General features: G+C 69.8%; 49 protein-coding genes and 1 tRNA gene (1 of these 50 running past the window's edge). 22 read left to right on the forward strand and 28 right to left on the reverse strand.

Annotated elements, in window-relative coordinates; translation table 11 throughout:
• A partial coding sequence (rpoC, locus tag ACX938_RS00005; protein WP_459429487.1) for a DNA-directed RNA polymerase subunit beta' occupies positions 1-3,267 on the forward strand: 3,267 nt, incomplete at its 5' end.
• 389 nt (positions 3,268-3,656) lie between these two features.
• On the opposite strand, the gene ACX938_RS00010 is transcribed toward rpoC, so the two are convergent.
• On the reverse strand, positions 3,657-4,466 hold the full coding sequence (locus tag ACX938_RS00010) for a protein-disulfide reductase DsbD domain-containing protein (RefSeq protein ID WP_459429488.1): 810 nt from the start codon (positions 4,464-4,466) through the stop codon (positions 3,657-3,659).
• A gap of 115 nt (positions 4,467-4,581) precedes the next feature.
• On the opposite strand from ACX938_RS00010, the gene ACX938_RS00015 reads away from it, so the two are divergent.
• A complete protein-coding gene (locus ACX938_RS00015; protein ID WP_459429489.1) occupies positions 4,582-5,157 on the forward strand; it encodes a YqgE/AlgH family protein in 576 nt (191 codons plus the stop codon).
• A gap of 204 nt (positions 5,158-5,361) precedes the next feature.
• On the opposite strand, the gene ACX938_RS00020 is transcribed toward ACX938_RS00015, so the two are convergent.
• Positions 5,362-6,297: an L-threonylcarbamoyladenylate synthase gene (locus ACX938_RS00020; RefSeq protein ID WP_459429490.1), complete on the reverse strand. Its 936-nt coding sequence runs from the start codon at positions 6,295-6,297 to the stop codon at positions 5,362-5,364.
• Positions 6,298-6,444: 147 nt separating this feature from the next.
• Here ACX938_RS00020 and ACX938_RS00025 point away from each other — a divergent pair, with 147 nt between their 5' ends.
• The 4 genes from ACX938_RS00025 to ACX938_RS00040 all read left to right on the forward strand — a co-directional run bounded on the left by ACX938_RS00025 (position 6,445) and on the right by ACX938_RS00040 (position 10,094).
• Positions 6,445-8,160 (forward strand): acyl-CoA dehydrogenase, encoded by a 1,716-nt coding sequence (locus tag ACX938_RS00025; protein ID WP_459429491.1) that lies wholly within the window; start codon positions 6,445-6,447, stop codon positions 8,158-8,160.
• On the forward strand, positions 8,157-9,200 hold the full coding sequence (locus tag ACX938_RS00030; RefSeq protein ID WP_459429492.1) for an MBL fold metallo-hydrolase: 1,044 nt from the start codon (positions 8,157-8,159) through the stop codon (positions 9,198-9,200). The genes ACX938_RS00025 and ACX938_RS00030 overlap by 4 nt, the downstream gene beginning before the upstream one ends.
• 96 nt (positions 9,201-9,296) lie before the next feature.
• Positions 9,297-9,431: an aa3-type cytochrome c oxidase subunit IV gene (locus ACX938_RS00035; RefSeq protein WP_232752592.1), complete on the forward strand. Its 135-nt coding sequence runs from the start codon at positions 9,297-9,299 to the stop codon at positions 9,429-9,431.
• 36 nt (positions 9,432-9,467) lie between these two features.
• Positions 9,468-10,094 carry a hypothetical protein gene (locus tag ACX938_RS00040; protein ID WP_232752591.1) on the forward strand — a complete coding sequence of 209 codons (627 nt, stop codon included), beginning with the start codon at positions 9,468-9,470 and terminating at the stop codon, positions 10,092-10,094.
• 199 nt (positions 10,095-10,293) lie between these two features.
• On the opposite strand, the gene ACX938_RS00045 is transcribed toward ACX938_RS00040, so the two are convergent.
• Both ACX938_RS00045 and ACX938_RS00050 read right to left on the reverse strand, forming a co-directional pair.
• Positions 10,294-10,620 (reverse strand): AzlD domain-containing protein, encoded by a 327-nt coding sequence (locus ACX938_RS00045; protein WP_232752590.1) that lies wholly within the window; start codon positions 10,618-10,620, stop codon positions 10,294-10,296.
• Positions 10,617-11,342 carry an AzlC family ABC transporter permease gene (locus tag ACX938_RS00050; protein WP_370634859.1) on the reverse strand — a complete coding sequence of 242 codons (726 nt, stop codon included), beginning with the start codon at positions 11,340-11,342 and terminating at the stop codon, positions 10,617-10,619. The genes ACX938_RS00045 and ACX938_RS00050 overlap by 4 nt, the downstream gene beginning before the upstream one ends.
• A gap of 59 nt (positions 11,343-11,401) precedes the next feature.
• Between ACX938_RS00050 and ACX938_RS00055 the strand changes: the two genes are divergently transcribed.
• Genes ACX938_RS00055 through ACX938_RS00070 form a run of 4 tightly spaced genes read left to right on the forward strand, consistent with a single transcriptional unit; the run spans position 11,402 to position 15,481 of the window.
• Positions 11,402-12,289 (forward strand): formate dehydrogenase accessory sulfurtransferase FdhD, encoded by an 888-nt coding sequence (locus ACX938_RS00055; protein ID WP_459429493.1) that lies wholly within the window; start codon positions 11,402-11,404, stop codon positions 12,287-12,289.
• Positions 12,286-12,894: a molybdenum cofactor guanylyltransferase MobA gene (mobA, locus tag ACX938_RS00060; protein ID WP_459429494.1), complete on the forward strand. Its 609-nt coding sequence runs from the start codon at positions 12,286-12,288 to the stop codon at positions 12,892-12,894. The genes ACX938_RS00055 and mobA overlap by 4 nt, the downstream gene beginning before the upstream one ends.
• Positions 12,891-13,382 carry a molybdopterin-guanine dinucleotide biosynthesis protein B gene (mobB, locus tag ACX938_RS00065; RefSeq protein ID WP_232752586.1) on the forward strand — a complete coding sequence of 164 codons (492 nt, stop codon included), beginning with the start codon at positions 12,891-12,893 and terminating at the stop codon, positions 13,380-13,382. The genes mobA and mobB overlap by 4 nt, the downstream gene beginning before the upstream one ends.
• Positions 13,379-15,481, forward strand: coding sequence for a molybdopterin-binding protein (locus ACX938_RS00070; RefSeq protein ID WP_459429495.1), 2,103 nt, complete (start codon positions 13,379-13,381; stop codon positions 15,479-15,481). Before mobB ends, ACX938_RS00070 begins: the two co-directional genes overlap by 4 nt.
• A 308-nt stretch (positions 15,482-15,789) precedes the next feature.
• On the opposite strand, the gene ACX938_RS00075 is transcribed toward ACX938_RS00070, so the two are convergent.
• Positions 15,790-16,824 carry a hypothetical protein gene (locus ACX938_RS00075; RefSeq protein WP_459429496.1) on the reverse strand — a complete coding sequence of 345 codons (1,035 nt, stop codon included), beginning with the start codon at positions 16,822-16,824 and terminating at the stop codon, positions 15,790-15,792.
• A 22-nt stretch (positions 16,825-16,846) separates the two neighbouring features.
• Positions 16,847-17,317 (reverse strand): transcription elongation factor GreA, encoded by a 471-nt coding sequence (gene greA, locus ACX938_RS00080; RefSeq protein WP_232752584.1) that lies wholly within the window; start codon positions 17,315-17,317, stop codon positions 16,847-16,849.
• 275 nt (positions 17,318-17,592) lie between these two features.
• On the opposite strand from greA, the gene ACX938_RS00085 reads away from it, so the two are divergent.
• The 3 genes from ACX938_RS00085 (at position 17,593) to ACX938_RS00095 (ending at position 21,913) form a co-directional block, all read left to right on the forward strand.
• Positions 17,593-19,245: an electron transfer flavoprotein-ubiquinone oxidoreductase gene (locus ACX938_RS00085; protein WP_459429497.1), complete on the forward strand. Its 1,653-nt coding sequence runs from the start codon at positions 17,593-17,595 to the stop codon at positions 19,243-19,245.
• A gap of 126 nt (positions 19,246-19,371) precedes the next feature.
• Entirely contained in the window at positions 19,372-21,096 is a 1,725-nt protein-coding gene (locus ACX938_RS00090; protein WP_459429498.1) for a tetratricopeptide repeat protein, read from the forward strand.
• Entirely contained in the window at positions 21,089-21,913 is an 825-nt protein-coding gene (locus tag ACX938_RS00095) for a 4-(cytidine 5'-diphospho)-2-C-methyl-D-erythritol kinase (protein WP_459429499.1), read from the forward strand. The genes ACX938_RS00090 and ACX938_RS00095 overlap by 8 nt, the downstream gene beginning before the upstream one ends.
• A 648-nt stretch (positions 21,914-22,561) precedes the next feature.
• Here the strand turns inward: ACX938_RS00095 and xylA are convergent.
• The 5 genes from xylA to xylF all read right to left on the reverse strand — a co-directional run bounded on the left by xylA (position 22,562) and on the right by xylF (position 28,520).
• On the reverse strand, positions 22,562-23,854 hold the full coding sequence (xylA, locus tag ACX938_RS00100; protein ID WP_459429500.1) for a xylose isomerase: 1,293 nt from the start codon (positions 23,852-23,854) through the stop codon (positions 22,562-22,564).
• Positions 23,851-25,278: a xylulokinase gene (xylB, locus tag ACX938_RS00105; RefSeq protein WP_459429501.1), complete on the reverse strand. Its 1,428-nt coding sequence runs from the start codon at positions 25,276-25,278 to the stop codon at positions 23,851-23,853. Before xylB ends, xylA begins: the two co-directional genes overlap by 4 nt.
• 23 nt (positions 25,279-25,301) lie before the next feature.
• Complete coding sequence (locus tag ACX938_RS00110; RefSeq protein ID WP_232752578.1) at positions 25,302-26,057, reverse strand: ATP-binding cassette domain-containing protein; 756 nt, start codon at positions 26,055-26,057, stop codon at positions 25,302-25,304.
• Positions 26,054-27,355, reverse strand: coding sequence for a sugar ABC transporter permease (locus ACX938_RS00115; protein ID WP_232752577.1), 1,302 nt, complete (start codon positions 27,353-27,355; stop codon positions 26,054-26,056). The genes ACX938_RS00110 and ACX938_RS00115 overlap by 4 nt, the downstream gene beginning before the upstream one ends.
• Positions 27,356-27,485: 130 nt before the next feature.
• Positions 27,486-28,520 carry a D-xylose ABC transporter substrate-binding protein gene (gene xylF / locus ACX938_RS00120; protein ID WP_232752576.1) on the reverse strand — a complete coding sequence of 345 codons (1,035 nt, stop codon included), beginning with the start codon at positions 28,518-28,520 and terminating at the stop codon, positions 27,486-27,488.
• 312 nt (positions 28,521-28,832) lie between these two features.
• On the opposite strand from xylF, the gene ACX938_RS00125 reads away from it, so the two are divergent.
• On the forward strand, positions 28,833-30,002 hold the full coding sequence (locus ACX938_RS00125) for an ROK family protein (RefSeq protein ID WP_459429502.1): 1,170 nt from the start codon (positions 28,833-28,835) through the stop codon (positions 30,000-30,002).
• Positions 29,999-31,501 carry a CRTAC1 family protein gene (locus ACX938_RS00130; RefSeq protein ID WP_459429503.1) on the forward strand — a complete coding sequence of 501 codons (1,503 nt, stop codon included), beginning with the start codon at positions 29,999-30,001 and terminating at the stop codon, positions 31,499-31,501. The genes ACX938_RS00125 and ACX938_RS00130 overlap by 4 nt, the downstream gene beginning before the upstream one ends.
• Here the strand turns inward: ACX938_RS00130 and ACX938_RS00135 are convergent.
• Both ACX938_RS00135 and ACX938_RS00140 read right to left on the reverse strand, forming a co-directional pair.
• Positions 31,491-32,810: a cytochrome-c peroxidase gene (locus ACX938_RS00135; RefSeq protein WP_459429504.1), complete on the reverse strand. Its 1,320-nt coding sequence runs from the start codon at positions 32,808-32,810 to the stop codon at positions 31,491-31,493. The two genes, ACX938_RS00130 and ACX938_RS00135, sit on opposite strands and share 11 nt — an antisense overlap.
• 62 nt (positions 32,811-32,872) lie before the next feature.
• Entirely contained in the window at positions 32,873-33,874 is a 1,002-nt protein-coding gene (locus ACX938_RS00140) for a polyprenyl synthetase family protein (RefSeq protein ID WP_459429505.1), read from the reverse strand.
• Between the two features lie 51 nt (positions 33,875-33,925).
• On the opposite strand from ACX938_RS00140, the gene ACX938_RS00145 reads away from it, so the two are divergent.
• The 3 genes from ACX938_RS00145 (at position 33,926) to ACX938_RS00155 (ending at position 35,203) form a co-directional block, all read left to right on the forward strand.
• On the forward strand, positions 33,926-34,141 hold the full coding sequence (locus ACX938_RS00145; protein ID WP_232752571.1) for a putative signal transducing protein: 216 nt from the start codon (positions 33,926-33,928) through the stop codon (positions 34,139-34,141).
• Positions 34,131-34,916, forward strand: coding sequence for a tRNA1(Val) (adenine(37)-N6)-methyltransferase (locus ACX938_RS00150; RefSeq protein ID WP_459429506.1), 786 nt, complete (start codon positions 34,131-34,133; stop codon positions 34,914-34,916). The genes ACX938_RS00145 and ACX938_RS00150 overlap by 11 nt, the downstream gene beginning before the upstream one ends.
• A 110-nt stretch (positions 34,917-35,026) precedes the next feature.
• Positions 35,027-35,203 carry a YdcH family protein gene (locus ACX938_RS00155; RefSeq protein WP_232752569.1) on the forward strand — a complete coding sequence of 59 codons (177 nt, stop codon included), beginning with the start codon at positions 35,027-35,029 and terminating at the stop codon, positions 35,201-35,203.
• Between the two features lie 37 nt (positions 35,204-35,240).
• Here the strand turns inward: ACX938_RS00155 and gcvA are convergent, their stop codons facing one another.
• The 7 genes from gcvA to ACX938_RS00190 all read right to left on the reverse strand — a co-directional run bounded on the left by gcvA (position 35,241) and on the right by ACX938_RS00190 (position 42,390).
• Positions 35,241-36,182 (reverse strand): transcriptional regulator GcvA, encoded by a 942-nt coding sequence (gcvA, locus tag ACX938_RS00160; RefSeq protein ID WP_459429507.1) that lies wholly within the window; start codon positions 36,180-36,182, stop codon positions 35,241-35,243.
• A gap of 335 nt (positions 36,183-36,517) precedes the next feature.
• Complete coding sequence (locus ACX938_RS00165) at positions 36,518-37,123, reverse strand: alpha/beta hydrolase (protein WP_459429508.1); 606 nt, start codon at positions 37,121-37,123, stop codon at positions 36,518-36,520.
• Positions 37,116-38,048 carry a VOC family protein gene (locus tag ACX938_RS00170; protein ID WP_459429509.1) on the reverse strand — a complete coding sequence of 311 codons (933 nt, stop codon included), beginning with the start codon at positions 38,046-38,048 and terminating at the stop codon, positions 37,116-37,118. The genes ACX938_RS00165 and ACX938_RS00170 overlap by 8 nt, the downstream gene beginning before the upstream one ends.
• A 174-nt stretch (positions 38,049-38,222) precedes the next feature.
• Positions 38,223-38,945 carry an acetoacetyl-CoA reductase gene (phbB, locus tag ACX938_RS00175; RefSeq protein ID WP_232752565.1) on the reverse strand — a complete coding sequence of 241 codons (723 nt, stop codon included), beginning with the start codon at positions 38,943-38,945 and terminating at the stop codon, positions 38,223-38,225.
• Between the two features lie 82 nt (positions 38,946-39,027).
• Complete coding sequence (locus ACX938_RS00180) at positions 39,028-39,870, reverse strand: patatin-like phospholipase family protein (protein WP_459429510.1); 843 nt, start codon at positions 39,868-39,870, stop codon at positions 39,028-39,030.
• 62 nt (positions 39,871-39,932) lie between these two features.
• The gene (locus ACX938_RS00185) at positions 39,933-41,108 is read right to left on the reverse strand and encodes an acetyl-CoA C-acetyltransferase (protein ID WP_232752563.1); all 1,176 of its coding nucleotides are present in this window, start codon (positions 41,106-41,108) and stop codon (positions 39,933-39,935) included.
• A gap of 406 nt (positions 41,109-41,514) precedes the next feature.
• A complete protein-coding gene (locus tag ACX938_RS00190) occupies positions 41,515-42,390 on the reverse strand; it encodes an EAL domain-containing protein (RefSeq protein ID WP_459429511.1) in 876 nt (291 codons plus the stop codon).
• A gap of 374 nt (positions 42,391-42,764) precedes the next feature.
• Between ACX938_RS00190 and rpsD the strand changes: the two genes are divergently transcribed.
• Positions 42,765-43,385 (forward strand): 30S ribosomal protein S4, encoded by a 621-nt coding sequence (rpsD, locus tag ACX938_RS00195; protein WP_232752561.1) that lies wholly within the window; start codon positions 42,765-42,767, stop codon positions 43,383-43,385.
• A gap of 193 nt (positions 43,386-43,578) precedes the next feature.
• On the opposite strand, the gene ACX938_RS00200 is transcribed toward rpsD, so the two are convergent.
• Together ACX938_RS00200 and ACX938_RS00205 are read right to left on the reverse strand one after the other, a co-directional pair.
• The gene (locus ACX938_RS00200) at positions 43,579-43,788 is read right to left on the reverse strand and encodes a DUF1127 domain-containing protein (protein WP_232752560.1); all 210 of its coding nucleotides are present in this window, start codon (positions 43,786-43,788) and stop codon (positions 43,579-43,581) included.
• 314 nt (positions 43,789-44,102) lie between these two features.
• Positions 44,103-45,128 (reverse strand): LacI family DNA-binding transcriptional regulator, encoded by a 1,026-nt coding sequence (locus tag ACX938_RS00205; protein WP_232752559.1) that lies wholly within the window; start codon positions 45,126-45,128, stop codon positions 44,103-44,105.
• 117 nt (positions 45,129-45,245) lie between these two features.
• Here ACX938_RS00205 and ACX938_RS00210 point away from each other — a divergent pair.
• Positions 45,246-45,322, forward strand: a tRNA-Arg gene (locus ACX938_RS00210).
• A 728-nt stretch (positions 45,323-46,050) separates the two neighbouring features.
• Here the strand turns inward: ACX938_RS00210 and ACX938_RS00215 are convergent.
• The 3 genes from ACX938_RS00215 to ACX938_RS00225 all read right to left on the reverse strand — a co-directional run bounded on the left by ACX938_RS00215 (position 46,051) and on the right by ACX938_RS00225 (position 51,263).
• A complete protein-coding gene (locus tag ACX938_RS00215) occupies positions 46,051-49,740 on the reverse strand; it encodes a Hint domain-containing protein (protein ID WP_459429512.1) in 3,690 nt (1,229 codons plus the stop codon).
• A gap of 562 nt (positions 49,741-50,302) precedes the next feature.
• The gene (locus ACX938_RS00220) at positions 50,303-51,007 is read right to left on the reverse strand and encodes a hypothetical protein (RefSeq protein WP_232752558.1); all 705 of its coding nucleotides are present in this window, start codon (positions 51,005-51,007) and stop codon (positions 50,303-50,305) included.
• Positions 50,979-51,263, reverse strand: a complete 285-nt coding sequence (locus ACX938_RS00225; RefSeq protein WP_459429513.1) for a hypothetical protein — start codon at positions 51,261-51,263, stop codon at positions 50,979-50,981. The genes ACX938_RS00220 and ACX938_RS00225 overlap by 29 nt, the downstream gene beginning before the upstream one ends.
• Positions 51,264-51,475: 212 nt before the next feature.
• Here ACX938_RS00225 and ACX938_RS00230 point away from each other — a divergent pair, with 212 nt between their 5' ends.
• Positions 51,476-52,036, forward strand: coding sequence for a hypothetical protein (locus tag ACX938_RS00230; RefSeq protein WP_459429514.1), 561 nt, complete (start codon positions 51,476-51,478; stop codon positions 52,034-52,036).
• Positions 52,037-52,354: 318 nt separating this feature from the next.
• Here the strand turns inward: ACX938_RS00230 and trpS are convergent, their stop codons facing one another.
• Positions 52,355-53,386: a tryptophan--tRNA ligase gene (trpS, locus tag ACX938_RS00235; RefSeq protein WP_459429515.1), complete on the reverse strand. Its 1,032-nt coding sequence runs from the start codon at positions 53,384-53,386 to the stop codon at positions 52,355-52,357.
• 98 nt (positions 53,387-53,484) lie between these two features.
• On the opposite strand from trpS, the gene ACX938_RS00240 reads away from it, so the two are divergent.
• A complete protein-coding gene (locus ACX938_RS00240; protein ID WP_459429516.1) occupies positions 53,485-54,168 on the forward strand; it encodes a rhomboid family intramembrane serine protease in 684 nt (227 codons plus the stop codon).
• Positions 54,169-54,220: 52 nt separating this feature from the next.
• Here the strand turns inward: ACX938_RS00240 and ACX938_RS00245 are convergent, their stop codons facing one another.
• Positions 54,221-55,708 (reverse strand): phospholipase D-like domain-containing protein, encoded by a 1,488-nt coding sequence (locus ACX938_RS00245; RefSeq protein WP_459429517.1) that lies wholly within the window; start codon positions 55,706-55,708, stop codon positions 54,221-54,223.
• 3 nt (positions 55,709-55,711) lie between these two features.
• Positions 55,712-56,168, reverse strand: the end of a protein-coding gene (gene murJ, locus ACX938_RS00250; protein ID WP_459429518.1) for a murein biosynthesis integral membrane protein MurJ. The gene runs 1,094 nt beyond the window's last position; the window shows 457 of its 1,551 coding nt (coding positions 1,095-1,551); its start codon lies beyond the right edge, outside the window; the stop codon is at positions 55,712-55,714.

A 56,168-nucleotide genomic window follows, 5' to 3' on the forward strand; every position in this document is an offset into this window, starting at 1 on the left:
CCGCTGAAGTCGCTCTCGGACATGCTCAAGGGCAAGCAGGGCCGGTTCCGTCAGAACCTGCTCGGCAAGCGCGTGGATTTCTCGGGCCGTTCGGTCATCGTGACCGGCCCGGAGCTGAAGCTGCACCAGTGCGGCCTGCCGAAGAAGATGGCGCTCGAGCTCTTCAAGCCCTTCATCTACTCGCGGCTCGAGGCCAAGGGCCTGTCGTCGACGGTGAAACAGGCCAAGAAGCTCGTCGAGAAAGAGCGCCCCGAGGTCTGGGACATCCTCGACGAGGTGATCCGCGAGCACCCGGTGCTGCTGAACCGCGCGCCGACGCTGCACCGCCTGGGCATCCAGGCCTTCGAGCCGGTCCTCATCGAGGGCAAGGCGATCCAGCTGCACCCGCTCGTCTGCTCGGCCTTCAACGCCGACTTCGACGGTGACCAGATGGCCGTGCACGTGCCGCTCTCGCTCGAGGCGCAGCTCGAGGCGCGGGTCCTGATGATGTCCACGAACAACGTGCTGTCGCCGGCCAACGGCGCGCCGATCATCGTGCCGTCGCAGGACATGATCCTGGGTCTCTACTACACCACCATCATGCGCGAAGGCATGAAGGGCGAGGACATGGTCTTCGGCTCGGTGGAAGAGGTCGAACACGCGCTGAACGCGGGCGAAGTGCATCTGCACGCCAAGATCCACTGCCGCGTGAAGCAGATCGACGACGAAGGCCAGGAGGTCATCCGCCGCTACGAGACCACGCCGGGCCGCGTGCGCCTGGGCGCGCTTCTGCCGCTCAACACCAAGGCCCCCTTCGAGCTGGTCAACACGCTTCTTCGGAAGAAGGACGTGCAGCGCGTCATCGACACCGTCTACCGCTACTGCGGCCAGAAGGAATCGGTGATCTTCTGCGACCAGATCATGTCCATGGGCTTCAAGGAGGCGTTCCGCGCGGGCATCTCCTTCGGCAAGGACGACATGGTCATCCCGCAGGACAAGTGGTCGATCGTCGAAGAGACCCGCGAGCAGGTCAAGGACTTCGAACAGCAGTACATGGACGGCCTGATCACCCAGGGTGAGAAGTACAACAAGGTCGTGGACGCCTGGTCGAAGTGCAACGACAAGGTGACCGAGGCGATGATGTCGACCATCTCGGCGGCCAAGACCGACGAGAACGGCGCCGAGGCAGAGCCGAACTCGGTCTACATGATGGCCCACTCCGGCGCCCGTGGCTCGGTGACCCAGATGAAGCAGCTGGGCGGCATGCGCGGCCTGATGGCCAAGCCGAACGGCGACATCATCGAGACGCCGATCATCTCGAACTTCAAGGAAGGTCTGACCGTTCTTGAATACTTCAACTCGACGCACGGCGCCCGGAAGGGTCTGTCGGACACCGCGTTGAAGACGGCGAACTCGGGTTACCTGACCCGCCGCCTGGTGGACGTGGCGCAGGATTGCATCGTGCGTCTGCACGACTGCGGCACCGACCGGTCGATCACCGCCGAGGCGGCGATCTCCGACGGTGAGGTGGTGGCCTCGCTCGGCGAGCGCCTCCTGGGCCGCGTCGCGGCCGAGGACATCCTGAAGCCGGGCACCGACGAGGTCCTGGTCAAGGAAGGCCAGCTCATCGACGAGCGCACCTCGGATGCCATCGAGGAGGCCGCGGTCCAGAATGCGCGCATCCGCTCGCCGCTGACCTGCGACGCTGAAGAGGGTGTCTGCGCCATGTGCTACGGGCGTGACCTCGCGCGCGGCACCATGGTCAACACCGGCGAGGCCGTGGGCATCATCGCGGCGCAGTCGATCGGCGAGCCGGGCACCCAGCTGACCATGCGGACCTTCCACATCGGCGGCGTCGCCCAGGGCGGCCAGCAGAGCTTCCTGGAGGCTTCGCAGTCGGGCAAGATCGAATACGAGAACCCGAACACGCTGGTGAGTGCTGCCGGTGACCTGCTGGTCATGGGCCGCAACATGAAGATCCGCATCGTCGGTGAGGATGGCGCCGAGCGTGCCAGCCACAAGGTCGGCTACGGCACCAAGCTCTTCGTCCAGGAAGGCCAGGACATCGAGCGCGGTGACAAGCTCTTCGAGTGGGACCCCTACACCCTGCCGATCATCGCCGAGAAGGACGGTGTGGCCCGTCACGTCGACCTGGTGAACGGCGTCGCCGTCCGCGAGGAGACCGACGAAGCCACCGGCATGAGCCAGAAGATCGTGACCGACTGGCGCGCCGCGCCCAAGGGCAACGAGCTCAAGCCCGAGATCATCCTTCAGGACGAGAACGGCGAGCCGGTGCGCAACGACCAGGGCAACCCGGTCACCTACCCGATGTCGGTGGATGCGATCCTCTCCTGCGAGGACGGCGAGTCGGTCAAGGCCGGCGACGTCGTGGCGCGGATCCCGCGCGAGGGCGCGAAGACCAAGGACATCACCGGCGGTCTGCCACGTGTGGCCGAGCTCTTCGAGGCACGCCGTCCGAAGGACCACGCCATCATCGCGGAAATCGACGGCTACGTGCGCTTCGGCAAGGACTACAAGAACAAGCGCCGTATCACCATCGAGCCGGCGGACGAGAACCTCGATCCCAAGGAATACATGATCCCCAAGGGCAAGCATATTCCGGTGGTCGAAGGCGATTACGTCCAGAAGGGCGACTACATCATGGACGGCAACCCCGCGCCGCATGACATCCTGTCGATCATGGGTGTCGAGGCGCTGGCGAACTACATGATCAACGAGGTCCAGGACGTCTACCGGCTGCAGGGCGTGAAGATCAACGACAAGCACGTCGAGGTCATCGTCCGGCAGATGCTGCAGAAGTGGGAGATCCTCGACAGCGGCGACACCACGCTCCTCAAGGGCGAGCATGTCGACAAGATCGAGTTCGACGAGGCCAACGCCAAGGCCGAGAAGAAGGGCGGGCGCCTGGCCAAGGGCGAGCCGATCCTGCTCGGCATCACCAAGGCTTCGCTGCAGACGCGGTCCTTCATCTCGGCGGCCTCCTTCCAGGAGACCACCCGCGTGCTCACCGAGGCCTCGGTGCAGGGCAAGGTGGATAACCTCCTGGGTCTGAAGGAGAACGTCATCGTGGGCCGGCTGATCCCGGCAGGCACCGGCGGCGCGATCAACCGCGTCGAGAAGGTCGCCTCGGACCGCGACAACGTGGTGATCGAGGCGCGCCGGGCGGAGGCCGAAGAGGCCGCCCGCCTCGCCGCCCCGGAAGAGGACCTCGCCGGTGGCGAGAGCCTCGACACGGTGATCGAGGACACCTCGGAAAGCCGCGAGTAAGCGCCGCGCGAGAGAAACAGGAAAAGGCCCCCGGCGGATCGCCGGGGGCCTTTTTCGTTGGTGGGGTTGGGTGTGTAGGGACTGGGTAGGTCGCTGCGGGCTATGCGCGGTCAGGAGCGACGGGGCAGGGGGGCGGTTGCTGCGGCTACGTCGCTACAGAGGGTCAGCAGCAGCAGCGCTGGGACGCGAGGTCGGCGCGCGCACGGGTCCGGGGCGCGGAAACCGGCCCGCGGCTCAGAAACCGGTATGTGGGGCAGGGGGAGCCCAGAGAATTGGGCCGGAAGGGGGCCACCCGAGGGCCTATTGGTCCCGCATCGCACCGAAGCGTGGGGGCGAAGAGGCCCCGGAAATGGCCCCCAAGGGCCGACCCCGAAACGGCGCCGCGCGCCTCACCCGCAGCCCGCGATCTCCACCGCGTGGCTCTGGCCGAGCACGGTGAAGGTCAGCGCCGAACGGTCGAGCGCGAAGGGCTTCTGCTCCATGTGGCGGATCTCGGTCGCGGCGATCAGCGTGCCGCCCTCGCGCCGGGTCGCGGGCTCGGCGACCCAGAGGTAGGGATTGCCGGTCTCCACCACGGTCTCTTCCTCGCGGCCCGCCGGCGGCATCTCGATTCGCGCCTCGAGCCGCAGCCCGTCGCCCTCGCGCGGGGCGATGGAGCAGCTCACGCCCCCGACGCCCACCTCCTCGGCGGAAAAGGGCCGGTCTGCCAGCGCCGCCACGATCGCCGGGTCGCGCGCGCCCTGGCCCGCGGGCAAGAGACCCGAGAAGCGCAGCTCGTGCGGCATGCAGATGTCCTTGCAGACACCCAGCTGCATGTCGCCCGCCAGCCGCACGTCGCCGGGTCCCGCGGGCCGCACGGCCAGCGGCAGGACCAGCTCGGTCTCGTAGCCGATGCTGCGCATCCCGGCCTGGTCGAAGACCTCGGGGCGGGGCCAGATCACCGAGACGCCGCCGAGGTTGTCGGACCCGCGCCAGCCGAACTCCGGCGGGATGCCGGCGTCGCCCGGGGCGCGCCAATAGGTCTTCCAGCCGGGCGCCAGCTTCAGGTGCAACGCGGCGATATGGGTGCCGTCGGCGCGCCGCCATCCCGGGCGCAGCTCGGCCGCGACCACGGCGTCGAGCTCTTCGGCCGGGGCGGGCGCGGGGGTGACGGTGAGGGCGAGCGCCGCGGCGGCGGCGAAAAGACTGGCACGGATCATCGCACCGATCTGCCGCGTTGGGGGTGAAATGAAAAGTCACGTCTCGGAGACAAGCCGCGACCTTGCGCCCCCGCGCGCCCGTCGCCATGCTGAGAAGGTCATGCAAGGACAGGACATGCTATCCACCGACCCGGAAACCGATCTGACCGGCCGCATGCTGATCGCCATGCCCGGGATGGAGGACCATCGCTTCGACCGCGCGGTGGTCTTCATCTGCGCGCATTCGGAGGACGGCGCCATGGGTCTGATCGTGAACAAGCCCGCGCCGGGAATCGAGCTGGCGACCCTGCTCGAACAGCTCGAGATCGACATGGTCGAGGGCCTGGGCATGGAGCCGGTCTTCTTCGGTGGCCCGGTCGAGACCGGGCGCGGCTTCGTGCTGCACAGCAGCGACTTCCAGTCGGATGTGACCTCGCTCGACGTGACCGACGGGCTGGCGATGACCGCGACGCTCGACATCCTCGAGGAGATCGGCGCGGGGCGCGGCCCGGCGCGGCGGCGGATGTGCCTGGGCTACGCGGGCTGGGGGCCGGGGCAGCTCGAGGCCGAGCTGCAGGCCAACGGCTGGCTGGTCTGCGATTCCTCGGACGCGCTGGTCTTCGGGCCCGATGCCGCCGCCACCTGGGAGGCGGCGCTGGCGACGCTGGGGGTGTCCTCGCTGATGCTCTCGGCCGAGGGCGGGCAGGCCTGAGGGGCTGGGCCTGCGCGTGAGCGTCGGATTGGGTGCGCCGGGCCTAAGGTGTTGATTAAAAATCGCTATTTATGAGTCGCGCGGCCTGAATTTTGGCGGTTTGAGTGCTGGTTTCGGCCCGCGTCGCCGCAACTCAGCAGAGGTCGCACTAGCCAAACCGCCGGGCCTCGCGGGCCCCGCCTAACTCGCTCGCCAAACCCCCGCCTACCGCGGCGCGGCGGCGCGGCTCAGCCGGTCGTTGATCGCGATTCCCAGCCCGCGGTGCGGCACCGGGGCGACGGCGATGACCGACCGCCCCATGCGGTCGAGCGCGTGCAGATGCGCGAAGAGATTGGCCGCCGCTTCGGTCAGATCCTCGCGCTCCGAGAGGTTCAGATCGCAGGGCATCTCGCCGAAGCCCAGCCGCGCCTCGCCCTCCTGCCATTCCGCCGCGTTGAGCCGCATCTCGGCGCGCGGCGCGTAATGCGAGGGCGTCTGCCCGGGGGCCGAGATCGCCTCGGTGTCGCGCCGGGTGAAGACCCGCGCGCCCAGGGTCTCGGCCAGGGCTTCGGCGGTGATCCCGCCGGGCCGCAGGAGCGTCGGCTTGCCGGTCAGCCCCAGGATCGTCGATTCGAGCCCCACCTCGGCGGGCCCGCCGGCCACCACCGCGTCGATCCGCCCGTCGAGCGTGTCGAGCACATGTTCGGGCCGAGTCGGGCTGATCCGCCCGGAGCGATTGGCCGAGGGCGCCGCCACCCCGCCGCCGAAGGCCGAGAGGAGCTGCCGGGCGACCGGATGCGCGGGCATTCGGATGCCGACCGAGCCCAGCCCCGCCGTGACCAGCTTCGACAGCGGCGCGCCTTCACGCAAAGGCAGCACCAGCGTCAGCGGCCCGGGCCAATAGGCCGCGGCCAAGGCCTCGGCGGCCTCGGACCAGACCGCCAGCGCCTTGGCCTGTTCGAGGCTCGCGACATGGGTGATCAGCGGGTTGAAATCCGGCCGGTCCTTCGCTGCGAAGATCCCCGCGACCGCGGCATCCGAGGAGGCATCGGCGCCGAGCCCGTAGACGGTTTCGGTCGGAAAGGCGACGAGTCCGCCGCGGCGCCAGATCTCCGTGGCGCGCGTGATGTCGGCCTCTGCCAAGGTCAGACGTTCGGTCATCCTGGGCCCCCGACCCCGTGACGCGGCGTTTCTGTTGCCGGGTCGCACCCTTGCAATACAGGTTTTGCCAAGTAGAACCATGCTCTGGCTTGGGTCGCCTCCCTAGTGGAAGCCGCCGCCCTTGCCAAGACGCCGAGGAGATGTGTCATGCCTTATGCGGCGCCCGTTGCGGATTTCCGGTTCCTGTTCGACCACGTGGTCGACCTGGCCCGCGTGACCGAGAAGGATCGATATGCCGATGCCACCCCCGACGTGGTCGAGGCGATCCTGACCGAGGCCGGCAAGCTCAGCGAAGAGGTCATCGCCCCCACCCGCCGCAACGGCGACACCGACGGTGCGCGGCTGGAGAACGGCGTGGTGCGCACCTCCAAGGGCTTCAAGGAGGCCTACCAGGCGCTGGCCGAAGGCGGCTGGGTCGCCATCGCCGCGGGCCAGGAGCACGGCGGCATGGGCCTGCCGCAGGCCATGGCCACCGCGGTCAACGACATGCTGTCGGCGGCGAATCTCTCATTGCAGCTCTGCCCGCTCCTGAGCCAGGGCCAGATCGACGCGCTCGAGGCCTGGGGCTCGGAGGAGCTCAACGCGCTCTACCTGCCGAAGCTCATCTCGGGCGAATGGACCGGCACGATGAACCTGACCGAACCGCAGGCGGGCTCGGACGTGGGCGCGGCGCGGGCCAAGGCCGAGCCCAACGGCGACGGCTCCTACGCGGTCAGCGGCCAGAAGATCTACATCTCCTGGGGCGATCACGACGTGGCCGAGAACGTCTGCCACCTGGTGCTGGCGCGGCTGCCCGACGCGGCCCCCGGGACCAAGGGGCTGAGCCTCTTCATGGTGCCGAAATACATTCCCGACGCCGAGGGCAACCTCGGCCCCGCGAACAGCCTGCGGGTCGTCTCGCTCGAGGAGAAGCTGGGCCTGCACGGCTCGCCGACCGCGGTGATGGAATACGACGGCGCCCAGGGCTGGCTCGTGGGCGAGCCCAACGGCGGCATCAAGGCGATGTTCACCATGATGAACAACGCCCGGCTCGGCGTCGGCGCGCAGGGCGTCGGCATCGCCGACGGCGCCTATCAGCACGCGCTGGCCTATGCCCAGGACCGCACCCAGGGAAAATCGCATCTGCCCGACGCCACCGGCAGCATCGTCGATCATGCCGACGTGCGCCGGATGCTGGCCTCGATGAAGGCCGATGTCTTCGCCGCCCGCGCCATCGCGCTGGCCTGCGGCGTGGCGATCGACATGGCCCGCGCCGGCGGCGAGGCCGAATGGGAGGCGCGCGCCGCGCTCCTGACGCCCATCGCCAAGGCCTTCGGCACCGAGACCGGCATCCGCGTCGCCAACGAGGGCGTGCAGGTCCACGGCGGCATGGGCTTCGTCGAAGAGACCGGCGCGGCGCAGTTCCTGCGCGACGTCCGGGTGACCGCGATCTACGAGGGCACCAACGGCATCCAGGCCATGGACCTCGTCGGCCGCAAGATGATGGACGGCGGCGAGGCGGCCTTCCTGCTTCTGGACGAGATCGAGGGCTTCGCCGAGACCGCCCGCAGCGAGATGCCGGACCTCGCCGAGCCGGTCTGGCAGGCCACCGAGACCCTGCGCGAGACCGTCGAATGGCTGGTCGCCGAGAAGGACATGAACGCGCGCTTCGCGGGCTCCATGCCCTTCCTCATGGGCTTTGCCCGGGTGCTCGGCGGCTATTACCACCTGCGCGCGGCCAAGGCCGACCCCGAGGGGCCCCGGTCGCGGCTGGCGCGCTTCTACATCACCCGGCTCCTGCCGGAACACGCGGGGCTCCTGGCCCATGCGCGCGGCGGGGCCGAGGACCTCTATGCGATCACGCCGGACGACCTCGCGGCATGAACGTGGCGGCGCGCGGCATAAGGTATCCCTGGGAGGAGCCGCCCGCCGAGGGCGAGGCCATCGAGGTGGCCGAGGGCGTCCTCTGGCTGCGGCTTCCGCTGCCCATGGCGCTCGATCACGTCAATGTCTACGCGCTGGACGACGGCGACAGCTGGACCGTGGTGGACACCGGGGTGCACAGCCGCCGCGCCGTGGCGATCTGGGAGGCGCTCCTGGCCGGGCCGCTCAAGGGCAAGCCGGTGGGGCGGGTGATCCTGACCCATCACCATCCCGACCACGTCGGCATGGCCGGCTGGTTCAAGGAGCAGCATGGCGCCGAGATCGTCACCACCCGCACCGCCATGCTCATGGCGCGGATGCTGACGCTCGACGAACAGGCCCGCCCGACCGAAGAGACCCTGCGCTTCTGGCGGCGCTGCGGCATGGAGCGGCGGATCTACGACGAGCGCGCCGCCAGCCGGCCCTTCAACTTCGCCGACATCGTGCATCCGATCCCGCTGGGCTACAGCCGGATCAAGGAGGGCGACCGCATGGTCATCGGCGGCCGCGACTGGACCGTGCGGATCGGCAACGGCCATGCGCCGGAACATGCGACCTTCTGGTCCGAGGACGGCGAGCTGGTGCTGGCGGGCGACCAGATCCTGCCCTCGATCAGCTCCAACATCGGGGTCTATGCCACCGAGCCCGAGGCCGACCCGGTCGCCGACTGGATCGAGGCCTGCACCCGGCTCAGCGAACACGCCACGCCCGAGCAACTGGCCCTCGGCGGGCACAAGCGGCCCTTCCGGGGCATCCCGACGCGGCTGCGCCAGCTGATCGACAACCACCACGGCGCGCTGGGGCGGCTCGAGGCCTTCCTGGCCGAGGAGCCGCGCAGCGCCGCGGAATGTTTCCCGCCGCTCTTCATGCGCCGCATCTCGGACGGCGAATACGGGCTCGCCATGGTCGAGGCCATGGCCCATTGCCTGCACCTCTGGCACCACGGCCGGGCCGAGCGTCACCTCGACGCCGCCGAGGCGTGGCGCTTTCGCGCCATATAGGGCGGATGCGGCCATTCGCGCGCCCGTGGCGGCGTGACAGCCCCGCTCGAATCCGCTAGATCGCGGGCCGACACGCAGTTTGGAAGGATACCAGCCATGGCCGAACACAAGCACGGCGAGATGGACATCAAGGACCACGAGAAGACCTTCGCGGGGTTTGTCACCTTCACCATCCGCACGGTGGTCGTGATCCTCGTGGCGGTGGTTCTGCTGGCGATGTTCAACGCCTGATCGGCGCCGCGCAAAGCGCGAGGGAGGGGACGGTTCATGCGGAAGAGATTCCCGCGCCTGCCGGCGCTGCCGGTCCTTGCGGCCCTGGCGCTGGCCGCCTGCGCCGAGCCGCAGAGCAACGCCGCCTCTCCCGAGGAGATCACCCGCGCGGCCTATCGCCATGACGGGCCGCCGGCGCTGACGCTCTACACCATGGTGTCGAACAACTCCGGCGCCGGGGCCCATACGAGCCTGATGATCAACGGCTCGCAGCGGGTGATCTTCGATCCCGCGGGCTCGGTGAAACACCCCCAGATCCCCGAGAAGGGCGACGTGCTCTATGGCATCACGCCCGAGGTGGCGCGCTTCTACGAAAGCGCCCATGCCCGCGAGACCTATCACGTCGTCGTGCAGCGCGTTGAGGTGAGCCCCGAGGTGGCCGAACGCGCGCTGCGGCTCGCCATGGCCAATGGCGCGGTCGGGCCGATGTTCTGCACCAGCGAGACCGCGGGCATCCTGCGCCAGCTGCCGGGCTTCGAGAGCATCTCTCCGGTGCTTTTCCCGAAGCGGCTGGCCGAGCAGTTCGGCGCGGTGCCCGGCGTCGAGACCCGGGCGGTCTACGAAAGCGACGCCGACGACAAGACCGAAGCCGTCGAAGCCTTCCGGAAGTCCGGCGGCGCCTGAGGGCGTCTGAGCTGGGGCGGGGGCTCCGGCGCGGTCCGTGCAGGGCAGGGTGGTTGGCCCCGCATGCTCCTGGAGCGCCAGACCAGGACCCCGCGAGGAATGCGCGAGACAGGATCAGTGGTGTGCACCGCGCCCCCTCGGACCTCGGCCCAAGACCCAGCACCTCAGTCCAACGGCAGGACCAATCGGCCCCCGAGCCTCAGCCCAGGAACCCGAGCCCCAGCCCCAGCACCGCCGCGCCGGTCAGCATGGCGGCGGGCACGTTCTTCGACCAGTAGCCCACCGCGAAGGTGACGAGCGCCGCCACGAAGCGCACCGGCTCGAACTCGCCGCCGGTGCCGCGCGGCCAGATCACCAGGGGCGCGATCAGCGCCGGCAGCACCGCCACGGCGGTGTAGCGCAGGTGGCGCAGCACCCAGGGCGGCATCTCGCGGTCGCCCACGAGGCCGAGGAACAGGAACCGCATCCCGAAGCTGCCGAGCCCCAGCCCGACGATGACGATCCAGAGGGTGCCGGTGTCGATCATGTCCGCGTTCCTTCCGCGCTCCGCGCCTCGAGCCGGCGCTCGGTCTCGGCGCCCGCGACCATGCCGATGATGCCGCCGACGATCAGGCCGAGGTTGAAGGGCAGCCAGGCGAAGACCAGCGAGCCGGTCACCGCCGCCAGGGCCGCCACCACATGCGCGGGCGTGCGCAGCATCGGCCCGATCATCGCCAGGAAGGCGATGGGCAGCGCGAAGTCGAGCCCGTAGCCTGTCGAGATCGCCCCGCCCACGAGCGCGCCCAGAATCGTCGCGAGATACCAGACCGGACAGATCGGCGTCGCCACGCCCAGGAAGTAGCCGAAGCGCTGGGCGGCGCTTTCCGCCGGGTGACGCTCGTAGTCGAGCGCCGCGCAGGCATAGACCTGGTCGACCAGGAAATAGGCCGCGACCGCGCGCTTCCAGAACGGCAGCTTGCCGATATAGGGGGTCATGGCGGCGGAATACATCGCCATCCGCAGGTTGATCGCCAGGGCCGAGGCCAGGATGATCAGCACCGGCGCCTGGTCCTGCAGAAGTTGCAGCGCGGCGAACTGCGAGGCCCCCGCGATCACCACCACCGAGAAGGACAGCGCCTCGAAGACCGAGAGCCCCGCCTCGGTCGCCAGCACGCCGAACAGCATGCCGAAAGGCACGATCACCAGGAGGAAGGGCAGCCCGTCCTTCACGCCGCGCCGATAACTTGACATTACGTCCGAACCCGCCATGACTTCTGCCCCGACCTTTGCTTGCGCGAAGGCTTAGCCCCGTGGCAGGGAATGTGCAAATGCCTGACAATGCCGACGAACCCGGCGATTACCTGATCGCCCCCGCGCCCCAGGGGCCGGGCCTGACCCGCCGCGTCATCGGCCGCGACCAGACCGGCGCCGAGGTCGAGATCCCGGTCGTCGAAGAGCGCCCCCTGACGATCTATCTCAACGGCCAGGAGATCGTCACCGCCATGACCATCGGCGACCATCCGCGCTACCTCGCGGTGGGCTTCCTGCGCAACCAGGGGATGCTGGGCGACGGCGAGCGGGTGACCGCCATCGACTTTGACGAGGAGCTCGAGACCGTGGTGGTGCGCACCGCCTCGCAGACGAGCTACGAGGAGAAGCTGCGCAAGAAGACCCGCACCTCGGGCTGCGCGGTGGGCACCGTCTTCGGCGACATGATGGAGGGGCTCGAGGGGCTGGAGCTGCCGCAGACCGAGGTCCGCGCCTCCTGGCTCTATACGCTCGCCCGGAAGATCAACACGACGCCCTCGCTTTACCTCGAGGCCGGGGCGATCCACGGGACGGTGCTCTGCCAGGGCGACCGGCCGCTGGTCTACATGGAGGACGTCGGCCGCCACAACGCCGTCGACAAGATCGCCGGCTGGATGTTCCTCGAGGATGTGCCGCCGGGCGACAAGATCCTCTATACCACCGGGCGGCTGACCTCGGAGATGGTGATCAAGACCGCGCTCATGGGCATCCCGGTCCTGGCCTCGCGCTCGGGTTTCACCGCCTGGGGCGTGGAGATCGCCCGCCAGGTCGGGCTGACCTGCATCGGGCGGATGCGCGGCAAGCGCTTCACCTGCCTCGCGGGCGACGCGCGGCTTTTGCGCGACATCGACCCCGAAAGCGTGCCCGAGGAAGACCGCAAGTCCCGCCGCAAGGGGGCCGGCGCGTGAGCGCGCCCCTCGGTGTCATCCTCGCCGGCGGCAAGGCGAGCCGCATGGGCGGCGGCGACAAGGGGCGGCTGGCGCTGCGCGGCGCCTCGCTCTTTGCCCATGTCACCGACCGGCTTGTCCCCCAGGTCGCGGGCCTCGCGCTCAATGCCAACGGCGACCCGGCGCGCTTTGCCGACCTGGACCTGCCGGTCCTGCCCGACAGCCTGCCGGACTTCCCCGGGCCGCTCGCGGGCGTGCTGGCCGGGCTGGACTGGGCCGCCGAGGCGGGCGCCGAGACGCTGGTGAGTGTCGCCGCCGACACGCCGTTTTTCCCCCGCGACCTGGTGGCGCGGCTTGAGGCCGAGGCCCGCGGCATGGCGCATCCGCTGGTCCTGGCGGCCACGCCCGATCCCAAGCGCGGGCGGGTGCGGCACCCGACCTTCGGGCTCTGGCCCGTGGCGCTTCGCGAGGATCTGCGCGCGGCGCTCAAGGCGGGCACCCGCAAGGTGGTGCTCTGGACCGAGGCCCACGGCGGGCGCGAGGCGCTTTTCGAGGACCCGGGCGATCCCTTCTTCAACGTCAACACGCCCGAGGACCTCGCCCGGGCCGAGGCGCTGGCGCCATGAGGATCTACGGTGTCACCGGCTGGAAGAACTCCGGCAAGACCGGGCTGATGGAGCGGCTGGTCTCGGAGATCAGCGCGCGGGGGTTCTCGGTCTCCACGGTGAAACACGCCCATCACAGCTTCGACGTCGACCAGAAGGGCCGCGACAGCCACCGCCACCGCGAGGCGGGCGCCCGCGAGGTGCTGCTGTCGTCGCGCAACCGCGTGGCGCTGATGACCGAGCTGCGCGGCGCCGAGGAGCCGACGCTGGAGGCGCTCCTGACCCGGCTCGCCCCTGTCGATCTGGTGCTGATCGAGGGCTACAAGCGCGACCGCCATCCCAAGATCGAGGCCCATCGTGCCGAAACCGGCCAGCCGCTGATCGCCCCCGAGGACCCGACCATCCGCGCCGTGGCCTCGGACAGCGCCCCGGCGCTCGACCGGCCGGTCTTCGGGCTCGACGACACCGCGGCGATCGCCGATTTCATCCTCGCGGAGGTGGGGCTGTGAGACCCTTCGACCGCACCGTCATGGTCGATTGGTCGGGCGGCAACGACACCGGCCCGCGCCCGCGCAAGGATGCGATCTGGCTCTGCGAGGCGGGCGGGGACCCCGAATACCTGCGCAACCGGCAGGAGGCCGAGGCGCGCCTCGCGGCGCTGCTCGCGGCGGCGCGCGACGCGGGCGAGCGGGTGCTGATCGGCTTCGATTTCCCCTTCGGCTACCCGGCGGGCTTCGCCGAGGCGCTGACCGGGCGGGCCGATCCCTTCGCGCTCTGGGACTGGTTCGAGGCGGCGCTCGAGGACGGCCCGCGCGGCAACAACCGCTTCGCGCTCGCCGACCGGATCAACGCGGGCTTCCCCGGCACCGGGCCCTTCTGGTTCAACGGCGGCAAGGCCGATCTGCCGCATCTGCCCCGGCGCGACACCCGCGCGGGCCACGGCATGGCCGAGCATCGCGCCGCCGAGGCGGGGATCAAGGGCGTCTTCTCGACCTGGCAGATGGGCGGCGCGGGCGCGGTCGGCGGCCAGGTGATGACCGGGCTGCCGGTCCTGAACCGGCTGCGGCGGCGCTTCGGGGCGGCGGTCTGGCCTTTCGAGCCCGAGGCGCTGGCGGAGGCGCCGGCAGTCTTCGTGGAGATCTGGCCGGGGCTCATCAACCGCGCGGTGAAGGCCGCCGAGGCCGCGGGCGGCATCCGCGACGCCCACCAGGTCCGGCTGCTGGCACGGGCGCTCGCCACGCTGCCGCAGGAGGTGCTGGAGGACATGCTCGCCGTCACCGCCCCCGAGGAGGGCGCGATCCTCGGCGCCGGGCAGGAGGCCGCGCTGGAGCGCGCCGCGCGCCTGCAACCACCGCCCCTGCAGAACGATTGCTTCGCCCTGCCGCCGGGCGTCGACTGGACGCCGGTCGATGACGCTCTGGCGCTTCTGCGCGACCGGCTGCGCCCGGTCACCGGGGTCGAGACCGGCGATCTCTTCGAGGCCGAGGGTCGCATCCTCGCCGAGGATCTGCAGGCCCGTCGGGCCAACCCGCCGCATCCCAACAGCGCTGTCGACGGCTACGGCTTCGCCCATGCCGCGGCCCTGGCCGCCGCCGAGGCGGGCGCCGTGCACCTGCCGCTGCACCCCGGCCGCGCCGCCGCGGGCGCGCCGTTTCAAGGCGTGCTGCCCGAGGGCGCGGCGCTCCGGGTCTTGACCGGCGCGGATCTGCCCGAAGGCGTCGACACCGTGGTCCTCGAGGAGGACTGCGCGGTCGATGCCGCGGGCCTCGCCTTCCGCGGTCCGCCGAAGCGCGGCGCCAACACCCGCAAGGCCGGCGAGGACATGCAGGCGGGCGCGCGCATCCTTTCCGCCGGCCAGGTCCTGCGCCCGCCTGACTTGGCACTGGCCGCCGCCACCGGGCATGGAGACCTGCCGCTCCGCGCCCGGTTGCGGGTCGCGGTGCTCTCGACCGGCTACGAGGTGGTGGAGCCGGGCGCCGAAGCCGGGCCGGGGGCGATCTACGACGCCAACCGCCCGATGTTGCTTTCGCTCCTGCGGCGCTGGGGCCATGCGCCGCTCGACCTCGGCCGCATCCCCGACGACCGCGCGGCGCTCTCCGCCGCGTTCGACCGGGCGCGGGAGGAGGCCGATGTGCTCCTGACCTCGGGCGGCGCCTCGGCGGGCGACGAGGACCACGTCTCCGCGCTCTTGCGCGCCGCCGGCGCGATGACCGAATGGCGCATCGCGCTGAAACCCGGCCGCCCCTTGGCGCTGGGCCTCTGGCAGGGGCTGCCGGTCTTCGGCCTGCCCGGAAACCCGGTCGCGGCCTTCGTCTGCACGCTGATCTTCGCCCGCCCGGCGCTGTCGCTCCTGGCCGGCGCGGGCTGGCAGGCGCCCCTGGGCCGCGAGGTGCCCGCGGGCTTTGCGAAACGCAAGAAACCCGGCCGCCGCGAATACCTGCGCGCGCGCCTGCGCGACGGCCGCGCCGAGGTCTTCCCCTCGGAGGGCTCCGGAAGGGTCTCGGGCCTGTCCTGGGCCGAGGGGCTGGTCGAGCTCGACGACGGCGCGCGGGAGATCTGCGAGGGCGATCCGGTGCGGTTCCTGCCTTACTCGGAGTTCGGGCTGTAGGTCCTGGTGGCTCGGGCCATGTGAGTGTGGGTCCGGGCCGCCTGCGGCGCCCCGGACCCGTAGGGGGCGCTGCCCCCTCTGCGGGCGTGCCGCCCGCATTCACCCCCGAGGTATTTTGGCCAAGCTGAAGGGCTGGGGGGGGGGCTGCGGGGCCGGCGGTGGCGCTTCGGGGGTGAGCGGGGTTGTTTTGGGCTGGTGGTGCGGCTGGAGGGGTGGCGCGTTTTTGCTGGGCGTCGCCTTGGGGGCGGCGCCGGGATGTCGAGGGTTGGTGCTGGAGGTGGCTGCGGCGGCGCGCCGCGCTCAGGAGCTCAGTCGAAGGTGCCGGCGACGCGGCCGACGAGCATGAAGGCGCGGGCGCTGCGGGTGTCGGCGAAGGCGGTGATCTCGGTGTCGCTGGCCTCGGGTTCGAAGCGCGCCAGGCCCTTGTCGAAGAGCCGCAGGAAGTGATGCGCGGCGTCGCGGAAGATCGGGTCCTCCTTCATCCGCGTGCTGGTCAGCGCCAGCGAGGCGCGGTCGCGCACCCCGCCAAGCGCCGCCGTGGGCCGCCCGCGTTCGCCCTGGGCGAAGCGGCGCCAGAGCTCGGGGCGCGCCATGTCCGGGCGCAGGTCGTCCATGTAGATGCCGTCCTGGCTGAGCAGGGTCAGCACGTCCTGGCTGGCCTGGATCAGCTGGGCGGCGGGGCGGTGCTTCAGCGCGCGGCGGAGGGCGGCGAAGCCGACCTCGTCCTCGGCGGTGTCGGGGAAGTTCAGCGCGCGGATGAAATCGCCGTTGGGCAGGCTTTGCACGAAGACCTCGGCGGGCGTGCCGAGCGCCAGGTCGGGCTGATCGGCGTCCGGGCCCTCGGGGCCCTGAGGGGCGCCTGCGCCGCCGCTGCCACCCGCGCGGCGGCCGAGGCCCTCGCGGGCGCGGGTCGAGGTGAACATCGCCAGCGCGGTCTCGGTCTTCTTCTGGGTGGCGGCGATCTCGTCGAGCTTCTTGGCGATGGCCGCGCCGCTGTCGGCGCCGCCGTCGCGGCCGGACTGCTGGTGGGCGCGGCGCAGCGCCTCGACGGCGGCGTCGAGCCGCGCCGCCTCGGCGCGGATGATCCGCCCCGAGCGCACCGTGAGCGCGCCGACCCAAATGAGCCCGAGCGGCAGGACCAGCGCCAGGAGCGCCAGGAGCAGCACCGGGGCGCCCGTGCCATCGCCCATGCCGATGCCGCCCGCGGCCAGCGCCGCGCCGGCCAGCACCAGCCAGGCGAGCCCCGCCAGGAGCGCCGGACCCGCGACGCCCGCGGGCTCGGGGCGGTCCCGCGGGGGAAAGCCGCCGAGACCCTTGCCACGGCTCTCATTCGCGTCGGCCATTCTGCGCCGGCCCTTTCAGCCTTCAGACAAACTCGATCGAGAGGATCTCGTAGCTCTTCTCCCCGCCCGGGGTGCGGACCTCGACGCTGTCGCCCTCGTCCTTGCCGATGAGCGCGCGGGCGATGGGCGATTTCACGTTCAACAGGCCCTTCTCGATGTTGGCCTCGTGCTCGCCGACGATCTGCCAGACCTTCTCTTCCTCGGTGTCCTCGTCCACGACCTTGACCGTGGCGCCGAATTTCACCGCGCCCGAGAGGGTCTTGGGGTCGATCACCTCGGCGAGGCCCAGGATGCTCTCGAGTTCCTTGATGCGGCCCTCGATGAATCCCTGCTTCTCGCGCGCGGAATGGTATTCCGCGTTTTCCTTGAGGTCGCCCAGCTCGCGGGCCTCGGCGATCGCCTGGATGATCGCCGGGCGTTCCTCGGACTTCAGCGTCTTCAATTCGCGTTCGAGCGCGGTATACCCCGCGCGGGTCATCAATATCTTGTCCATGGTGTCGTCCGAACGTCTGATCTGCCGGGGCGCGGCCGCCGAAGGGGCCGCAAGCGGTTCTGAAATACCTGACCCGAAGGGCCTCTGATTGCAAGGGCGCACAGGCACTTGCGCGGGCCGGCAAGCGCCCGTTTGCGCGCCAAAGGGGCGCTGCGGGGCGGGCTGGCGCCCCGCGGGACGCGGTGTCACAATTGACCCTCCCGGCCCCCAGCCTCTAATTCAGGGCAAGTTTGACAGCGAAGCGGGCCGCGCCGGGCGGTCCTGAAGGGAGAGACATGACCGATATCCAGCGCGAAGCGATGGAATACGACGTGGTGATCGTCGGAGCCGGGCCCGCGGGCCTGTCCGCCGCGATCCGGCTCAAGCAGCTCGATGCCGATCTCGAGGTCGTGGTGCTGGAGAAGGGCTCCGAGGTGGGGGCGCATATCCTTTCGGGCGCGGTGCTCGACCCGTGCGGGCTCGACGCGCTGATCCCCGACTGGAAGGAGAAGGGCGCGCCCCTGAACGTGCCGGTCAAGGAGGATCACTTCTACCTCCTGGGCGAAGAGGGCAAGGTCCGGGTGCCGAACTGGCCGATGCCGCCGCTGATGAACAACCACGGCAATTACATCGTCTCCATGGGCAACGTCTGCCGCTGGATGGCCGAACAGGCCGAGGCGCTGGGTGTCGAGATCTTCCCCGGCATGGCCTGCTCGGAGCTGGTCTGGGGCGACAACGGCGAGGTCAAGGGCGTCGTGGCCGGCGAGTTCGGGCTGAACGCCGACGGCAGCCAGGGCGAGGGCTACGAGCCGGGCATGGAGCTGCACGGCAAATATGTCTTCCTGTCCGAAGGCGTGCGCGGCTCGCTCTCCAAGCAGGTGATCGCGAAATACGGGCTCGATGCGGAGAGCGAGCCGCAGAAGTTCGGCCTCGGCATGAAGGAAATCTGGGAGATCGACCCCGAGAAGCACCGCGAGGGCTCGGTCACCCACACCATGGGCTGGCCGCTCGGCAAGAACGCCGGTGGCGGCTCCTTCATCTACCACCTCGAGAACAACCAGGTCTACGTGGGCTTCGTGGTGCACCTGAACTACGAGAACCCGCATCTCTACCCCTACATGGAGTTCCAGCGCTTCAAGCATCACCCGATGGTCGCGGAGCTGCTGGAAGGCGGCAAGCGCGTCGCCTATGGCGCGCGGGCGATCACCGAGGGCGGCTACCAGTCGATGCCGAAGATGGTGGCGCCGGGCGTGGCGCTCCTGGGCTGCTCGGTGGGCATGGTCAACGTGCCGCGCATCAAGGGCAACCACAACGCCATGCTCTCGGGCAAGGCGGCGGCCGAGGCGGCGCACAAGGCGCTGCAGGCGGGCCGGGCTTCGGACGAGCTGGCCGACTACGAGAAGGAGGTCCGCGAGGGCGCCATCGGCCAGGACCTCAAGAAGGTGCGCAACGTCAAGCCGCTCTGGTCGAAATACGGGCTCACCACCAGCCTGGCGCTGGGCGGGCTCGACATGTGGACCAACACGCTGGGCTTCTCGGTCCTGGGCACGATCAAACACGGCAAGAGCGACGCGGCGGCCACCGGAAAGGCCTCGGAGCATGCCAAGATCGACTACCCGCGCCCGGACGGCAAGCTGAGCTTCGACCGGCTGACCAATGTCTCCTTCGCGGCCACCAACCACGAGGAAAGCCAGCCCGCGCATCTCAAGCTCAAGGAGCCCGAGAAGCAGGTCGAGGTGGACTGGAAGCTCTATGCCGGGCCCTCGCAGCGCTACTGCCCGGCGGGCGTCTACGAGTTCGTGACCCCCGACGAGGGCGGCGAGCCGCGCTTCGTGATCAACTTCCAGAACTGCGTGCACTGCAAGACCTGCGACATCAAGGATCCCGCGCAGAACATCGTCTGGACCACGCCGCAGGGCGGCGACGGGCCGAACTACCCCAACATGTGAGCCGCGCCGCGGCGCCATACGGGAACGTGACGGATGGGGCGGCCTGCGGGCCGCCCCTTGCATTGCAAGCCGGTGAGCCGCGGGTTTACCATCGCCCGAACGAGGTTCGAGCCGAAGGAATGCCGCATGACGGGCACTAAGCGCCACTGGATCCGGGCTGGCCTGCTGGCCGCCGCGATGACGCTGCCGGGCGCCGCGGGGGCGCAGGGCGTCGCCGGCGACTACCTGGCCGCGCGCCACGCCGGGATGACCGGCGATTTCGCCGCGGCGGCGGAATATTACGACCGCACCCTGATGCACGACGGCGAGAGCCCGGAGTTCCTCGAGCGCGCGGCACTGGCGCATCTGTCGCTCGGCAATGTCGCGCGGGCGGCGGACCTGGGCCAGCGGGTGATCGCGCAGAACCAGAGCACCCAGGTCGGCCAGATGGCGGTGCTCGCCCGCGAGATGGGCCTCGAGAACTACGGCGCGGTGCTGGCCGCGATCGACGAGAACCGCGGCGCGGGGCCGCTGGTCGACGGGCTGATCCGGGCCTGGTCGCTCCTGGGGCAGGGGGATATGTCCTCGGCGCTCAACGCCTTCGACGCGGTGGCCGACACCCAGGGGCTGGCGCCCTTCGCGGGCTACCACAAGGCGCTGGCGCTGGCCTCGGTCGGGGATTTCGAAGGCGCGGAGGCGCTCTTTTCCCAGGAGATGGGCGGCGGCGTCGATGCCACCCGCCAGGCGATCATCGCCCGCGCCACGGTGCTGAGCCAGCTCGGCCGCGCCGAGGAGGCGCTGGCGCTGATCGACCGTTCCTTCAGCGCCGAGTTCGACCCCGAGCTGCGCGACCTTGTGGCGGCGCTGGAAGAGGGCGATCCGGTGCCCTTCGACCGCATCCGCGGCGCCAAGGACGGGCTGGCCGAGACCTTCTACACCATCGGCTCGGCGCTCAGCGCCGAGGCCAGCGAGGATTTCGTGCTGCTCTACGCCCGGGTGGCCCAGCATCTCGCGCCCGATCACACCGATGCCACGCTGATGGCCGCGGAGCTTCTGCGCGCCCTCGGCCAGTTCGAGACCGCCGCCGAGACCTATGACACCGTGCCCCGCGACGACCCGGCCTTCCATGCCGCCGAGATCGGCCGCGCCGAGGCCCTGCGCGAGATCGGCCGCACCGATGCCGCGCTCGAGGCGCTGCAGAGCCTGGCCGAGACCCATGGCGAGCTGCCGGTGGTGCAATCCACCCTGGCCGATTTCCTGCGCCGCCAGGACCGCTACGAGGCCGCAATCGCCGCCTACAGCCGGGCGCTCGACAGCTATTCCGAGCCCGACCGGGCGCAGTGGTTCCTCTATTACGCCCGCGGCATCGCGCAGGAGCGCTCCGGCAACTGGGAGGCCGCCGAGGCCGACTTCCGCGCCGCGCTCGAGCTCAATCCCGAGCAGCCGCAGGTCCTGAACTACCTCGGCTATTCGCTGGTCGAACAGCAGGAGAAGCTCGACGAGGCGCTGGACATGATCGAACGGGCGGTGGCCGCCCGGCCCGATGCGGGGTATATCGTCGACAGCCTGGGCTGGGTCTACTACCGGCTCGGGCGCTACGACGAGGCCGTGGGCCAATTGGAACGCGCCGCCGAGCTGATGCCCATCGACCCTGTGGTCAACGATCACCTGGGCGACGCCTATTGGGCGGTGGGCCGCGAGCTCGAGGCGGAATTCATGTGGAAACGCGCGCTGTCCTTCGTCGACTTCGAGGATGTGTCCGAGGATGCCGACCCCGATCGCATCCGGCGCAAGCTCGAGGTCGGGCTGGACCGCGTGCTCGAAGAGGAAGGGGCCGCGCCCCTGAGCGTGGCCGCGGAGAGCGATGGTTGAGGAACAGGCACCCGCCAAGGTCAACCTCTCGCTGCACATCACCGGACAACGCCCCGACGGCTACCACCTGCTCGATTCGCTGGTGGTCTTTGCCGATCTGGGCGACGTGGTGCGCGTCGAGGAGGCCGATGAACTGACGCTCGAGGTGACGGGCCCGATGTCCGAGGGCGTGCCCCCGGGCGAGGAGAACCTGGTCCTGCGCGCGGCGCGCTTCCTCGATCCGGTGCGGGGGGCGCGGATCACTCTCGAGAAGCACCTGCCCAGTGCAGCGGGTATCGGCGGCGGCTCCTCGGATGCCGCGGCGACGCTGCGCGCGCTGGCCGAGCTCTGGGGCATGCCGCTGCCGCGCCAGGCCATGGCGCTCGGGGCCGATGTGCCGATGTGCCTGGTGCCGACGGCGCAGCGGATCTCGGGGGCGGGCGAGGGCGTGCGCGGGGTGCCCGGCCTGCCGGCGCTGCCCGCGGTGCTGGTGAACCCCGGGGTGTCGGTCTCGACCGCGACGATCTTCGCCGCGCTCGAGAGCCACGAGAACCCACCCATGGCCGAGATCTGGCCCGCAACGCCCGATCCCGCCGCGGTGGCGGCCTTCCTGTCCGAGACCCGCAACGACCTCTCCGCCCCCGCCGAGGCCGAGGCCCCCGCGATTGCCGAGGCGCTCTCCGCGCTCGGCGAGGACGCGCTCTTCCAGCGCATGTCCGGGTCTGGCGCGACCTGCTTCGGCCTCTACGCGGATCTTCGCGCCGCCGAGGCGGCCGCCCAGCGGATCGCCGCGGCCCGGCCCGGCTGGTGGGTCCGCGCGGTGACGCTGAACCCGTGAGTGGAGAGAGAGGTAACCCGTGAGCGGGGTCAGGGGGTAAAGGGTGAGCGCGCGACCGGGAAGCGGCCCGAGGGGGTGAAGGCGTAGGCTTTTTTCCTCCTCAACGCCCTAGGATCTGATTTGAGCCCAACGCTTTCCGCCAGGCAGGCACAGCCCGCGACGACGTCCAATCACCCTGAATGCTTGGCCCCGCCCTCACCATCCAGCCTCGCCCGCCATCCCAACAAAGGGCGCGCACCGGACCGGGGCCGGCGCTGCTGACTTCCGAGCGGGGCGCTTTATTCCAACAAGGTCAGGACGAAAGACGAACTAGGCACTCCATCCCAAGGAGCGCCGGCCCAAAGGGCCGGTCCGGCGCGCGCCCGGCACCTTCGGTGCTATTCGGGCGCAGGTTGCGCAATGGGGATCAGCCTGGTGCGTCCAATCAGTGAGCGCTCGGGGACGTTCGCTCAACCCACCGCGGCAAACACACCACCCACCTCCCAAGCCAACCCCAAAAGCCCGCCGCCCCCTCACCCCCGGCGCGCCAAACCCCCAGGCTTGACCGGGCCCAAAATACCTCCCGCCGGAGGCACACCCGAGGCCGGGGCCGAACGGCCCCGGACGAGACACCAAGCGCGGGCGGCCCCGCCGCCCGCTCCGCCCTCTTCACAAGAACCGGTTCACCAGGTTCTCCAGCCGCTCCTGCCGGCCCGAGCGGGGCTTGGGGTTGATGTCCTGGGCGAGCACCCGGTCGAAGAGCGTGCCGAGGTCCTGGCCCAGCACGTCGGAGCTGTCGTAGCCCGCGTAGCGGGCGGCGCGGGCCTCCTCCAGGCCGCCGTCCTCCAGCATCGCCCAGGCCGCCTTGAAGCCCGCTGCGCAGACGTCCATGCCGCCCACATGCGCCAGGATCAGGTCCTCGGCATCAAGCGACTGGCGCCGCAGCTTGGCGTCGAAATTGGTACCGCCGCTGGAGAAGCCGCCGGCCTTCAGCACCTCGTAATAGGCCAGCGCCACCTCGGGCACGTTGTTGGGGAACTGGTCGGTGTCCCAGCCCGACTGGTAGTCGTTGCGGTTCATGTCGATGGAGCCGAGGATCCCGAAGGCACCGGCCATGGCCAGCTCGTGCTCGAAGCTGTGCCCGGCGAGGATCGCATGGCCCTGTTCGATGTTCATCTGCACCTCGCCCTCGAGGCCGAACTCCTTGAGGAAGCCGTAGACCGTGCCGACGTCGTAGTCGTATTGGTGCTTCGAGGGCTCCTGCGGCTTGGGCTCGACCAGGATCGCGCCCTCGAAGCCGATCTTCTTCTTGTAGTCGACCACCGTGGCGAGGAACCGCCCGGCCTGGTCGCGCTCGCGCTTCAGATCGGTGTTCAGGAGCGTCTCGTAGCCCTCGCGCCCGCCCCAGAGGACGTAGTTCGCCCCGCCCAGCTTGTGGGTCGCATCCATGCAGGATTTCACCGTGGCGGCGGCATAGGCGTAGACATCGGGGTCGGGGTTGGTCGCGGCACCGGACATCCAGCGGCGATGGCTGAACATGTTGGCGGTGCCCCAGAGCAGCCGAGTGCCGGTCTCTTCCATCTTGGGGCCGAAATAGTCGGTGATCTCCTCGAGGTTGGCGAGGCTCTCGGCGAAATTGGCGCCCTCGGGGCGCACGTCGACGTCGTGGAAGCAGAAGAAAGGCTGGCCCAGGATGCGGAACATCTCGAAGGCGGCATCGGCTTTCATCTTGGCGCGGTCCATGCCCTCGCCGAACCAGGGGCGCTCGAAGGTCGGCCCGCCGAAGGGGTCGCCGCCCTCCCAGGCGAAGGAATGCCAATAGGCGACCGAGAAACGCAGGTGCTCGGCCAGGGTCTTGCCGCCGAGGGTCTCGGCGGGGTCGTAGTGGCGGAAGGCGAAGTCGCTGGTCGCCTCGGGGCCGGCGTAGCGGATCTCGGGAATGTCCTTGAAGAAATCGGTCATGTCAGTCCTTTGAGTGCGGTATAGGCCGCGCGGTAGCGGGCCTGGGCCTCGGAAAAGGCGCCGGTCAGGGGTGACTCGGGGGCGAAGACCCGCTCGGTCTCGGGGGGCGTGGCGATCTCGGGGCCGGCGCCATCGGCCATCATGGCGAGCCGGGCCGCCCCGAAGGCGCCGCCGAAATCACCCGCGACGGGGCGTTCGACCGGTAGGTCGAGCGCGGTTGCCAGGGCGCTCAGCCAGTAGTCCGAACGCGAGCCGCCGCCCACGGCGATCAGCCGCTCGATCCTTGTGCCGGTGGCGGTCAGCGCGTCGAAACAGTCGCGGATCGCGAAGGTGACGCCTTCGAGGACCGCGCGGGTCAGCGCGGCCTGGTCGGCGCCATGGTCGAGATGCAGGAAGGCGCCGCGGATCTCGGCGTCGTTGTGCGGGGTCCGCTCGCCGCCGAGATAAGGCAGGAAGAGCGCCCGGCCGGGCGCCTCGAGCGACCCGAGCGCGCCGGTCAGCGTCGCGGCCTCGGTGCCCGCGGAGCGCGCATACCAGTTGAGCGCATCGGTCGCTGCCAGGATCACCCCCATCTGGTGCCAGGTGTCCGGTAGGGCGTGGCAGAAGCTGTGCACCGCGGTTTCAGGCGCGGGCTGATAGGCGTCGGCGGCGGCAAACAGCACCCCCGAGGTGCCGAGCGAGACGAAGGCCTCGCCGGCGCGGACCACCCCGCAGCCGATCGCCGAGGCGGCGTTGTCGCCGCCGCCACCCGCGACCACCACGCCTTCGGGCAGGCCCCAGCGCTGGGCCAGTTCCGGGCGCAGGGTGCCCGAGGGCTCGGAGCCCTCCACCAGCCGGGGCATGAGATCGCGCGAGAGGTCGGTCGCGGCCAGGAGCGGCTCGGACCAGTCCCGCGCGCCGGTGTCGAGCCAGGAGGTGCCGGCGGCATCCGACATCTCGGCCACCGCCTCGCCGGTCAACCAGAGCCGCAGGTAGTCCTTGGGCAGGAGCACCCGGCGGCAGGCGGCGAAGACCTGTGGTTCATGCGTCTTGACCCAGGCGAGCTTGGGCGCTGTGAAGCCGGGGAAGACGATATTGCCGGTGATCGCGCGGAAGCGCGGGTCGGCGTCGAGCGCGGCGGCCTCGGCGGCGGCGCGGGTGTCGTTCCAGAGGATCGCCGGGCGCAGCGGCCGGTCGTCGGCGCCCAGAAGCGTGGCGCCATGCATCTGGCCCGAAAGCCCGATGGCGCGCACGGCAGAGAGGTCCCCCAGCCCGGCGATGGCCGCGGAGGCCGCGGCGCACCAGTCCTCGGGGGCCTGTTCGGACCACCCGGGGTGGGGCCGCGCCACCTTAAGCGGCGCGGTCTTCTCGGCGCGGATCTCCTGCGCCGCGTCGATCAGCACCGCCTTGACGCCGGAGGTGCCGAGGTCGAGCCCGATATACATGGCGCTCTCTCCGTTCGGGGGCCTTAGGCCACCGCCTTGTCGCGGGGGTTCTTGCCCAGGATGATCATCGACAGGATGTCGTCCTCGGTGACGTCCTCGACCCTCTCGGTGCCGACCAGCTGGCCGTTCTTCATCACCGAGACCCGGTCGCAGAGGTCGAGCATCTCGCGGGTGTCGTGGCTGATCAGGAAGATGCCGAGGCCCTGGGCCTTCAGCTCCTTGATCAGATCCGCGACCATCTGCGTCTCATGCACGCCGAGCGCCGCTGTGGGCTCGTCCATGATCAGGATCTTGGCGTTGAAATAGACCGCCCGCGCGATGGCCACCGACTGCCGCTGACCGCCCGAGAGCGCCGAGACCGGCTCGGTGATCTTTTTGAAGTTGGGGTTCAGCCGCGCCATGATCTTGCGGGTCTCGGCCTCCATCTTGGCGTCGTCGACCAGCCCCAGCGCGTTCACCAGCTCGCGCCCCAGGAAGAGGTTCGAGGCGGCGTCGAGATTGTCCGCCAGCGCCAGCGTCTGGTAGATCGTCTCGATGTTGTGGCGCCGGGCGTCGCGGGTCGAGTTGATCTCGACCTTCTCGCCGTTGATGCGGATCTCGCCGGAATCCATCCGGTAGGCGCCCGAGAGGATCTTGATCAGCGTCGACTTGCCGGCGCCGTTGTGACCCAGTAGGCCGACGACCTCGCCGGGCATCAGGTCGATGGACACGTCGTCCACCGCCTGGATGCCGCCGAAGGCGATCGAGATGTTCTTCAGTTCGACCAGGGGAGTCGTCATTTTCCCTCTCCCGTCCATTTGCGGTACTGGATGTCGATCCACACGGCGAGCACGAGGACGCCGCCGACCACGATGTTCTGGAAGGGCGCGTCGACGCCCATCATCGCCATGCCGGACTGCAGCGACTGCATGATCAGCGCGCCGAGGATGGCGCCGTAGATCGTGCCGATGCCGCCCGACAGCGCCGTGCCGCCGATCACCGCCGCGGCGATGACGCGCAGCTCGTCGAGCGTGCCGATGTCGTTGGTGTGGTTGGCCAGTCGGGCCGAGGCGACCACCGCCGAGATCGCGCAGAGCGCGCCGAGGATGGCGAAGACCTTGACCGTCAGGAAGCGGATGTTGATGCCCGAGAGCTCCGCCGCGTCGGGGTTGCCGCCGGCGGCGAAGATGTAGCGCCCGAGCCGGGTGCGAGTGGCGATCACGGTCATGACCACCGCCACGGCGATCAGCACCAGGACCGAGAAGGGCAGCCCGTAGGAGGCGGTGTAGCCTTCCGGCAGGACCCGGCCCGCGGCCTCGAAGTCACGCTCCAGCACCCGCTGGGGGATCTCGTAGGAGGTCAGGATCCAGACGAAGCCCAGGATGCCGATGGCGATGAGGCCGGCGACCACGCCCTCGGCCCAGAGCGGCTTGACGTGGAAGCCATGGGCGACCTTGTTGCGCCGCGCCGACATCAGTGCGAGCAGCGCCGCGGCCACGGCGATCAGGCCGACGACCCAGCTCCAGGTGGTGCCGAGCGTGCCCTGGATGCCGCCGAAGGCGACATAGGTCTCGTCGAGCGGCCCGATGGTCTGGCCGTTGGTCAGATACCAGGCGACGTTGCGCCAGACCAGAAGCCCGCCCAGCGTCACGATGAAGGCTGGGATGCCCTGATAGCCCGCGAGGTAGCCCTGGAAGGCGCCGATCAGCGTGCCGACCACGAGCCCCGCGCCGATGGCGATCCAGGGCAGCGCCGGGTGGCCCAGCTCGAAGCCCAGCCCCAGAAGCCAATCGGTCTGCATCATCGCCATGACCGCCGAACAGGTGGCCAGAAGCGCGCCGACCGAGAGGTCGATGTGCCGGGTGACGATGATGAAGACCATGCCCGTGGCCATGATCGCCACCGAGACCGTCTGGATCGTCAGGTTGAAGATGTTGCGCGGCGTCAGGAAGCGGCCGCCGGTGAGCATGTTGAAGATGAGCGCGATGAGGATGAAGGCCCCGATCATGCCCAGCAGGCGCGGGTCGATCTCGAGGCTTTTCCAGATAGATCGGCGCTTCGGCGCGCCAGGGGACGCGGCTTGGGTCGTATCGGTCATGGGATTGGCTCGTTTGTGCTCGGACCGGGCGCGACGTCAGGCGGGTCCCGGCACGGGATGAATGGCGCGGTGCGTGGCGTGGCGCCCCCGCGGAACCGCCGTCCGCGGGGGGCCTTTTCTCAGGCTTGGATCAGTTGCAGGGGGCGGGACCGCCCTCGACGCCCTGGCAGAGCTTCTCCTGGTCGATCCAGCCGGCCTCGACCACCACGGTCAGGTTGTCGGCGGTCACCGGCACCGGCTCGAGGAACTCGGCCCAGAGCGTGGTGCCCGCGGGCGAGGTCCATTCCTCGGCGCCCTCGATCGCCGACATCTCGGTGCCGCCGGCCAGTTCGAGCGCGATTTCACCGGCGCGCTGGCCGAGGTCGCGGGCGTCCTTCCAGACCGAGACGGTCTGCGTGCCCTGGGCGATGCGGTTCAGCGCCGCGTGGTCGCCGTCCTGGCCCGAGACCGGGATGCCTTCCATGCCCTGGGCGGTCAGCGCCGCCACGGCGCCGCCGGCGGTGCCGTCGTTGGAGGCCACGACCGCGTCGACGTTGTTGTCCTGCGCGGTCAGGATCTGCTCCATGTTGCGCTGGGCGTTGGCCGGAAGCCACTGGTCGGTATAGGCCTCGTCGACGATGGTGATGTCACCGGCGTCGATCGCCTCCTGCAGGACCTCCTGCTGGCCGCCGCGCAGGAAGTCGGCGTTGGGGTCGGTCGGCGAGCCCTTGATCATCACGTAGTTGCCGGTGGGCTGCGCCTCGAGCACGGCGCGGGCCTGCATGCGGCCGACCTCGACGTTGTCGAAGGTCAGGTAGAAGGCGCGGTCGTCCTCGATCAGGCGGTCGTAGCCGACCACCGGGATGCCCTCGGCGAAGGCCGCGTCGATGGCGGGGCCGATGGCCTGGGCGTCCTGGGCCAGGATGATCAGCGCGTCGACGCCCTGGGCGATCAGGCTTTCCACGTCGGAGAGCTGCTTGGCCGAGGAGGACTGCGCGTCCGCCGAGACGTAGTCGGCGCCTGCCGCATCGAGCGCCGATTTGATCGCCGCCTCGTCGGTCTTCCACCGCTCTTCCTGGAAGTTCGACCAGCTCACCCCGACGGTGAGCGATTCGTGGCTCGCGGCAAGCGCCGCGGAGCTGAAGCCGACCGTCGCGACGACGGCGGCGAGAATTGCCTTATGCATATGTTCCTCCCTTGAATCCCGTCAGCCGCAAAGGACGGACGGCGAGTCTTGTGACCCTGGTCCGGGACGATGCGGATATTTTCTTCACCTGTCAAAATAAAATTGACAGAAGAGGGCAGAAAGTGCCGGAATGCAGCCCTGGGAGGGCCAGCATTCCGCTGGCGAGAGGTCATTATGTCCAGCGACCACGCGGGTTATATTCGCGATGTGAAGAAAATAGAGGCGCTGGGCGCGTCGCCCGATCCGTCCGATTCGGGAGGCGCGGGGGGCTGCGGTCCGCTTCTCGGACATGACCATGCCGAGGCGAAACCGTTGCGGCAACAGGTATTCGAGCATGTCCGTGCCGAGGGCCGCGCGACCCGCGCCGACATCGCCCGGGCGGTCGGGATCAGCGCCGGCTCGGTCACCCAGATCAGCGCCGACCTGATCCAGCGCGGCCTTCTCGAGGAGGTCGAGGAGACCGACCGCGCGCCGGTCCGGGGCCGCCCGCCGATCGCGCTCCGGGTGGTGGGCGGCGCCGGCCGCGTGGTCGGCGTGAAGCTCTCGGACCAGGTGCATTCGGCGGTGATCACCGATTTCGCCGGGCGCCACTGCGGGGCGGCCACCGAGCCGGGCACCACCGGGCGGCTCTCGACCGAGGCGCGGCTGGCCGAGCTCGAGCGCATCATACGCGACGCGCGCGCCGCGGCGGGCGATCCCGCCGATCCGGTCGCCGCCGTCGCCGTGGGCCTGCCGGGGCTGATCGACCACGACCGCGGGCAGGTCACCTGGTCGCCGCTCTTCCGCGACACCGACATCGAGCTGAAGGCCACGCTCGAGGCGCGGCTCGGGGTGCCGGTGCATCTCGACAACGACGTGAACATGCTGAGCCTCGCCGAGCTCTGGTTCGGCGCCGGGCGCGGCAAGAAGGACTTCGCCGTGGTCACCATCGAGCAGGGCGTCGGCATGGGCATGGTGCTGGGCAACCAGCCCTTCCGCGGCGCGCGCGGCATGGGGCTGGAGCTGGGCCACACCAAGGTGCAGCTCGACGGGGCGCTCTGCCGCTGCGGCAAGCGCGGCTGCCTCGAGGCCTATGTGGCCGATTACGCGCTGGCCCGCGAGGCCGCGATCGCGCTCGATCACGGGCCGCATGCGGCCAAGGCCCCGCAGGCGATCATCGAGGAGCTGTTCCAGGAGGCCCGCGCCGGCAACCGCGCCGCGCGGACGATCTTCCAGCGCGCCGGGCGCTACCTGTCGCTGGGGCTGTCGAACGTGGTGCAGCTCTTCGATCCCGAGCTGATCATCCTGTCGGGCGCGCGGATGCGCTACGACTACCTCTACGCCGACGAGGTGCTCTCCGAGGTGGCGGCGCTGTCGCTGAACGAGGGCCGCAGCCCCGCGCGGATCGAGATCCACGCCTGGGGCGACCTGGTCTGGGCGCGGGGCGCCTCGGCGCTGGCGCTCTCGGCCGAAACGGACCGGCTTTTGGGAGGTGCGGGATGAGGCATCTTGCGACATGCGCGGCTTTGGCGGGGCTCGTGGCGCTGCCCTTGGCGGGGCAGACTGTCGCGGGCGAGGGCGCGCCGCGCTTCGAGCCGGTGGCGGGGCCGCTTGCCGATCACGTCTATTCCGGCGGCTGGGAGCATTTCGTCGGTGGCGGCGTGGCGGTCCTCGACTGCGACGGCGACGCGCTGCCCGAGCTGTTCGCCGCCGGGGGCGCGGCGCCCGCGGCGCTCTTCCTCAATCGTGGCGGCATGGAGTTTGTGCCCGGGGTGCTGCCTGACCTGAAAGGCGTGACCGGGGCCTACCCGCTGCATCTCGACCGGGACGGGGCGCTCGACCTCTACGTCATGCGCGTCGGCCCGGACCTCGCGCTTCTGGGTGACGGCGCCTGCGGTTTCCGCGACGGGACCGAAGAGATCGGCCTGCCCACAAGCGACCAATGGTCGACCGCCTTCACCGCCTGGTGGGAGCCCGGCGACGACCGCCCGACGCTGGCGGTGGGCCATTACGTCGACCGCAGCGACCCCGAGGGGCCTTTCGAGGCCTGCGACAGCAATACCATCCTGCGCCCGGGCCCGGGCGGCTACAGCGCCGAGGTGCTGTCCCCCGGCTTCTGCCCGCTCTCCATGCTGGCGGCCCAGGACTGGCGCGGGGGGCCGACGCTGCGGATCTCCAACGACCGGCATTATTACGTCCGGGGCGGGGCCGAGCAGATGTGGGACATCGCCGAGCGCCGCTTCCTGACCGAGGCGGACGGATGGGACGGGCCGATGCTCTGGGGCATGGGCATCGCCGCGCGCGACCTGACCGGCGACGGCCGCGACGAAGTCATGCTGACCTCCATGGGCGACCAGCTCCTGCAGATCGCCGGCCCCGAGGGCTACAGCGCCGCGCCCTACGGGATCGGCACCTATGCCACCCGGCCCTTCACCGGCGGCGACGGGCGGCCCTCGACCGGCTGGCACGCGGAGTTCGGCGACGTCGACAACGACGGGCGGGACGACCTCTTCATCGCCAAGGGCAATGTCGACCAGATGCCCGGCATGGCGATGCAGGACCCCAACAACCTTCTGATGCAGGGCGCTGACGGCAGCTTCTCCGAGGCCGCCGAGGCGGCGGGCGTCGCGGGGCTGGAGCGGTCGCGCGGGGCGGCGCTGGCGGATCTCGACGGCGACGGGCGGCGCGACCTCGTGGTGGTGAACCGCCGCGCGGGCATGGAGCTATACCGCAACGTGACCCCGGAGACCGGCAACTGGCTGACGCTCGCGCTCGACCAGCGGGGCGCCAACCCCCGCGCGGTGGGCGCGCGGATCCGCGTCGCGGGCCGCGAGCAGGAGGTCACAATTGGCGGCGGTCACGCGGGCGGCAGCGCCCTGCCGCTGCACTGGGGGCTCGGAGAAGCCAGGGAGGCCGAGGTCAGCGTCACCTGGCCGGACGGCACGGTCTTCCCGCCGGTGACGCTCAAGGCCAACCAAGCCCACCGGCTGATCAGGGAGTAGGCACCGGCAGGCCGCTCGGCACCGTCTTCGGCACGCCGAGCCGCCCTTCTAGCGCGACGGGATCGGTCAGCGTCTCGAGGAAGGCGAGGATCGCTTCGACTTCCGGCTCCGTCAGCCCCGGCGCCTCGACGCGCGCCGCCGCGGCTATGGCGGCGATTTCCCGGGCATCCTCGCGCACCGCCCAGTCCGGGCCTTCGAAGACCGGCAGCACCACCTGCGGCTCGTAGCCCTCAAGCCCCGCGCGCGGGGCGGCGTGGTGGCGCAGATAGGCCCCGAGGTCGCGATAGGCGCCCGCATGGCCGTAGGGCGCGGTGGTGGTGACATTGCGCAGCGAAGGCGTGCGGAAGGCGTAGGCGTCGGCGGGATCGCCGGTGACCCGCATCCGCCCCTCGTCGCGGAAATGGCTCTCGAAAGCGGCGGCCTTGCCGGGGCCGAGCTGCATATCGCCCATGGCGTGGAAGCCATGGTCGGTCTGGAACTTGCCGGAGTGGCATTCCGCGCAGCCGGCCTCTCCGTAGAACAGCGCCATGCCGGCCCGCGCGGGCTCGGGCAGGGGGGCCTGGCCCCTCAGGTGGGCGTCGAAGGGACTGTCGTCGGAGCGCCATTCCAGCTCGATGAAGGCGGCGATGGCATCCGAGATGGCGGTGAAGGTGATCTCGTCGGGGCTGCTGATCGCGGGGTCGAGCGCGGCGAAGGCCCGGGCATATTCCTCAACGCCCGCCACGCGCCGGGCGATGATGTCCCAGGCGCCGCCGGGGCCGGTCAGCCGCCCCTGGCGCACGGCCTTGGAGACCTCGTTCTCGCCGTAGTGGCCGGCCATCTCGTCGGCGGAAAGCACCGGGAACATGGTCTGCGCCGAGAGGAGCGAGGCGAAATCGCCCACCATGTCCTCGCCCAGGGGCGTGCGGATCGAGCCGTCCTCGCGGACCTCGACGCGGCCGTCGTGGAACATCACCCGGAACTCATGCGCGCCGAGGTTCCAGAGCGCCTGAGCGTAGCGCGGCACCCGCGCTTCGGGCGGGTTCTCGGGGTCGGTGACGCGCTTCGGACCGAGGCCCGTGCCGCCGTCGCCAAGGCCCAGCGAGAGCCCGTCCGAGGTGCCGAAAGCGGGGTGGTGGCAGGTGGCGCAGGCGACCGAGCGGTTGCCCGACAGGATCGGGTCGTAGAAGAGCTGCTGGCCCAGCCGCGCCTCGGCCTCGGAGACCGCGCGGTAGTCGGCCTCGGTCACCGGGTCGGGCAGATCCGCCGCGACGGCCGCCATGGGCAGGGCGGCGGCCAGGAGGCTCAGGTGGGCAGGGGTCTTGCGCATGGGGTCACGGGGCTCCGGTCACGGGCCGCGATGGTGGCAAGCCCGCGCCCCCGGCGCAAGCGTCAGCTGATCCGCGCGACCACGTAGTCGGCCAGATCGCGCAGCATGTCGCGGAAGTCGCTCTCTGGCAGCTCGGCCATGGCGGTCTTCGCGGTCTCCGCCCAGGCCAGCGCGTCGGCGCGGGTCGCCGCGAGCGCGCCGTGCCGGTCGAGCAGCGCCAGCGCATGGTCGAGGTCGCCCTCCTCCTGGCGGCCCTTCTCGATCACCCGGACCCAGAAGGCGCGTTCCTCGGCATCGGCGGCGGCGACGGCCTTGATCACCGGCAGGGTCAGCTTGCGCTCGCGGAAGTCGTCGCCGACGTTCTTGCCGGTCGCCTTGGCGTCGCCCTGGTAGTCCAGGAGGTCGTCGACGATCTGGAAGGCGATCCCCAGCGCGTCGCCATAGGCGAAAAGCGCCTGCACCTGGCGTTCCTCGACCCCGGCGATCACCCCGCCGACCTCGGTCGCCGCCGAGAACAGCGCGGCGGTCTTGCCGCGCACCACCTTCAGGTAGATCTCCTCGGTGGTCTTCAGGTCCTGCGCGGCGGAGAGCTGCAGCACCTCGCCCTCGGCGATGGTGGCGGCGGCATTGGCCAGGATGTCGAGCACCCGCAGGTTGCCGGTCTCGACCATGAGCTGGAAGGAGCGCGCAAAAAGGTAGTCGCCGACCAGCACGCTCGACTTGTTGTCCCACAAAAGGTTCGCCGTGGGCCGCCCGCGGCGCTGGGCGCTTTCGTCCACCACGTCGTCATGCAGGAGCGTCGCGGTGTGGATGAACTCCACCGTCGCCGCGAGATGCAGGTGATAGGGGCCGGGGTAGCCGCACATCTTCGCCGCCGCGAGCGTCAGCATCGGGCGCAGCCGCTTGCCGCCGGCCTCGACCAGATGCGCCGTGACCTCGGGAATGCGCGGCGCATGCTCGGAGGCCATGCGATCGCGGATCAGCGCATTGACCGCGCCCATCTCTTCAGAGAGCGCCTCGGCGAGGCGGTCGTGCGGTTTCTGCTGTGGGTGGTCCAGGCTCATGCGGACTCCTGACTCTCGACAGTCGAAATAGGAGAGGTTTAGATCGCGCCCATGGAAGAACTGTTGCGTACCACTGACATCACGCTCATCCCCTTGGCGCGGGCCATACTCGAGGACGAGGGTATAGAGAGCTTCGAGTTGGACGTAAATATGAGCGTCCTCGAAGGCTCCATCGGGATCCTGCCGCGCCGGCTGATGGTGCGCACGGCCGACCTCGGCCGGGCGCGCACCGCGCTCTGGGAGCAGGGGGTCGCGCTTGACGGCTGAGGCCCCGGTCTTTCCCGAGGAGGCGTTGACCCGCGACGCCTACCTGGGCGGGCGGGTGACGCTTCTGCAGCCGCGCGCGGGCTATCGCGCGGGCGTCGATCCGGTGCTTTTGGCCGCCGCGGTGCCGGCGCGTCCGGGCGAGCGGGTGCTCGAGCTGGGCTGTGGGGCGGGGGCTGCGCTCTTCTGTCTCGGGCGTAGGGTCGGCGGGCTGGCCCTGAACGGCGTTGAGCGGCAGGCCGATTACGCCGAGCTCGCCTGGCGCAACGCCGAGGAAAACGGCCTTGGCGCGCGCATCGTGACCGCCGATCTGACCGCGCTGCCGCCCGAGATCCGCGGCGAGAGCTTCGACCACGTGCTGGCCAATCCGCCCTATTTCGACCCCGAGGGCCGGACCCGGGCGCGCGACCCGGGCCGCGAGGCGGCGCTGGCCGAGGAGACACCGCTGGCGGCCTGGATCAGCACCGGCGCGCGGCGGCTGGCCCCGGGCGGGCGCTTCACCATGATCCACCGCGCCGAGCGGCTGCCCGAGCTTCTGGCGGCGGCGGCAGAGCACCTGGGCAGCCTCGAGCTGCAGCCCCTGGCGCCCCGGGCGGGGCGCTCCGCCCGGCTGGTGATCCTGCGCGGGCGCAAGGGCGGGCGCGCGGCCTTCCGCATGCATGCCCCGATCGTTCTGCACGCGGGCCCCCGCCACGAGGCCGACGGCGAGGACTACGCGCCCGCCATCCGCGCCGTCCTGCGCGAGGGTGCGGCGCTCGACTTCGGGGTGGGCGCCTAAGAAAGTTACAATCGGCGCAATTTTGCTTTCCTGATTTTGCGCCTGCAGCGTGACTTATTACCTCTTCTGTGCTGAACTTTCAGTTCCCACACGCATTGAAGGAGGTCCACATGAGCCTGAGTTCGCATCTGTCCGAGCTGAAGAAGAAGCATGCGATGCTGTCCAGCAAGGTCGAAGAGGCCCAGAAGTCCCCAAGTGCGGACGGTCTGCGTGTGTCCGAGCTCAAGAAGCAGAAGCTGCGACTCAAGGAGGAGATTTCGCGCCTGTCCGCAGGCACGATGCACTGATGCCAGGCATCCGGCACCGGCCTTCGCGCCGGTGCCGTCAGTCGCGCGTGTCGTGAATCTCGAACTCACGTAGCGCGGCCTCGACTTTCCGGACCTCGTCTTCGATCCAGGTCCGGAAAGCGGCTATCTGCGGGCGCGACTCGGCGCCCTTCCGACAGAGAAACCGAAAGATCGCGCCGGGGTCGAGCGCGGTGGCGAAGGGCGCGACCAGCTGGCCCGCGCGCAGCTCCTGCGCGGCGATGCCGGTGCGGCCCAGGATCACCCCTTGCCCCGTCAGAGCCATGTCGACCGCGTGGTCGGCCTGGTCGAAGCGCGCGACCGGCGTCGGGTCGGCCTCGATGCCCGCCGCCGCGAACCAGCGGTGCCAGCTCGCGCGGTCGCCGAGGAAGGCGATGCTGTCATCGAAGATCAGGGGCGCCTCCAGAAGGCTCTCGGGCGTCGGGAAACGCGCGGCCAGCGCCGGGCCCATCATCGGGGTCAGAAGGTCGCGCAGAAGCGGCGCCTCGAAAAGCGCGGGATCGGGCTTGCCCGGCTGGCCGAAGCGGATCGCCACGTCGACCTCGTCGCGGTCGAAGGAGAGCGGGCGCAGGGTCGCGGAGAAGCGCATCTCGATCTCGGGGTGGGCTTGGGCAAAGTCGAACATGCGCGGCGCCAGCCATTTCGCGGTGAAGGCGGGGCCGGCGGTGACCGTCAGCGTGCGCGCATCGCCCAGCCGCCGGGTCTCTTGCCAGGCGCCCTGCAGGGTCTCGAAGCCGCGCGCCGCGCCGGGGGCGAGGGTGCGCCCGGCTTCGGTCAGCTCCACCGCGCGGTTGAGCCGTCGGAAAAGCGGGCGGCCCAGGTGTTCCTCCAGCGACTTGATCTGAAAGGACAAAGCCGCGGGTGTGACGTTCAGCTCCTCCGCCGCCTTGGCGAAGGACAGATGCCGCGCTGCGGCGTCGAAGGCGCGCAGGGCGGTCAGGGGCGGAAGGCGGTCGGGCATGTCACTCAAGATATTCTTAACTGATGGGCTAAAACCTCTCGTTTGTCGGCGCTCATGGCAAGGTCCATATGAGAGGAGGTCAAGAATTTTTCGATGCAAAAGGAGCAAGCCATGTTGGAATCGCCCATCGACAGACGACATCGCGCCGCGATCCGGCGTGCCCATGACGCCCGGGGCGCCGCGGTTGCGGCGCTCTGGTCCGCGCTGTTTGCGCGCCGCTAGGGGCCGCAGGCGGCAGGCCCGCCCGACGACCCGCGCGCAGATGCGAAACGCCCCCGAAGCGACGGCTGAGCGCCGCGCCTCCGGGGGCGTTTTTTATTCCGCGCGCGGGCCGCTCAGTCGGCCAGGAAGGCGCTCAGCGCCGTGACCTCGCTTTGGGCGATCTCGTGCCCGCCCGGGTGCCAATGCGTCTCGACCGGGGTTCCTTGCGCGGCCAGGTAGCTTGGCAACGCCTCGGTCAGATCCGGCGGGCAGATCGGGTCGCGCCGTCCGGCGGTGATCAGCACGCGAAGCGCGGCCAGCCGCGGTTCCGGCGCGGGCTCCCAGGGGATCAGCGGATGCAGGAGCGCCAGGTCGGTGAAGAGCTCTGGTATCTCGAAGGCCACCGCCGCGGCGATATTGGCGCCGTTGGAATAACCCAGGCCAATCACCCGCGAGGCGCCGACCCGCGCTTTCTGGGCGGCGAGGAACTCGCCCATCACCGCGCGGCGCCGGGCCAGGTCCTCCATGTCGTAGCGCCCTTCGCCCCGGCGGCGGAAATAGCGCAGCGCGCCCATCTCCGAGACATCGCCTCGCGGCGAGATCACATGCGCCCCGGGCACCAGGTCCGAGGCGATGCGGTGGAACTGCGCCTCGCTGCCGCCGGTGCCGTGGAAGGTGAAGACCAGGGGGCGCCCGGGGGCGCCCTCGGTCTCGGCATAGTGGTAGGCGGAATCAGTCACGGATCGGCTCCAGGTAGCGCGCCTCGAGGATCTCGCGCAGGTGTTCGTGCTGGCTCGGCAGCTTCAGCGCCTGGCCGAGATGCGCGCTGTCCTCGTCGCGGTCGAAGCCCGGCTCGTTGGTGGCCACCTCGAAGAGCACTCCGCCCGGGGTGCGGAAGTAGATCGCCCAGAAGTAGTCGCGGTCGATCACCGGGGTGACCTGGTAGCCGGTGTCCATCAGCGCCTTGCGCACCGAAAGCTGCGCCGCGCGGTCCTCCACGGCGAAGGCCACGTGGTGCACCGAGCCCGCGCCCTGGTCGGCCATGGGGGCGTTCACCCGGGTCAGGTCGATGACATTGGCCGCATTGCCGCCGGGCACGTGAAAGCGCGTCACCTCGCCCTGGGTGTCGGCCTCCTCGTAGCCCATGAAGCGCAAGAGCTCGGCCGTGGCGCCGGGGTCGGCCAGCCGCATGTCGGTGGAGTGGAAGCCGCGGATCGCGGCCTCCTCGGGCACGCCGCCGCCGGTCCAGGGGGCACGGGGGTCCTCCTCGGTTTCGGTCAGGGCGAAGCCGTCGCCGTCGGGGCCGGAAAACCGCAGCCGCGCCGCGCCGAAGCGGCTGTCGCGGGTGAGATTCGCGGTCCCGGCCTCGGTCAGGCGGCTCTCCCAATAGGGCAGGGCGCCCTTCGGCACCGAGAAGACGGTGGTCCCGACCTCGCCGGTGCCGGCCTTGCCGCGCCGCGCGCCCTGGAAGGGGAAATAGGTCATCACCGTGCCCGGCGTGCCTTCGGCGTCGCCGTAATAGAGGTGGTAGACCTCGGGTGCGTCGAAATTCACCGTCTTCTTGACCCGGCGCAGCCCGAGGGTGCGGGTGAAGAAGTCATTGTTGGTCTGGGCATCGGACGCCAGCGAGGTGACGTGGTGCAGCCCGTTGATTTCCTTGATCATGCTGGGTCTCCATCTGGTCTTGGGGCAGATATAGCGCTGTGCATGAGGGCGGATAACCGGCGGGCGCTCACCATGATGGTGCGCGGGTGAACAGAACTTGCCCTGCGTTTCGCGCCAAGGAAAAAGGGCGCGCCCGGCGGACGCGCCCTCTCAAGCCGGACAAGGCGCCGGGGATCAGACGAAGAACTGCCCGCCGTTGGCCGAGATCGTCGAGCCGTTGATGAACTGCGAATCCTCGGAGGCCAGGAAGGTCACGCAGCGCGCGATTTCCTCGGGCTCGCCGAGGCGGCCGGTCGGGATCTGGCCGATGATCGCGTCGCGCACCTTCTCGGGCACCGCCATGACCATTTCGGTCGCGATGTAGCCCGGGCAGATCGCATTGGCGGTGATGCCCTTGCCCGCGCCTTCCTGGGCGAGGCTTTTCACGATGCCGAGGTCGCCGGCCTTGGTCGCGGCGTAGTTCACCTGGGCGAACTGGCCTTTCTGACCGTTGATCGAGGAGATCACGATGATCCGCCCGAAGCCGCGCTCGCGCATGCCCGGCCAGATCGGGTGCACGGTGTTGAAGACGCCGGTCAGGTTGGTGTCGATCACCTGGTGCCACTGCTCGGGCGTCATCTTGTGGAAGGGCGCGTCCCGGGTGATGCCGGCATTGGCGACGACGACCTCGATCGGGCCGAGGTCGGCCTCGACCTGGGCCAGCCCGGCCTTGGAACTGTCGTAATCGGCCACGTCCCACTTGTAGGTCTTGATGCCGGTCTCATCGGTGAAGGCCTTGGCCTTCTCGTCGTTGCCGGCATAGGTCGCGGCCACGGAATAGCCCTCGGCCTTGAGCGCCTTGGAAATGGCGGCCCCGATCCCCCGGCTGCCGCCAGTCACAACTGCTACACGTCCCATGAAATCCTCCTTTTATCGCGTGTGCTTATCTTGTTGTTGCGCGGAACCTCCCTTGATGCGCAACTTTATTGCTTAACGAAAATCACTTCTCTCCTGCCCCGTCAAGCAGCCGCCGGGCATCGCTGGCGCCCTGTGCCCAGGTGTCGCGCAGCTTCTGCGGGTCGGTGAAATCGATCTTGTCGGCGGGCGTCTCGTCACTGGGGTGCAGGTAATGGCGGTTCGGATCCTCGGGCAGCCTTCGGTAGGCGCGGGTCAGCAGGATCATCGTCCGGCCTTCGTCGGGCTCGGGCATGGGGGCCTGGTCGGCCATGCCGCCGTCGACCACCGGGCGGCCGTCCCAGAGCGGCGGCTCGAAGACCGGCGGGATCACCGCGGCGGCGCAGACCAGCTCGGAGAGCTTGCCCGCGCGCGTGGCGGCATTGGCATCGACCAGGCTGTAATCGAGCCCGAGCTTCTCGGCCCAGCCGAAATGCGGGGCGTTGACCGTGTGCAGCTCCGCCTCATAGGCCAGCGTCATGGCCGCGCCCGAGATCATCGGCGGCAGATGCGGCGGCGGATGGGCGATCAGCACCTGGAACTGCGGGCCCTCGGCGATGCGGCGGGCGACCTCATCGTCGAGCACCCGGTCGACCACCTCGCAGTAGATGGTCTGATGTGGGGTCAGGCCGCTCTCGCCCTTTTGGAAAAGGTCGAGGTTGCTGTCCTGTTCGGCGAAGGCCGCGCACATCTCGGACAGGAGGTGATGTTCCACCCCGCCGAGATAGGCCGCCCCGGCCAGCGCGCCGCCCGAGACGCCGGTGACCCGCGCGGGCGCAAGCGCCCTGTCCTTGGCCAGTTCGGTCATGAAGCCGCCCTGCCAGAAACAGCGCAGCCCGCCGCCTGAAAAGACGATCTGGTCGGGGCTATGGGGCAGCACCTGGCGCATGACGGCCTCGGCAGAGACAAAAAAGGCGGGGTCCGGGCCCCGCCTTCTTCGCCGCTATGCCGTTACGGGCGCTCGACGCACATGGCGACGCCCATGCCGCCGCCGATGCAGAGCGTGGCGAGGCCCTTCTTGGCGCCGCGGCGCTTCATCTCGAAGAGCAGCGTGTTCAGGACCCGCGCGCCGGAGGCGCCGATCGGGTGGCCGATGGCGATGGCGCCGCCGTTCACGTTCACGATCGAGGGGTCCCAGCCCATGTCCTTGTTCACCGCGCAGGCCTGGGCGGCGAAGGCCTCGTTGGCCTCCACGAGGTCGAGGTCCTCGGGCTTCCAGCCCGCCTTCTCGAGCGCCTTGCGGCTGGCGTGGATCGGGCCGACGCCCATGATCGCCGGGTCGAGGCCCGCGGTCGCATAGGAGACGATGCGCGCGAGCGGCTCGATGCCGCGCTTCTCGGCGGCCTCGGCCGACATCAGGAGCGCGCCGGCGGCGCCGTCGTTGATGCCCGAGGCGTTGCCCGCGGTGACCGTGCCGTCCTTGGCGAAGGCCGGGCGCAGCTTCTGCATGTTCTCGATGGTGGCGCCGTGGCGGATGTATTCATCCTTGTCGACCACGATGTCGCCCTTGCGGGTCTTGACGGTGAAGGGCACGACCTCGTCGTCGAACTTGCCGGCCTTCTGGGCGGCCTCGGCCTTGTTTTGCGAGGCCAGGGCGAATTCGTCCTGCTGTTCACGGCCGATCTGCCACTTCTCGGCGACATTCTCGGCGGTGTTGCCCATGTGGTAGCCGTTGAAGGCGTCCCAGAGGCCGTCGCGGATCATCGTGTCGATGTATTTCACGTCGCCCATCTTGTGGCCCGAGCGCAGATGCGCGGCATGGGCCGAGAGCGACATGCTTTCCTGGCCGCCGGCGCAGATGATCTCGGCATCGCCGAGCATGATGTGCTGGGCGCCAAGCGCCACGGCGCGCAGGCCCGAGCCGCAGACCTGGTTGATGCCCCAGGCCGCGCTTTCCTGCGGCAGGCCGGCGTTGATATGCGCCTGGCGGGCGGGGTTCTGGCCCTGGGCGGCGGTCAGCACCTGGCCGAGAATCGTCTCGGAGACCTCGGATTTGTCGATGCCGGCGCGGGCGACCAGCGCCTCGAGCACCGCGGCGCCGAGATCGTGGGCCGGGGTGGCGGCGAAAGCGCCGTTGAAGCTGCCCACCGCGGTGCGGGCGGCGGACGCGATCACGATGTTGGTCATGTGCGGTCTCCTCTCGTGCACTGGCGCGGGGCCGCATCGCGGCGGGCCCGTCGCTTTGGGCCCGTGGTAAAGGATGCAAGTGGAACGGGCAATATCGATGCCGGTCCTGTGGCGTGCGCGCGTGGGGGAGGCCGGGATGGCTGCGTGCGTGGTGGGCGCGCGTGGTGCCTGCGGGGGTGGTGAGCGACGCTGATGCGGGCGTGAGTTGGGGCGCGCCCCATGCGGGCTTGAGTTGGGGCTGCGATGATGCCCATGCGAGTGGGCGCGGCGGCGGTGTCGCGCCGGGACGGCCTCGGCCGCGACCCGCTCCTCATCCCGCACCCGGCGGCTGCATCGAGACCTGCTTTAGTGTGTGCGCAAGCGGTGGCGACGTGGTGCCCTGAGCGCTCTGAGCTGCGCTCCCCCCTCAGCCCACACCGGGCGGCTGCCAGGGCGGGGTCAGCGTCGGGGCGGCGTAGAAATAGCCCTGCAGGCAGTCGACCCCGGCCTCGGCCGCGAGCTCGGCGTCGGGCTGGCTCTCGATGCCCTGGGCGATGGTGAAGACGTCCAGCTCGCGCGCCAGTGCCAGCACGGCGCGCAGGAGGACCTGTTTCTCTCCCTCTTCGCTGAGCCCGCGCATGATGCCGCCGTCGATCTTCAGGATGTCGAAGGGAAAGCGCGTCAGCGTGCGCAGGTTGGTGGGCCCGGCGCCGAAATTGTCGAGCGCGAAGCTCACTCCTTCGGCCCCGTAGTGGCGCATGAAGTCGGTGACCAGCTCGGGCAGGCGCAGGGCCGATTCCTCGGTCACCTCGAGGATCAGCCGCTCGGCGATGCCGGGATCGGCGGTCAGCGCCTGCGACAGGAGCGTGGTGTATTTCTGAAAGCCGATGGAGCGGGCCGAGAGGTTCAGCGACAGCCGGATGCCCCGGTGCCGGGCCAGCACCCGCAACCCCTTTCCAAGCGCCAGGCAGTCGAGCAGGCGCCCGGCCTCTTCCTCCTCGATCTCGGTGATGAAGTCGCGGGCGGGAATGATTCGGCCCTGCGGGTCGAAGACCCGGGCCAGCCCTTCGTGGAAGGCCACCTTCTCGGCGTCGCGGGCCTGCACGATCGGCTGATAGGCCAGTTGCACCTGCCGCGCGCGGATCGCGGCGGCGGCGGTGCGCGGGGCCTCGTGGCTGTGCAGCCGCGCCAACGCATCAAGCGCGTTGCGCGGCGCCTCGGGATCGGGCGGCGGCGCGGGATCGCGCGGGGGCCGGTCACCCGGCCCGTGGCGCGCCGCATCCTCGGGCGGCAGGGGGTGCATGGATCGCAGGGCGCATCTCCTTCATAAAGGCCACCCGGCGGCGGCCCGGATGGCGGTGAGGCGCAGGGCACCGCGCACCGGCCCCCACCAGGGGCCCGCCCCCCGCATCACCCCCGGCACCGGGGTGGCGGAACGGGCCCGCGCATATCCTGCCCCCGCGCGCCTTACCGGGCGCTTAACGCAGGCCCGCATTCTGCCCAGTTGACACCGCGCCCGCGGGCGATATAAGCGCGCCTTCATTGGTGTTGGTGGCCCCCGCAAGGGGATGCCTGTCAGGGCCGGTGCGATGCACCGCAAAGCGCCCAGAGGACAACGCCCTTCCAAGGCTCCGGGCCGACCACCCGTCCGGCGCCGCATCAGAAGGAGATCAGACGGTGACCAAACGCACCTCTGCCAAGTACAAGCTCGACCGCCGGATGGGCGAAAACATCTGGGGTCGCCCGAAGTCCCCGGTCAACAAGCGTGAATACGCCCCCGGCCAGCACGGCCAGCGCCGCAAGGGCAAGATGTCCGACTTCGGTCTGCAGCTGCGCGCCAAGCAGAAGCTCAAGGGCCATTACGGCGACCTGACCGAGAAGCAGTTCCGCCGCATCTTCGCCGAAGCCGAGCGCCTGCGCGGAGACACCGGCGAGATCCTGATCGGCCTGCTGGAGCGCCGCCTCGACGCGGTGGTCTACCGCGCGAAGTTCGTGGCGACCGTCTTCGCCGCGCGCCAGTTCGTGAACCACGGCCACGTGCTGGTGAACGGCCGCAAGGTGAACATCCCCTCCTACCGCGTGAAGGAAGGCGACGTCATCGAGGTCCGCGAGAAGTCCAAGCAGCTCGCATCGGTGATCGAAGCCAGCCAACTGCCCGAGCGCGACGTGCCGGACTACATCGAGGCCGACCACTCCAAGATGACCGCGACCTTCGTGCGTCAGCCGGGCCTCTCGGACGTGCCCTTCGCCGTCCAGATGGAACCGAACCTCGTCATCGAATTCTACGCGCAGAACTGATCCTTTTCGGTTCCGCGCCGCTTATCGGGAAAGGCCGTGCCCCTCGGGTGCGGCCTTTTCTTTTGGGGCCTCTTTGGGCGGGCGTGTCCGCGCCGGGCATGGTCCGCATCTGCCGCGCGCGCATAAAAAAACGGGCCCGCCCGGGGATCGCCCGGGCCGGCCCGATTTCTTCGGCAAATTGCCGAGCGCGGTCTCAGATGTAGTAGAGATCGCCGTAGACGTGGCGCGCGATGTCGGTGCGCTTCAGGCCGCGTTCGGCCAGTTCCTCGTCGCTCATCTCGTTCAGTTCACGGGCGAGACGGACGCGGGAGTTCGATTCGGCGACATGCACGAAGAAATCGAGAATCGCGCCGAAGAAGCCGCGGCTCGCGCCGGTGTTTGCGGTGGTGTCTGCGAATGCCATAACAGGATCTCCGTTGACGGTTGATCCTCCCCTTGACACGGGAGATATGGCGCGGGCCGCGCGGCTTCCACCGCTCTTTCTGCAACGCGGCATCCCGGCTCCTGCATGTCTCCGGGCGGCTGGCGGGACAGGGCTCTGGAAGGCGTGCGGGTCTCAGGCCGGGGCCAATCGGGGGCGGCCGGGGCCACCCCCTTCTTTGGTGCTGAAAGGCTGGCTTGAAATGGGCGCGGGGCCGGCTGCGGTCACGATCCGGCGCGGGCGGCCCGAACACGGGGCCGAGGATAGCGCGCCTTCCGTAACAGCTTGATGACCCGTCAGCGCTTCTTCAGCGTGTCCCCGGGGGCGACCTTGGGGGCCAGCTCGACGATGCGGTCGATCTCGGAATGGGGGTTGTCGACGAGCGTGGCGACGATCTCCGCGGCGCGGCGGCCGATCTCGGTCCGGCCCGCGTCCATGGTGGCGAGACGGCGCGGCAGCCCGTCCAGGAGCTCGACGTCGTTGAAGCCCGCGAGCCCGATCTTGCCGGGCACGTCGATCCCCGCCTCGAGCAGGTAGAGAAGCCCGCCCGCGCCGATCATGTCGTTGGAATAATAGAGGAAATCGAGCTCGGGCGTGCGCTCCAGCATGGCCTGGGTCAGCTCGCGCCCCTTGGCGAGCGAGGAGCCGCCGGAGTAGAATTCCTGGTCCATGACCTCGATCCCGGCCTTGGCGAGCGTCTCGGTGAAGCCCTCGAAGCGCTTCCGGGCCCGGTGGTCGAGCGGCATCTTGGTGCCCATGAAGCCGATGTTGGTATAGCCCGCCTTGAGGATCGCCTGGGCCATCTCGCGGCCTGCGCGGCGGTGCGAGATGCCGACCATGGCGTCGATCGGCGTGCCGTCGGTGTCCATGATCTCGACGACCGGGATACCCGAGGCCGAGAGCATGGCGCGCGAGGCGTCGGAATGTTCGAGCCCCGCGATGATCACCGAGGAGGGCCGCCAGGAGAGCATCTCGTAGAGGACGCGCTCTTCCTTCTCGGGCAGGTAGTCGGTGACGCCGACGACGGGCTGCAGCTCGGTGTCCTCGAGGACCGCGCTGATGCCGCTGAGGACCTCGGGGAAGACCATGTTGCGCAAGGAGGGAATGATCACCGCGACCAGGTTGACCCGCTGGCTGGCCAGGGCGCCGGCGATCTTGTTGGGCACATAGCCCAGGGATTTCGCCGCTTCGAGCACCTTTTCGCGGGTGGCCTGGCTCACGTCGCCGCGGTTGCGCAGCACCCGGCTGACGGTCATTTCCGAGACGCCCGAGGCTTCCGAGACATCGCGCAGGGTCAGCGGGCGGGGGGGCGTCGTCGACAAGGGCGGATCCTCAATCTGTCGCTTGCCAGAAGAGGTTAGCCCATTGTGCTCGGCGGCTACAAGCAGCCTCGTCGGAGGGTGACAGCCGGTGGCGCAGAGGCTACAAGGCGCCGCAGCGGCCCCGTGGCTCAACTGGATAGAGCAGCCCCCTCCTAAGGGGCAGGTTCCAGGTTCGAATCCTGGCGGGGTCGCCAGTAAGTTTCTGAGAAATAACGGGAATTTCAAATCCCGGCGGGTTTCGCCGTGCGTGTTCGCAAAGCGTGCATGTCACGGCATGTTGCGGCGCAGCACGGTATGGCGTGCAATTTCGCGGGATGTCGCGGCATGGGCGCCCAAAATCCGCCCAAGGGCTGGATCCGCAAGCCGTTAGCGTGAAACGAAAAAGCCCTCTCGGGGAGGTGCCGGGAGGGCGGTTGGGGCGGCGTCTGGCACGCGGTTGGGCAGGTGTTCTGCGCGGGATAGGCGTCCGGTCCGAAGCTGGGTGCCCGCGACGGGCGCGCCCCGATATGTGAAGGTGCAGCACCGGGGCGGACCACCTACCGGCGCCACCCGCCCCAATTCCGACCTCTCCACCCGAGGGCGCGCGCCGGACCGGGGGCCGGCGCTGCTACGCTTCGAGCGATGCGCTTTATCCATGCAAGGTCAGGGCTAGCGGAGAGATAGGCACGCCATCCGAAGGAGCGCCGGCCCATCGGGCCGGTCCGGCGCGCGCCCGGCACCTTCGGTGCTATTCGGGCGCAAGGGGGTGGGCTGGGGTTTTGAACGTTGCGCGCTGTTCGAGCGCAAGGGGACGGGCATGGTGACTGCGCGTCTCGAGTTGTTCGGATGCGGGCATGCGGTGCGGCTAAGGAAGGGCGGTTCGTCTAGAGATGAACGATCCGGCTAATCCCAGCCGGTCTCTCACCACTAGCCCCTCCCCCCCTCACGCCGCCGGCGTCAGCGCCTTCAAATGCTCGGGCAAGGCGCCCATCCGGCTGTAGGGCCGGGCGCTCTCGCCGTACCAGCTGTCCGGGGCACGGCCGAGCATCTCGGGGAACAGGATCCCCAGTTCCGCCCGGATCGGCGCGGCGAGGGCGCCCAGGGCCAGCGGGCCGGGGTAGAAGCTCTCCGACGGCGCGCCATTGGCGAAGATCACCTCGTGGCGGGCGCACATCAGGTGGTAGTATGTCACCGCGCGGCAGCCGTTCATCACCCGTGCCTGGCCGCCGTCGAGCCGCGCCAGATGCGTCGCGCGCATCAGGATGTCCTCGCCGTCCTGGCGCAGCACCACCCCGTGCTGCGGCGAGACCACCAGCGGCGCGGTGCCGCCCGAGAGCCCCGGCGCGATCTCCACCGGCAGCAGATGCGGCGCATGTGCGAGCTTGCGCTTGCCGAGATGGCGCCGCCCGATCCAGAGCACCTCCTGCAGCCCGTTGTCGAGCGTCTCGACCCGGTCGCCGGGCCGCAGCGCCTCGATCGGCACCTCGCCGCGCGCGGTGCGGATCAGCGTGCCGGTGGTGAAACAGACCACGCCGGTGTTCTCGGCGGTGTAATAGGAGCGGTCGGCGCTGGCGCCCTTGAAGGTCAGGCTGCCGGTGCCGAACTGGCTGTTGTCGGAGTAATCCACCGCCTGGCCGCGGGAATCCGCGGCGTTGGACTGGTTCAGAACCCCGTCGTCGGCCTGGTCGGCGTAGAGCTCGGAGATGTGGTCGTAATAGCCCGAGAGGTCGATGAAGTCGTTGTTGGCGCTGTCGCCGTCCTCGAGCCCGCCGGTGTTGCCGGTGTTGAAATCGTTGATCGTGTCGCTGCCGTCGCCCGCGGCATAGGTGAAGACGTCGTTGCCAGTGCCGCCCGAGAGCGCGTCGTCCCCCGCCCCGCCGGTCAAGAGGTCGTCGCCCGCATCGCCCGAGAGCGTGTCGTTGCCGGTGCCGCTGACGATCGTGTCGTTGTCCGCCCCGCCGTCGAGGAAGTTGCGGTCGCCGCCGGTGACCGAGATCGAATCCGCGCCGGCCTCGCCGTAGATCGTGTCCTGCGAGCCGGCGTCGGTCTCGGCCGAGGTGATCGTGTCGTTGCCGTCACCGCCGAGGATCAGGTCGCTGTCGCCCTGGGCATATTCCTCGCCCGCCTCGATCCGGTCGTTGCCGGCGCCGCCGAAGATCGTGTCGCCGCGGTCGCCGCCGTCGATGCTGTCGTCGCCGCTGCCGCCCTCGATCGAATCCTCGCCCGAGCCGGTCGAGATCGTGTCATTGCCGGAGCCGCCGAAGACCGTGTCCTGCTGGGCGGAATCGCGGCTCTGGTCGGCGGTGAAACTGTCGTTGCCGCCGCCCATCTCGACCCAGGCGCCGGCGGTGGGCTGGGCGCTGGCATCGACGGAATCGTCGTGATCGGTGAGCCTGAGGCGCTCGATCCCGGTGAAGCTCAGCGTGTCGGTGCCGTCGGTGATCGTCCCGGCCTCGTCGCCGGTGTAGGTTACCGTGACCGGCCCGGAGAGCGCCGAGAGGTCGATCATGTCGACATCCGAGCCGGTCTCACCGCCCTCGATGGTGTCGGCGCCGAAGCCGTCCTCGATGATGAAGGTGTCCGAGCCTCCGTCGCCGGTCATGCTGTCCGCGCCGCGCCCGCCGACCAGCCGGTCGTTGTCGGCGCCGCCGTGCATGGTGTCGCTGCCCTCGCCGCCCTCGAGCGTGTCGTCGCCCTCTGTGGCGGTGATGCTGTCGTCGCCGGTGCCGCCCACCAGGCTGTCGTCACCCGAGGAGTTCGACAGCGTGTCGTTGCCCGCGCCACCGATCAGCGTGTCCTCGCCGGTGCCGGTGAAGAGCATGTCGTCGCCGTCGCCGCCGTCGATGTAGTCCGAGCCCTCGCCGCCCCAGATCGTGTCGCCGCCGCTGCCGCCCAGCACCACGTCGTTGCCTGCGCTTTCGGCCACGCGGATGCCGCGGGTCGTGGCGGTGGCGTCGATGCGGTCGTCGAAGCCGGTCAAAGTGAAGGCTTCGATGTCGGAGAAGCTGGCGCGGTCGCTGCCGGCGCTGAAGGCGCCCGCCTCGTTGCCCGAATAGGTGACCGTGACCGCCCCGGTCAGCGCCGAGAAATCCACCGTGTCGCTGTCGGTGCCGCCGCTGCCGCCGAGGATCGTGTCGGCGCCGAAGTCATCCTCGAGGATGAAGAGGTCGTCGTCGTGCTCGCCGCTGAGGTAGTCCGCCCCGAGCCCGCCGATCAGCGTGTCGGAATCGTGCCCCGCCCAGATCGTGTCCGAGCCCGCGCCGCCGTCGATCAGGTTGCGCCCGGCGTGCTGTTCGCCGCTGGCGTCGTCGATGCGGTCGTTGCCCTCGCCGCCGAAGACCGTGTCGTCGCCGCCGCCGTAAAGCACGGTGTCGTCGCCGAGGCCCGCGTCGATCCACTGGGTGCCGCTGGTGACCCCGCCCTCGATGTCGTCGATCAGGTCGTCGCCCGCGCCCGCCGCGACGGTATCCGCCCCGTCGCCGAGGTAGATCGTGTCGTCGCCCGAGCCGCCCCGCAACAGGTCGGCACCGCCGCCGGCCTCGATCTGGATGCCGCCGGTGGTGGCGCTGGCGTCGATGGTCTCGGCCCGATCGGAAAGGATCACCCGCTCGATCTCGGAGAAGCTCAGCGTGTCGGTGCCATCGGTGATCGTGCCGGATTCGTCGCCGGTATAGGTCAGCGTCACCGGGTCGGTGACCAGCGAGAAGTCGAGCACGTCGAAATCCCGCCCGCCCTCGCCGCCGATGACCGTGTCGTTGCCGAAGTCATTGCTGGCCAGGAAGGTGTCGGCGTCGTCGCCGCCCATCAGCAGGTCGCCCGCCAGTTCCAGCGGCATATCGGTGGTGAAAGCCTCGCGCAGGTCGGCGCCGCGGTCGTCGCTGTAGATCAGGAAGGATTGGACGTTGCCGTTCTCATAGGCCAGGGCGACCTCGTAGTAGCCGTCGCCCGCGTAGTGCTTGGCCGCGACCGGGACCTCCTGCAGGACGATCTTGTCGAGCCCGAAGTCGAAGTTGTGCAGCGTCAGCGTGCCGGTCTCGTTGGTGGTCTCGACCACCACGTAATCGGCCTCGCCGTCGCCCTCGCCGCTGTCGCGCGACTGGCCGAGGCGCAGCGTGGTGCTGCTGCCCTCTGCGGCGGCCCAGGTGAAATAGTCCTGGCCCGAGCTGCCCTGCACCCGGTCGACGAGGCCCGCGGCCTTCCAGTCGATGCGGGTGCCGCCGCCCTGGCCGCCGTCCGAGCTGGTCAGGATGAGGTCGTTGCCCGCGCCGCCCGAGACGGTGTCATTGCCGCCCGCGGCGTCGATGATGTCGTCGCCGGCGTTGCCCTCGATCAGCTCGCCCGCCTCCGAGCCGCCGTAGAGGTCCGCGCCCGCGCCGCCCGCGTAGCTGGTGAAGGAGGACAGCCCGGTCAGCCCGCCCAGCGTCGCGTCGACCCCGCCGATGCCGCCCGAGCCCACGGTGAACCAGCTGTCGCCGTCGTGGATGTAGAGGTAGTTGCCGCCATAGGCGTGGTAGACGGTGAAATCCGAGGGCAGGGCGCTGAAGTCGAGCGTATGGCCCGAGCCGGTCTCGATGATCGAACCCCAGAACTTGGGGTCGTTGTAGTTGGAACTCGTTACCGAATACGTCGCCATCCTGCCCGGCCTTTCACCCCGCGGGCGCTGGGCCGGGGTGATCCGGCGGGCGCGCTTCGGGGCCTCTGCTCGCGGTCCGGGGGGTGGGGGGCTGCTTGCGCATCAGGGGCGGTGAGTGTGGTCTGCCCCCTACGGTCATATGCGCCGGACGGCCCTGCCGCGCGGCGCCGCGTGCGAAAAGCACGCCGCTGCTGTTGACCCTTGCCTCTGCGATCACGGCTTCCCCGGCCGATTGTTGATCTTTGACAAATGGTTAACCGCAGATCGTGGCGGAAACGTGGCGAAATGTGGCGGAAATAAGGCAATTGGTTGGGCGTGGAGCGGGGCGTCGGGCGGCCTTTCGGTGCGGGAGCGAGAGGGGGAGGGCGCGCCTTGGTGCCCCGCGTCTTGAGGAACTGGTGTCGGGGCGGCAGCTCCATGGTTTAGTGGAGCAGCGGCACCGGCCACGGTGCGGAGGGCGGCACAGAAGGCCGCGCCTCAAACGCGCGCCCACTCTGGCCACACCACAGACCCCGGCCCGGTCTCCCGCCGTGCCAGCTCCCGCAGGCCGCCACAGCCCGCCTCAGATCACCTCGATCACGTCCCGGTCGACCGCCAGCACGTAGCCGCGCTTGGCGATGGTCTTGACCAGCAGCTCGCTCACCAGCTGGTTGCCGAGCCCGTCGCGCAGGCGTTTCACCCGGGTCGCGCCCGCCGCCTCCTCGCAGTCGGATTCGTCGCGCCCCGAGATCATCGCCTCGATCTGGGTGCCGGTCAGCATCTCCTCGTCGAGCCGCGCCTCGGCCAGGATCGCCAGGGTCTCCATCATCGCCTCGGTCAGCTTGAAGCCCATGGTGTTGAGATAGACCGTGTTCTCGCTGCGGCTGATGATCAGCGAGCGGACCTCGATGCCCGAGCGTTCGATCGCCGCCATGCGCCGGTTCAGCCCCACCAGCATGACCAGCGACACCAGCGCGGTCATCAGGAGGGCGGTGGCGAAGATCAGCAGCACGAAGATCGTCACCCGGTAGCTCTCGAGCGTCTCCGCGAAGGCGGTGCCCGACTGCGCGAGGATCTCCAGGAGCTTGATCTCGGCCTGGGCGGTCAGGTCGTCGTTCTCGATGAAGAGCCGCTCCACCCGGTCGTTGAAGGCGCCCGCGTCGGGCAGGGTGGCGAAAAGCCAGACCCCGGCCACGATCAGGAGAAGCAGGATCGCGGCGATGCCGAAGCCCACCACCCGCGCGCCCGAGCGGCGCGCCTCAGTAACGGAGAAAGTGTTGTCCGGCACTGTCCTTCCTTTCCTCGAGACCCTCTTCGCCGAAGGTCGAGACAATGTTCAAGAGGGTCCAGCCCGCGCGGTCGAGCCGCGGCGCCAGGGCGCTGGCCGCGCCATCGCGCGAACAGGCGTCGTCGGGGACCTCGGCGACGCCGTAGTGCAGGCGCAGCGGGTCCTCGCGCTTGGCCTTGTAGTCGGCGTAGCAGGCCGCCTCGGCGGCCGCCGGCGTCAGGGCCAGCGCAAGAAGGAGGGGAAGGACGGTTTTCATGGGCCCGAGAGTGACCCGGCGCGCCCGGTCGATCAATAACCGCAGGGCGGCGGCGGGGCGATATGTGATAACCTCGACCCGGACATTGCCTGACCGCCGGGGGCGGGCGGATCCTTCTCGGTGGCGGCCCCCTGGCGTCCTGACGCGTCACCTGTCCGGCGCGGGCGCCCCGGGGGCCGCCATCCGATCCGACGCTAAAGAGGAGACCTGCCATGTCCCGCCGTTTCATCGCCCTGATCCTGGCCGCCAGCACCGCCATCGCCGCCTCGGCCAGTGGGGCCCGCGCCGATCAGACCCAGGATATCGCCAAGATCGTCGGCGGCATCGCGCTTCTTTACATCGTCGGAGAGGCGCTTTCGGCCGAGGCCGACCGCGAGAAGGACAAGAAGAAAGAGAAGGCGAAGGCCAAGGCCAAGGCGCGCCAGGCCAAGCACGGGCCTGCATCGCCCTATTACACCCACCGCCACGAGGGCTACGGCGCGCATCAGCACCGCCGCGACCACAGCCACCGCCACGACCGCTGGGCCGAGAACCACTGGGCCGCGACCCTGCCCGCCGAATGCCGGGTGCGGCTTGACGGCGAGCGCCACGCCTCGGGCAAGCCCCGCGCCCGGGTGGTCTATCCCCAGCGCTGCCTGGCGCGGAATTTTGCCGCCCACGAGAGCCTGCCGCGTCAATGCGCCTTCCGCGTCGAGACCACGCGCGGCAAGCGGCTGGTCTACGGCGAGCGCTGCCTGGACCGGAAGGGCTACCACACGCCCAGCCGGCGGTGAGGGGGGCATCAGCGCCGCGCATCCCTTTCAACCCGTGCAACAGAGGGCGCGCGCCGGACCGGGGGCCGGCGCTGCCTCACTCCGAGCGGCGCGCTTTATGGCAGCAAGGTCAGGGCTAGTCGCGATCTATGCGCACCGCCCACAAGAGCGCCGGCCCAAGGGGCCGGTCCGGCGCGCGCCCGGCACCTTCGGTGCTGTTCGGGCGCAAGAAGAGGGACATGGGATTTTGAGGGTGGCGCCAGTTTTTGAACACCCGCAATCCCAAACAAAAAAGGGCCGGATCGCTCCGGCCCCTTCGCGTCTCAATGCAGCCCCGGCTCAGCGCACCATGCCGATGATCTCATAGGTCTTCTTCAGCACCGGCTCTGCGCGCTCGCGGGCGCGTTCGGCGCCGCGGGCGAGGATCGCGTCGATCTCGCCGGGCTCTTCCATCAGCCGCGCCATCTCGGTGGAGATCGGCGCCAGCTTCTCGACCGCCAGCTCCGACAGCGCCGGCTTGAAGGCCGAGAACTGCTGGCCGCCGTGCTCCGCCAGGACCTCGGCCACGGTCTGATCGGCGAGCGCGGCGTAGATGTTCACCAGGTTGCGCGCCTCGGGGCGCTCGCTCAGGCCCTCGGCCTCCGAGGGCAGGGCCTCGGGGTCGGTGCGCGCCTTGCGGATCTTCGCGGCGATCGTGTCGGCATCGTCGGTCATGTTGATCCGGCTCATGTCCGAGGGATCGCTCTTCGACATCTTCTTCGAGCCGTCGCGCAGCGACATGACGCGGGTCGCGGCCCCCTCGATCACCGGTTCGGTCAGCGGGAAGAAATCCACATCATAGTCGTGGTTGAACTTCGCCGCGATGTCGCGCGTCAGCTCCAGGTGCTGCTTCTGGTCCTCGCCCACGGGCACATGGGTGGCGTGATAGACCAGGATGTCGGCGGCCATCAGCGCGGGATAGGCAAAGAGCCCCAGCGAGGCCTGCTCGGCGTTCTTGCCGGCCTTGTCCTTGAACTGGGTCATGCGCTTCATCCAGCCCATGCGGGCGACGCAGTTGAAGATCCAGCCCAGCTGGGCGTGCTCGGGCACCTGGCTCTGGTTGACCAGGATCGACTGCTCGGGGTCGATGCCCGCGGCGATGAAGCCCGCGCAAAGCTCGCGGGTGTTGCGGCGCAGCGCGCCCGGGTCCTGCCAGACGGTGATCGCATGCATGTCGACCATGCAGTAGATGGTCTCGTAATCCGCGCCCTGCATGTCGACGAAGCGCTTGATCGCGCCCAGGTAATTGCCCAGCGTCAGCCCGCCCGAGGGCTGGATGCCGGAAAACACGCGCGGGGCGAAATTGGCGAGGTTGGAAGGCGCCTCGGACATGGGGTCACTCGCTGCTGGAAGCTGCTGGAAAACGGGTTCGCGGTGGCTTACCCATGGCCCGGAGACGCGTCAAGCCAACCTCCCCGGGAGAGCGCCCAGTGAGCAGCGACCACAACGCCAGCCCCTTCAACACGATCCCGCCGGTCACCGTGGCGCTGGTCCTGCTCATGGCGGGCACGGAGCTGGCCTTCTCGCTCGGGGCGCGCGGCATCCTGGGCGGGCCGGGCGCCATCGGCTGGCGGGTGCAGGGCATCGAGACCTATGCCTTCCTCGGCGAGATCATGCACTGGATGGTCGAGACCGGGCGCTACCCGGCCGAACACCTGCTGCGGTTCCTGAGCTATCCCTTCCTGCACGGCAGCTTCACCGCGGCGCTGTTCGCCTGCGTGATGCTGTTGGCGCTGGGCAAGATCGTGGGCGAGGCCATGGGCCCCCTGCGGATGCTGGCGGTTTTCGTGACCAGCACGGTCCTCTCGGCGGTTTTCTACGGGATGCTGGTGCGGGACGTGCCGCTGATCGGGGCCTTTCCGCCGATCTACGGGCTGATCGGGGCCTTCACCTATCTCCTCTGGCTGAAGCTCGGCCAGATGGGCGAGGCGCAGATCCGGGCCTTCACGCTGATCGGCGTGCTCCTGGGGCTGCAACTGGTCTTCGGGCTGCTCTTCGGCGGCGGGCCCTATTGGATCGCCGAGATCGCGGGCTTCGTGGTGGGCTTCGGCATGTCGGTGGTGCTGGTGCCGGGCGGGTTCGCGCGGCTGCTCGAGCGGCTGCGGGCACGCTAAGGGGCTAAAGTCAGCGCCTGATAGGCGGGCTGCCTGGGGTGTCGCCCCTTCCTCAGAACATATCTGCGGGCAAGAGCGGCAGGTAGCGCGAGAAGCGCCGCGCGCGGCCGATCGGATAGGGCAGGGCGAAGCCGCTGCGCTCCTCTGGCGGCAGGGTGCTGTTGTCCTCGGCCACGGCGCGCCAATGCGAAGCCTGCCGGCTGTCGCCCTCGGCGGCCCTGGCGCCCAGCCATTTGCCCGCCAGCCGCTCGCGCAGGCCCTGCACCGTGCCGGGATCGCGGAAGAGCACCGAGGCCTCGGTGTCCCAGCGCATCGACCGCCCGTTGAGATTGGCCGAGCCCACCAGCCCGAAGGCGTCGTCGATCAGCACCACCTTGGCATGCACGTAGATCGGCGCCGCGCCATGCAGCCGCTCGGGATGGTCGTTCTCGGTGCTCTTGGTCTGCGCCGGGGTCACGATCGCCAGCCGCTTTCCATAGGCGCGGGTCAGATCGTTCAGCGCATGGGTCTGCAGCGCATGGGCGTGGCGCGCGTTGAGGCTGCGGTCGCCGTCGTAAAGCACCCGCTCGGGCTCGACCGGCAAGAGCACCACCAACGTCAGCTCGGGCTGGGCCTCGGCGGCGCGGATCAGCGCCCGGACGATCGGGCGGTGCCGCAGGAACTGGGTTTCGAGGTAGATGTGCTTCCGCGCCTCCGCGAAGGCCCGGATCAGCGTCTCCTCGTGTTCGGGGTAGCGCGGGCGCGGGCTGAAGGCGAAGGGTCCGCGCATCGGCACCGATAGGGTGCGCACCAGCCGCAGATCCGAGGCGCCCTGGGTGCGGGGCTCGGCGGGCATGGCCTGGGCGCGGGTGCCGAGGTCGGCGGCCTCACCCTCCAGCGCGGCGTTCCAGGTGTCGATGAAATGGCCGCGCGCCTGGCGGGCCACGTCGCCCTCGATGGCGACCGAGACGTCGTGCCAGGTCTCCTCGCCCGAGCCTTCATGGGCATTGGTGTCCCAGCGCCGTTCGTTCACGTCGAGCCCGCCGATCACCGCCGCGCGGTCGTCGACCACGGCAAGCTTCTGGTGGATCGAGACCGGCCTGAGGCGCGGGCGCAGCTTCAGGACCGCGCGCTGCACCGGGGTCAGCTTGTTCGGATCGGCGTTGCGCAGGTGCTGGAGCTTCTCGGTGATCTTGGTCCAGAGCATCTGCCGCCAGAGCCAGCCGACCTCCTGGGCATGCGGCGCGCAAAGGATCTGGGTGTCGCCCTCGGCCCGGTCGGCAAAGCGCGAGGCCGCCGCCCAGGCGTCGCGGTGCAGCCCCGCTGCAAACAGCGGGTCGAAGTCGGAAAGCAGGATGCGGACCGCGATGCCCCGGCTCGAGACCCAGGCGATCAGGTCCGACCAATCCTCGAGCCCGCGCTCGCGCAGCTCGGACGCGCGCAGCTTGGTGCCAGGCTCGAGCACCCGGAAGGAGAGAAGCACCTCGCGCTCCGCCGAGGCGACCAGCCGCTCGAGCGCGGGGAAGACCTCTTCGGCGGTGACGAGCGGCTTGGGTGTCATCTCTCAGCTGGCCCTCTTGCGGCGAAAGGCATTGGCGAAGTCCCGCAGGCGGAAGGCGCCGAGCATCTGCCCGAGGGCCCCATAGGCCGCCATCCCCACCAGGATCAGGGCCAGCAGCGCCAGGTACCGCCAGCCCTCACGCGCCAGAAACGGCCCGACCAGCAGCTGGGTTCCCCAAAGCACCCCGCCCATCAGCACCGAGGCCAGGACGATGCGCCAGATCCGGGTGCGGAAACGGCTGTCGAAGCGGGCGACCTCGCCCATGTCGCGGCTGCCGCGCGCCAGGAGCCAGACCATCGACCAGGCCGCCGCCGAGGTGGCGATGGCCGGGGCGATCCAGCCCAGGACCGGGGCGAGCCCGATGGCCGCGGCGGCGTTCACCACCATGGAGACCACCGCGTAGCGGAAGGGTGCCTTGGTGTTCTCGCGTGCGAAGAACAGCGGTTGCAGCACCTTCTGC

It is taken from the genome of Roseivivax sp. (assembly GCF_054552075.1).

Bases quoted from the DNA above. Each gene is read 5' to 3' on its own strand.
- ACX938_RS00010 (WP_459429488.1), bottom strand. From the start codon at position 4,466: ATGATCCGTGCCAGTCTTTTCGCCGCCGCCGCGGCGCTCGCCCTCACC.
- ACX938_RS00015 (WP_459429489.1), top strand. From the start codon at position 4,582: ATGCTATCCACCGACCCGGAAACCGATCTGACCGGCCGCATGCTGATC.
- ACX938_RS00020 (WP_459429490.1), bottom strand. From the start codon at position 6,297: ATGACCGAACGTCTGACCTTGGCAGAGGCCGACATCACGCGCGCCACG.
- ACX938_RS00025 (WP_459429491.1), top strand. From the start codon at position 6,445: ATGCCTTATGCGGCGCCCGTTGCGGATTTCCGGTTCCTGTTCGACCAC.
- ACX938_RS00030 (WP_459429492.1), top strand. From the start codon at position 8,157: ATGAACGTGGCGGCGCGCGGCATAAGGTATCCCTGGGAGGAGCCGCCC.
- ACX938_RS00035 (WP_232752592.1), top strand. From the start codon at position 9,297: ATGGCCGAACACAAGCACGGCGAGATGGACATCAAGGACCACGAGAAG.
- ACX938_RS00040 (WP_232752591.1), top strand. From the start codon at position 9,468: ATGCGGAAGAGATTCCCGCGCCTGCCGGCGCTGCCGGTCCTTGCGGCC.
- ACX938_RS00045 (WP_232752590.1), bottom strand. From the start codon at position 10,620: ATGATCGACACCGGCACCCTCTGGATCGTCATCGTCGGGCTGGGGCTC.
- ACX938_RS00050 (WP_370634859.1), bottom strand. From the start codon at position 11,342: ATGGCGGGTTCGGACGTAATGTCAAGTTATCGGCGCGGCGTGAAGGAC.
- ACX938_RS00055 (WP_459429493.1), top strand. From the start codon at position 11,402: ATGCCTGACAATGCCGACGAACCCGGCGATTACCTGATCGCCCCCGCG.
- mobB (WP_232752586.1), top strand. From the start codon at position 12,891: ATGAGGATCTACGGTGTCACCGGCTGGAAGAACTCCGGCAAGACCGGG.
- ACX938_RS00075 (WP_459429496.1), bottom strand. From the start codon at position 16,824: ATGGCCGACGCGAATGAGAGCCGTGGCAAGGGTCTCGGCGGCTTTCCC.
- greA (WP_232752584.1), bottom strand. From the start codon at position 17,317: ATGGACAAGATATTGATGACCCGCGCGGGGTATACCGCGCTCGAACGC.
- ACX938_RS00085 (WP_459429497.1), top strand. From the start codon at position 17,593: ATGACCGATATCCAGCGCGAAGCGATGGAATACGACGTGGTGATCGTC.
- ACX938_RS00090 (WP_459429498.1), top strand. From the start codon at position 19,372: ATGACGGGCACTAAGCGCCACTGGATCCGGGCTGGCCTGCTGGCCGCC.
- ACX938_RS00095 (WP_459429499.1), top strand. From the start codon at position 21,089: ATGGTTGAGGAACAGGCACCCGCCAAGGTCAACCTCTCGCTGCACATC.
- xylA (WP_459429500.1), bottom strand. From the start codon at position 23,854: ATGACCGATTTCTTCAAGGACATTCCCGAGATCCGCTACGCCGGCCCC.
- xylB (WP_459429501.1), bottom strand. From the start codon at position 25,278: ATGTATATCGGGCTCGACCTCGGCACCTCCGGCGTCAAGGCGGTGCTG.
- ACX938_RS00110 (WP_232752578.1), bottom strand. From the start codon at position 26,057: ATGACGACTCCCCTGGTCGAACTGAAGAACATCTCGATCGCCTTCGGC.
- ACX938_RS00115 (WP_232752577.1), bottom strand. From the start codon at position 27,355: ATGACCGATACGACCCAAGCCGCGTCCCCTGGCGCGCCGAAGCGCCGA.
- xylF (WP_232752576.1), bottom strand. From the start codon at position 28,520: ATGCATAAGGCAATTCTCGCCGCCGTCGTCGCGACGGTCGGCTTCAGC.
- ACX938_RS00130 (WP_459429503.1), top strand. From the start codon at position 29,999: ATGAGGCATCTTGCGACATGCGCGGCTTTGGCGGGGCTCGTGGCGCTG.
- ACX938_RS00135 (WP_459429504.1), bottom strand. From the start codon at position 32,810: ATGCGCAAGACCCCTGCCCACCTGAGCCTCCTGGCCGCCGCCCTGCCC.
- ACX938_RS00140 (WP_459429505.1), bottom strand. From the start codon at position 33,874: ATGAGCCTGGACCACCCACAGCAGAAACCGCACGACCGCCTCGCCGAG.
- ACX938_RS00145 (WP_232752571.1), top strand. From the start codon at position 33,926: ATGGAAGAACTGTTGCGTACCACTGACATCACGCTCATCCCCTTGGCG.
- ACX938_RS00155 (WP_232752569.1), top strand. From the start codon at position 35,027: ATGAGCCTGAGTTCGCATCTGTCCGAGCTGAAGAAGAAGCATGCGATG.
- gcvA (WP_459429507.1), bottom strand. From the start codon at position 36,182: ATGCCCGACCGCCTTCCGCCCCTGACCGCCCTGCGCGCCTTCGACGCC.
- ACX938_RS00170 (WP_459429509.1), bottom strand. From the start codon at position 38,048: ATGATCAAGGAAATCAACGGGCTGCACCACGTCACCTCGCTGGCGTCC.
- phbB (WP_232752565.1), bottom strand. From the start codon at position 38,945: ATGGGACGTGTAGCAGTTGTGACTGGCGGCAGCCGGGGGATCGGGGCC.
- ACX938_RS00180 (WP_459429510.1), bottom strand. From the start codon at position 39,870: ATGCGCCAGGTGCTGCCCCATAGCCCCGACCAGATCGTCTTTTCAGGC.
- ACX938_RS00185 (WP_232752563.1), bottom strand. From the start codon at position 41,108: ATGACCAACATCGTGATCGCGTCCGCCGCCCGCACCGCGGTGGGCAGC.
- ACX938_RS00190 (WP_459429511.1), bottom strand. From the start codon at position 42,390: ATGCACCCCCTGCCGCCCGAGGATGCGGCGCGCCACGGGCCGGGTGAC.
- ACX938_RS00200 (WP_232752560.1), bottom strand. From the start codon at position 43,788: ATGGCATTCGCAGACACCACCGCAAACACCGGCGCGAGCCGCGGCTTC.
- ACX938_RS00215 (WP_459429512.1), bottom strand. From the start codon at position 49,740: ATGGCGACGTATTCGGTAACGAGTTCCAACTACAACGACCCCAAGTTC.
- ACX938_RS00225 (WP_459429513.1), bottom strand. From the start codon at position 51,263: ATGAAAACCGTCCTTCCCCTCCTTCTTGCGCTGGCCCTGACGCCGGCG.
- ACX938_RS00230 (WP_459429514.1), top strand. From the start codon at position 51,476: ATGTCCCGCCGTTTCATCGCCCTGATCCTGGCCGCCAGCACCGCCATC.
- trpS (WP_459429515.1), bottom strand. From the start codon at position 53,386: ATGTCCGAGGCGCCTTCCAACCTCGCCAATTTCGCCCCGCGCGTGTTT.
- ACX938_RS00245 (WP_459429517.1), bottom strand. From the start codon at position 55,708: ATGACACCCAAGCCGCTCGTCACCGCCGAAGAGGTCTTCCCCGCGCTC.